This window comes from Pseudomonas sp. P1.8 (assembly GCF_001269805.1).
Lineage (GTDB): Bacteria > Pseudomonadota > Gammaproteobacteria > Pseudomonadales > Pseudomonadaceae > Aquipseudomonas.
The window spans coordinates 1-56,533 of sequence record NZ_LHVM01000019.1 but is presented as its reverse complement, the minus strand read 5'-3'; the positions used below and the strand labels follow the sequence as shown (position 1 = coordinate 56,533).

The following is a 56,533-nucleotide window of genomic DNA, read 5'->3' as shown; positions in this document are numbered from 1 at the left end:
AAACTGAACGGTAGGGTGTGGTTCTACCCTTGACATTGCGAATGATTCGTTCTCAGGAAATGACGGAAAATCTTGAGGCGGTAGCGTGCTTTTTTATTCAGCGATGATTTTTTGCATTCATAGCTAAAATTCTTCGTATGAGCTGCTAGAGGATAGCAAAAAATGACTTTAATAAAATGGATAGAGTTTCAAATACTCGGAGACGAGCGGGGTAGCTTGGTTTCTATCGAACAAGGCGCGCTAATTCCGTTTGAGATAAAGCGAATTTACTATCTTTATCATACTGCTTCAGGTGTAAGCCGAGGGTTTCACGCGCATCGGAACCTCAAACAAGTTGCTATCTGCGTATCCGGGAAATGTCGTATGGTCTTGGATAATGGCATTCAAAGAGAAGATGTGTGGTTAGATTGCGCGACCAAAGGAATTCTTATCGAAAGCATGGTGTGGCGTGAGATGCACGATTTTACACCTGATTGTGTCTTGTTGGTCATCGCAAGTGAGCCGTATGATGAAAGTGATTACATCAGAAATTATCAAAATTTTTTGAATGTTCAGAGTTTGAAAGCTGATTAATGAACAAGACAGGCTGCCAATTATGGTGCTTAACGTTCATTGGCGTGATAAATACATGCAGAACTGGTTGAGTGAGACGATAGTCGTGGAGCCAGTTTTAGAAACTGAGTCCTCTTCTTAGCATAGAGCAGTTCTCGTGGTTCAATTTTCTCCTAAGAAAATTCATTATGAAAGCCTCACCTGCAACAACGAACTCGTTACTAAGTCATGCAATTGACAAAGAATCGTATGGCATTTTTGAGTGGCGAGGTCGAAGCCAGGAGGAGAAGGTTCAATCCAGTAAAGTCTAGACCTCTAATTTTTTCGCCTGTTTGACTATTTGCGTGTGGTTTAACTTTTAGACGTGAACATTTATTGGAAAAGCAAACATGCCAGGCAGACGGTGAAGAGGCAATAACAGACCGAAAAGCTGTATATTCGCCGGAAGTTGAGGTTCTTTTGGTTGAGAATATTTGACGCCGTGATGTGATTTTTCGAGTTGTCGGAGTAGTCCTTGCTTCGGATTATTTCTTAATGATGGCAATGTTAAAGCTGACAATTAAAATCTAAATCTTTCATATTGAACCTGAGGCTCCCCATGGTTTCCTTTCTTAGCTTGGCAAATGTAAACGCTCAATACCGGGATGAGTTGATTTCTGCGATTACCGAAGTCGTTGATTCGGGCTGGTACATTCAAGGTAATAACGTAAAGCAATTTGAACAGGCATTCGCTCAGTATTGTGGGGCTCGGCATTGCATAGGTGTTGGTAATGGTCTTGATGCGTTGATTCTGACTCTTCGGGCGTGGAAAATTCTTGGGAAACTCAAAAGTGGCGACGAAGTCATTGTTCCAGCAAATACTTACATCGCAACAATTCTAGCGATAACAGAAAACAGTCTGGTTCCTGTGTTGGTCGAGCCCGATGGAAAAACCTTTAATATCAGTCCTGATGCAATTAAGTCTGCAATAACCACTAAAACCCGAGCAATCATCCCTGTCCATCTTTACGGGCAACTGGCAGACATGCCTGTGATTATGGGGATCGCTAAGCAGCATAATTTGCTGGTGCTTGAGGACTCCGCACAGGCCCACGGTGCTAGTCATAAAGACATCAAAGCGGGTAACTGGGGCGATGCATCTGGATTCAGTTTTTATCCAGGAAAAAATCTTGGCGCTCTAGGTGATGGAGGCGCAATTACTACTAATGATGATGAACTGGCGAAGACTCTAAGGGCGTTAGCGAATTACGGTTCACACGAAAAGTATAGAAATGTTTATCAGGGAGTAAATAGCAGGCTTGATGAGATCCAAGCTGCGATATTAAATGTGAAGCTCAAGTATCTGGATGCGGACACTCAAAAAAGACGCGAGATTGCTCATGTTTATTACAACGAAATAAAAAATGATGCGATCGTATTACCTTCGATTCCATGCGGTCAGCCGGATGATTATCTGGGACATGTCTGGCATCTTTTTGTTTTACGTTGTAAAGAGCGAGTTGCTCTGCAGGCGCATCTTGCTGCCGCGGGCGTGCAGACGGTAATTCACTATCCGATTCCGCCGCACAAGCAACAGGCTTATCCTGATCTTAACAGACTGAGTTTCCCTGGAACTGAAGTAATTCACGACGAGGTCCTCAGCCTTCCAATTAGTCCTGTAATGACGATTGAGGAGGCTAGAGTTGTAGTCGATGCTTGTAACAGCTTTGCTCCGACAGGCCGATAAAGCATGACGCTTATAAAAACAAGCTTGCTCAACGGAATTGCCGTTGTCGTCAAGATGTTGACTCTGTTGGGTATCAATAAGATTTTAGCCATCTATGTAGGCCCTTCCGGGTACGCAGCGATCGGACAATTTCAGAACGCAGTGCAGATGATCACTACATTCGCCAGTGGTGCGGTGAATACAGGGGTTGTGAAGTACACTGCAGAATACGCGGACGATGAGTCCGCACAACACAAAGTCTGGCAGACCGCTGGCGCGATCGCACTAGCGGGCACCTTTATAGCGTCAGTCTGTATAGCGTTATTTAGTGTCGACTTGGCGAACTTGTTTCTCAATAATGAGAGTTTTAGCGGGGTTTTCCTCTGGTTTAGTGCAACGCTGGTGTTGTTTACTTTAAATACCTTGTTGTTGTCTATCTTAAATGGGAAAAAAGAAATCGCTAAATATGTTTTAGCCAATATAAGCGGGAGTTTATTTTCTCTTGTCGTCACCACGGTGTTGGTTTTTAAGTTTGGTCTCTATGGCGCCCTGGTATCTTTGGCGGTCTATCAATCATTGACATTTGCTACGACATTCTTCCTTTGCATTAAATCGAAGTGGTTCAAGTTAGAGTATCTGGTAGGTAGAATTGATAAAGCTGTTGCGCTGAATTTGGCCAAATATACTGCGATGGCATTGACAACCGCGCTCTCGGTTCCAATGAGTCACATACTGATCAGGAATTATCTTTCCGTTCAGTTTGGCCTTGAAGCCGCAGGATATTGGGAAGCGTTATGGAGGCTAAGTAGTGCATATTTGATGGTGGTTACCACGACTTTGGGAGTTTACTATCTGCCACGGTTGTCTGAGTTAAAGACGTATCACGAGATACGGCAAGAAATACTTCAAGGTTATAAAATAATCCTGCCAGTGGCTGCGCTATGCGGGTTATTGATTTATATGCTCAGGGACCTGATCATAATATTATTATTCACGCGTGATTTTGCCCCCATGCGTGAGTTGTTTGCGTGGCAGATGATTGGGGATACCCTGAAAATTGGTAGCTGGATCCTTGCATATATGATGCTAGGTAAGGCGATGTTTAAAGCTTTTATTGCTAGCGAAATTGTTTTCAGTCTAACTTTTTATCTGTTGACTGTATATTTAACCGGGTGGTTCGGATTTGTCGGTGTTTCTTGGGCGCACGCGATAAACTACGGATTTTACTTTATTGTGATGTATTTCATGGTGTTTCGACGATTGCACAAGATTATCTAAATCGCGTGTATGGAATTTATATAAAGTGGATGAAGTAATGTTATCGTTATCTGATTATTTCAAGTCAAAAATATTCTCTGAGGAAGATTTGAACAAAGCCTTGGAGTTGAGCCAGATCTATGGCTCAGTTTTTTGGGCTGCTGATATGGGGATAAACGATGCATCTGATATAGAAACGGAACTGGTCGAAAGAATTGGTAAATCGCTAGAATGTGTCGTTAAGTCGAATCCAGAGAAGGACACGGTTCATGTCATATCAGAGCCTTATTTGATAGGCGGACATACTCGATTGATGGAAAGACTTGCCTCGATGCACGATAGCAAGCCAGATCTTATTATAACCAGAAGCGCATCAGCTGAGGTAAAGGCAAGATTAAACCAGTTTTTTAACATTCAGTACGAGGTGGTTGCCGCTGAACCCGTGGCACAAACTCTAGAAATTGCTAAGTTGTTGTCGGACTATCGCAATGTAGTGCTGCATGTCCACCCCGACGATATTGTGAGTATCGTGGCTTGTGGTTTATTGCAGGCTTCGTGTAGTGCAAGCACCATATACTTTGTAAATCATGCGGATCATGTTTTTTCGTTCGGTAGCTCAGTCGCTGATTATTATTTTGAAATCAGTAGTTATGGCGCCCGGCGGGATGTGAAGAAAAAAATAATAGGCAAGAAGAGCTTTTTAGGTATCCCTGTTGATAGGCCAGTGAATAGTTTAGTAACTCACTCACTGACTGATAAAGATAATTTAAAGTTTTTTAGCGCTGCTTCTGCATTGAAATATAAGCCTCGTGTAGGTTTAAGTATGTCTCCAGTCATTAGTATGATACTGGACGGATATTCAAATTCGACTTTTCATATCGTTGGTGCCAACTTATTTACGAATTACTGGTGGTGGGGGTTAAAACTAAAATACAGAAATCGATTTTCTGTTGTGCCTCATTTGCCTTTTGAGGAGTATAAGGCGCTACTGACTCAGGCAGATTTTTATGTTGATAGCTATCCAATTCCAGGTGGGACTGCTTTTGCCGAGCAACTCATCCAAGGTCGGCGGTGCATTGGGCTCGTAAGCCCTATTCAGGGGTATTCGCCAGCGGACATGCTAAAAAGTGAGTCGAAGGCTGACATTTTGAACGATATCAATGCCCCTCGGGATTATGCGGATGCCGCGTTGATGTGTGTGCAGATGAATGGTTACAGTGTTGTGAAGCAACGCTATTTGAATTGCATCTACAATGATACTATTTCAGTTTCTGATATGGAAAAGTATGTGCCTTGGACAGGGGATACTGATTTCATGAGGGAGGGGCGCAAGATAAAATCGCCGATCCCAATTGAAACAGTAATCGCATTGGTGAGAATTGATAAGAAGTTGTTCTTTAAGCTCTTATCGACGTTGGCGATGCAGCAAAAAATTAGAGTTGTTGTAAAGCTAATTATAAGACAATTTACTCGTGCGTTATCAAAGTAATGAGTCTTTTTCGGCGTTGGTACTTACGAGTTTGTTTTACGTTATAAGAGGGAGTGATGGGACGTTTTATATGTGCAATGATTATTGTGGGGCTTTTTTTTAGTGACTTTCTTATTTTGAGTCTTGGGTTAAGTGTTACTGGGGCTTGGAAGGAAGCGCTTTCTTTTTTGTTGCTCGGGTGGTTGATATTAGTGCTTGTGGTCAAAGCGGCTAAAGGAAGAGCCGTGCACTTTAAGTACGTTTATCTCGTTGTAATTGTCTGTGTGTTTTCAGCGGTTTTTTTACTTTGTGGCGATTTTTCTGAATCCTCTGTTCGATCGTTTCGTGCGCTCAGTGTACCGGTCTTTTTGGGTTTTATAGTGGTGTTTCTACTTGAGCGAGAGCCCCTTGATATTAAATTGAGGTGGTTGTTAAGAGTGCTTTTATTGTGTTCTTTGTGCACGGGAATATATGGCGCTTATCAGTTTCTTACGATCAAGGATCCTGTCGAGTTCTGGTATTGGGTCCCGTTGGTTGAGAAGGGTTTTGTCCTTCAGCCTACGAACTCAATGCGAGATGGATTGCCTCGTATGGCAGGTTTCTTTACCGGGACCTTGGAGTTTTCAGCGGTTGTTTTAAACTGTGCAATCCTGGTATTGAGTGTCATCTTTGCAAGCATTAGTCGGCGGAAAATAAATGTAGAATTGATTTTGTTAATTGTAACGTTTCTCGTTTTTACGCTTCTCATTATTTTTGGTAGTGTTAGAACTTCATTGATCGGATTAATTAGCCTGTTTTTCTTTCTTGTTTTAACTAACAATATAAGGAATCAATACCTATTGCTTGTTTTGGGCTACGGTTACTTTGTTTCACTTTCGTTAGTTATTTTTCTCTACTTGACATTGGGCTTCACCGATGATCCTTCGGCGTTGGATCGACCTAGGCAATGGCTGGAGGTTTTATCGTTCCAAGGAAGCCATCCCTTGGGTTATGGACTTGGTGAAATCGGTCCAGGACAAGCCCATTGGTTCGATTCTTTTTGGCTAAACCTCATCGCTGGTTGTGGAGTCTTCGGGGTGGCCATGATGCTGTTTTTGGTTTTGTTTTACGGTAAAATCGTTAAGACATGCACCGAGATGAAGCGGGAAGGTACGGTGATCGAAGCAGCCTTTGGTATGTATATAATGGCGATATATCCATTTTACTTGAGCTCTTTCTTTTTTCAAGCATATACAAACAGCGTTGTACTATATTTGTTTGCAATCACTTTGTTGGTGGTCATGTATGAGCGCAGATTTCGGGTTAATCAGGCTGTCGATTGTAGTGGTGCTTTATAAAAAGCACTATGCAAGATCTGTCGCCATTCAATCATTGTTGAATAAAATAAATGCGTGTGGCAATAATCTCTTGATCACCTTGCACGTCTGGAACAACACTCCCGAGTATTCGGATGCATTAGAGCATGAGGATGTTCGTTGGTATTCGGGTAGTAACAATGGATTGTCTTTTATATATAATCAGATTGCAAAGCTTTCGTTTGATGCTGGTAGTGATTACTTGCTTGTTTCTGATGATGATACGGATTATGAGTCTTGTGATCTAATCAGTTGTTTAAATGTTGCCTCAAATATACAGGCGCAGCGCAACGATATTGGTGTGTTTCTCCCTAAGATTTATACAGGCAATGTTTTGATAAGCCCAGGGAAACGACTGTTGTTTCTAGGGAAGCTTTTGCCGACAATAGCTGCGGGTGTCCACCCTTCAAAAAATCTACTAGCAATTAATAGTGGTATGATAGTTACTAGAGCATGTTATTTGAACATGCCTTCATTCTATGACGAGCGATTGAAGTTTTACGTTACCGACACTGATTTTTTTGTCCGATATCAAGCCTCCTATAAATATGTATATGTTTTGGATGTGGTAATTGAACATGATCTATCCGAACTCACGTCGGATAGTACGGAGCGCGCCTGTTTCAGGTATGAAGAGATGATTAAAGGGCTAAAAATTGTATTCGAAAAGCAAAATTTGGTTGTGCGCTTATCTCTTCGGTTTTATCTTTTGTTCGCCGCAATTAAAAAGACGCTAATCTATAAAGATTCAGCTTTCTTGCGCATTTTTTTTAGGTGAGGAGTTCCAATTGATCCACTTCGTGCTAGAAAAACTTGCGTATCTTTTAAAAGGACGCAAAATCCATGTGGATAGAGATATTTCGCAAACCTATTTGCTGGGGTTTATGTTTTCGAAAGTGATCATGTTGGTGAGTGGGGTCTTTAAGTTCAAGCGACTAACCCCTTATTTTGTTGCTCCAAGTGCGGTCATAAAAGAATCGTCCAAGATCACCAGTCCCAAGGGGTTGTCGATTGATCGAGGATGCTATATTGACGCACTTTCTAGAGCCGGCATTACTTTCGGCAGCGGTGTCTCAATCAATAAGTACGTAACTATTGAATGTACCGGAAGCGTGAGTAATATAGGTCACGGTCTTTTAGTGGGTAATAATGTAGGTATTGGTTCCCATTGTTTTTTTGGGTGCGCCGGTGGAATCTCCATTGGGGATGATGTCATTATCGGAAATTACGTTTCGTTTCATTCCGAAAATCACAATTTTTCAGATCCGGAAATACCAATTAGATTGCAAGGTGTGAACAGGAAGGGGATAAAAATTGGCGCCAATTGCTGGATAGGAGCCAAGGTTACTATTTTGGATGGTGCCATTATCGAAGATGGTTGCGTTATCGCGGCGGGTACCTTAGTTCGGGATGGTATTTACACAGCGAACTCTGTATATGGCGGAGTGCCGGCAAAATTCATCAAGAAGCGCTGCGTTGAGATAGATGCCAAATGAAAAAAATTGTATTTTTTCACTTGTTGAACGATCGCAGCGGTAGCCCAAAAGTACTATCCCAGGTTGTGTCTGTCGCACAGAACGGCGGTTATACTACAGAGTTGTACGTTGGTGGGACTGGAGAGGGTTTTTTATCCGATGTCCGAGGGCCTGTCAGTCGTTTCTGGTATAGACGATTCAATAATAAATATTTCACTTTGGTTAGTTATTCATTTTCGCAGGTCGATCTGTTTTTTAAGTTGTTCAAGTACCGGAAACAGGATGTTGTTTTTTATATAAATACCTTATTGCCATTTGGTGCGGCAGTGGCGGGATACCTTTTAGGGAAAAAGGTTGTTTACCACATACACGAAACATCGATTACACCTCGAGCGTTAAAAACGTTTCTTCGGGCTGTAGTGCGTTATACCTCGAAAAAGAATATTTTTGTTTCGAATTTTATGGCAGTCACTGAAAGTGTGGCGAGTGTTCCGCAAGTAACTATATATAACGCGCTAAATTCGGATTTTTCCGCTCAAGCATCGAAACATACGTATTTGCCACGTTATGATGGTTGTTTTCAAGTGTTGATGGTTTGTTCGTTGAAAGCCTATAAGGGGGTTTTTGAGTTTTTGGAAGTGGCCACTCTTCTGGAGGCGAGTGCTGATATCAAATTTACACTGGTATTGAATGCCAGTGCGTTGGAAATTGAAAAGTTTTTTGTCGAAACTAAAGTCCCAGCCAATGTCAAATTGTTCGGAACTACTGCGGACGTCATTTCGTTTTACGCAACGTCGAATATCCTGTTGAATCTTTCTAAGCCAGAAAGCTGGGTTGAGACCTTTGGTCTGACCATTCTCGAAGCAATGGCTTTCGGTATCCCCTGTATTGTACCTCCCGTGGGAGGACCGGTTGAGTTGATTGAGCACGAAAAGCAGGGCTATTTGTTTGCGTCTGATCGTACCGACGAGATTGCAAAGAAAATATTGTTTCTTTCTAAAAGCCCAGAGCACTGTCTAGCATTCTCTCGGGAGGCCAAGATCAAATCCAAGCAGTTCTCTCAACAAAAATTCGAGCTCGATATACTGAAGGTGTTAAATGCAATATAGAGTTGCCATAATAGGAACTGTAGGTCTTCCAGCACAATATGGTGGGTGGGAATCGCTGTCTGAGCAATTGGTTCTGAACCTTGATAAAACCTATGATATGACGGTTTATTGCAGCGCCTTCAGTTATGCAGAGCGCCCTAAAAAGTTCGGAAATGCCAAGCTGGTCTATATCAAGTTAAAGGCGAATGGCTTCCAAAGTATTCCGTACGATATTGTGAGCATGTTGCGAGCATATCGTGAAAGCGACGTGATGTTGATCTTGGGTGTCTCAGGCTGTATTGCGTTACCTGTTATACGCCTGCTCACCAAAAAAGCAATTATTGTTAATATTGATGGTTTTGAGTGGAAGAGAGCTAAGTGGTCTCCACTGATCAAGAAGTTTTTGAAGTTTTCCGAACGTCTTGCAGTCAGGTTTGCTGATCGGATTGTGACGGACAATAAAGTCCTTCGTGACTATGTACTTAGTGAATATGGAGTTGATAGTACGCTTATTGCTTATGGTGGTGACCAAGCTTTGAAAATTGAGGTCGATGAAGAAGCGGCCGCTCAGTTCGGTTTTCTGAATTCTCCATATGCATTTTCTGTGTGTCGTATCGAGCCGGAAAATAATATACACTTGATTTTGCAGGCGTTCAGTGATAATGGGATTCCGTTGGTTCTTGTAGGAAACTGGAAACAGAGCGAATACGGTTCGGAGCTGCAAAGGCGTTATTCTGCAGTTAAAAATTTATTTTTGCTTGATCCGATATATGACCCTGCGAAGCTGGCACCGTTGCGCAGTAACTGCACGCTGTATGTACATGGTCATAGTGCTGGCGGTACGAATCCATCGTTGGTGGAAGCGATGTGGTTGGGATTGCCCATTATCGCCTTTGACGTTTCATTTAACCGAGCGTCTACCGAAGATAAGGCCGAGTATTTCAGTTCTGCTAGTCATCTTGAAAGCTCAGTTCAAGCTCTATTTCAAGACGAGGAAAAGCGCCGTTCGTTGGGGAATGAAATGCACGCCGTAGCCAAATCACGGTACAGATGGCAGGGGATTGCCTCTCAATATGATGAGTTGTTCCAATCGCTTATTAAGTAAATTTTACAGGCTGGCTATCTAGGAAAGTATGAGTTCTATGTCTAGAATTTTGATGACAGGTAGTACCGGATTTGTCGGTGGTGCGATCACGAGTTTGTTGACATCGAAAGGTCATTTTGAACTCATCAACATCACCAGGAAACCGGCTCCAGTAAATGGCGCCAGTAATCATGTAGTGAGGGATATTGCTACTTATGATGGCTGGCCTGAACTGCTTTCCGGGGTGGATGTAGTCATTCATTCCGCTGCTCGGGTTCATGTCATGTCGGAGACGGATCCCGATCCGTTGGCAGCGTTTCGCGCGGTAAACGTCGAGGCTACGCTGCGTCTGGCAAAAGAGGCTGAACTGGCCGGAGCCAAAAGGTTCATTTACATAAGCTCTATAAAAGTGAATGGTGAATCGACGCGTCCTGGTGTGCCTTTCCGTGCTGATGATGTACCTTCGCCTCAAGACCCCTACGGTGTGTCCAAGATGGAGGCGGAGCAAGCGCTTCTAAAAATGTCAGAAAGCTCTGCTATGGATGTTGTTATCATCAGACCTGTGCTGGTGTATGGACCTGGTGTCAAAGCCAACTTCGCGTCAATGATGAATTGGTTAATGACGGGAGTACCATTGCCACTGGGTCTGATAAAAAATAAAAGAAGCCTTGTGTCATCCTTTAATCTTGCACATCTAGTGCTCCACTGCGTGGATCACCCTAAAGCCTCGAACAAAATATTTCTTGTGAGTGATGGTGAGGATTTATCCACGACGCAGTTACTTAAAAAGCTGAAATTTTTCCTGGACAGCCATAGCCTTCTGTTACCAATTCCAGAATGGCTTATAAAATTATGTGCATCGCTGATTTTTAGGCGGGATATAGCAACAAGATTGTGTGGTTCACTCCAAGTGGACATTTCTGAAACGATACATTTGCTTGGTTGGACTCCACCGCAGACGGTAGATGAAGGGCTTGGAATCACTGCAAAGCACTTTAGGTCTATCAAGAATAAAAATAAATAAAGCCACGTAGGGTTTTCATTTTGATTGTTACAGAGTCAAAAAATAATAATAGTTTTAACCTTGTCAGAATGATGGCCGCATTATTTGTACTTGTGTCTCATTCTTACCCTCTGTCTCTGGGGCCTTCCGAGAAGGAGCCGTTATTTTCAATATTCGGTTTCACGCTCGGCGGGGTAGGTGTTATCACATTTTTTGTGATATCTGGATATTTCATATCGTTGAGTTGGGCTCGGTCGTCTGGCCTGGTCGATTTTTTTTGCGCAAGGTTCCTTCGGATTTATCCAGGCTTGGTGGTCGTATTGTGCGTCACAGCGTTTGTGATTGGTCCGCTATACACTGAGGTTTCTGTAAAAGAGTATTTTTCAAGCGAAACTACCTATGGGTACATCACTAATAATTTATGGTTGAAAAATATTCAGTTCGGATTGTTGGATGTTTTTGAGGATAATGTTTATCCCGGTGTAAATGGTTCGTTGTGGACGCTTTATTACGAAGTGGTACTTTACGGACTCGTAGCGGTACTTGGATATTTTTCGATTGTGGGTAATGCACGTCTTTTCCTGTGGTTTCTATTTGTGTATACAGTCGTTTATATTTTGTTCAAATTTTTTGTACTCAATAGCGAAGCGGCAGCAGGCTTGTTTAGAACGAAAAGCTTACACACATGGAGTTTGCCATTTGTTGTAGGAATGAGTTTCTTCCAGTTTTGGAGTTCAATGCGACACAAGCTTGCAATAGTAATTGTCCTCGTGCTGCTGTGTTGTTTGTTTTATGGATCTAACTGGTTTCTGGAGGCTTTTATAATAGCCTGGTGCTTTGTTGTGTTTCTCGTTGGGTTCGCAACGTCGAAGGTGTCAAGGTTCTATAACCGTCTTGGTGATTATTCTTTTGGAGTTTATATCTACGCCTTCCCTATTCAACAAATCATAGCGCATCATTTTCCACTTGTTCAACCTGTTCAAATGATCACTTTGGCATTTCCACTTTCACTCCTGGCGGCATTGGTTTCTTGGCATCTTATTGAGAAGCCCTGTATGCGTTACCGGGGCGGATTGGCAAATCTGCTTAAAGCACCCAGGGCAGTGTTGAAAAAGCGGCGTCTATAACTCGAAGTATGTTTAAAAGGTAGGGAAGTGTATGAAGCGGTTTCTCGATTTGTTATTGGCACTTTGTGTGTTGCTCGTTCTGATTGTTCCGATCATAATCGTTGCTATTGCTGTAAAGTTGACATCTGTTGGGCCTGTTTTTTACTGGTCGGATAGGGTTGGTATCAATAACTCAATTTTTAAGATGCCTAAATTTCGCTCTATGCGTACGGGCACCCCGGCGGTGGCGACACATCTTCTAAGTGATCCAGATCAGTACCTGACGCCTATCGGCGGTTTTCTCAGGCGCTCCAGCTTGGACGAACTTCCACAGCTATGGAGTATTTTGGTCGGCAATATGAGTTTTGTCGGTCCCCGCCCCGCATTGTTTAACCAAGTGGACCTGATTCAGCAGCGTACTGAAAAAGGTATTCATATGCTTCGTCCTGGCCTGACTGGTTGGGCTCAGATTAATGGTAGAGACGAACTGCCTATTCCCGTCAAAGTTCAATTTGATGCAGAGTATTTGGCCCGGCAATCCTTATGGCTTGACCTGAAAATATTGTGCCTGACGTTTCTCAAAGTCGTGCGTCGCGATGGTGTATCCCATTGAGACTCTGCGCTTGCAGACTCGGAAAATAGACGGATTTTTTTTGGTGTAGTCAAGCTATTTCTACGTTGCGATGGGTTCAGCACGCTTGGTTTTTTGATAAGCGCAGGCAAGATATTTTTGCTATCTTGCAAAAGCGTTCAGCGTTCGGCCCTGAGGCTTAAGCTGTGGTGATTATGGGTTTGCATATGAAGGTTGGTAAGGATGATTAACAAGGTGCGTTGGTGGTTGTTGGCTCTTCCAAGAAGCTATAAACGACTGTTGCAAGTTATAACTGACGTAATTCTCTTATGGTTTGCCCTATGGCTTGCGTTTATCGTACGCTTGGGAATCGACGAGATGATTAATCCGTTTCGGATTCATACTTGGCTGTTTATCTCTGCTCCTATTGTTGCCATTCCCCTGTTTGTGCGTTTCGGCATGTACCGAGCCGTAATGCGTTATTTCGGAAATGACGCATTAGTTACAGTTATCAAAGCCGTTAGCCTGTCAGCCCTTACGTTATCATTTATTGTATACTGGTATAGTAATCACCAAGCTGTTGTTCCTCGCTCGATCATTTTCAATTATTGGTGGCTGAGTATGATCATGGTCGGGGGGTTGAGGCTCGCCATGCGTCAGTATTTTTTGGGTGACTGGTTCTCGGCAACCCAACATGTCCCGTTCACCAACCGCGACGATGGACTTCCGAAGGTTTCGATATATGGCGCCGGGGCCGCTGGGAACCAACTGGTCGCGGCGCTACGCATGGGGCGCGTTATGCGCCCAGTGGCCTTCATTGACGATGATGAAGGTATTTCGAATCACGTAATTTCTGGTCTTCAGGTGTATAAACCTCGGGACATTCAGCGAATGATCGAAATCACGGGGGCTCAGGAAATACTGTTGGCCATTCCATCATCTACACGCGCTCGCCGTCGTGAGGTACTGGAGTTCCTGGAAACCTTTCCTCTGCATGTGCGTAGTGTTCCCGGTTTCATGGATCTGGCCAGCGGTCGAGTAAAAGTGGACGATATTCAGGAGGTCGATATTGCAGACCTCTTGGGCAGAGATGCAGTACCAGCACAAGCTAGTTTGCTCGAGCATTGCATTAAGGATCAGGTAGTCCTTGTGACCGGAGCAGGTGGTTCGATTGGCTCGGAGCTCTGTCGCCAGATCGTAGCGCTGCGCCCCACAGTACTTCTAATGTTTGATCATAGTGAGTTCAATCTCTATAGCATTCTTTCAGAACTTGAAAGACGACTGGCGCGGGAGTCATTGTCTTTGCGTCTTGTACCTATCCTTGGTTCCGTTCGCAATCAGGTTAAGTTGCTCGACATCATGAACACCTGGCGTGTAAGCACGGTTTATCACGCCGCTGCTTACAAACATGTTCCTATGGTTGAACACAATATTGCCGAAGGCGTGCTGAATAACGTGATCGGCACGCTCAATACAGCGCAGGCTGCGTTAGAAGCAGGTGTTTCTAATTTCGTATTGATTTCCACGGACAAGGCAGTACGCCCGACCAATGTGATGGGTAGTACAAAGCGCCTTGCTGAATTGACTCTTCAGGCGCTCAGTCGGGAGGTTGCGCCGATCTTGTTCGGTGATAAAGGGAACGTCTCTCGAGTCAATAAAACCCGTTTCACTATGGTGCGTTTCGGTAATGTGCTGGGTTCTTCTGGCTCTGTGATTCCACTGTTTCACAGTCAGATCAAATCGGGCGGACCGTTGACCGTCACTCATCCGAAAATCACTCGCTACTTCATGACCATCCCCGAGGCGGCACAACTAGTGATTCAAGCTGGGTCGATGGGGCGCGGTGGTGATGTGTTCGTGCTGGACATGGGGGAGCCGGTCAAGATAGTCGAGTTGGCGGAGAAGATGATTCACCTTTCCGGTTTGAGCATTCGTTCGGACAAGAACCTCCATGGCGACATCTCGATTGAATTTACAGGTCTTCGTCCCGGCGAAAAGCTTTATGAAGAGTTGCTGATTGGTGACAATGTGGCAGCAACCCAGCATCCGATGATCATGAGTGCAAATGAAGATTATCTCGCTTGGGACGTGCTGAAGGCCAAGCTAACTGAATTGCTTGCAGCGGTTGAGCTGGATGACTATGCCAGAGTTCGTCAGTTACTGCGCGATACCGTTAGTGGCTATGCCCCCGATGGAGAAATCGTCGACTGGATCTATCAGCAACGTCGACTCGAACCCTAATCCTCCGTGCAGAGTCGATGAAACCCAGACAGTCGAAGCGAATGCTGCCCGGCGACGTGCTCAAACGCTTTGATCGCTGGGGGATTGGCTTGCGGTTGGTAGTGATCAAAGTCGGGGCTGCTTGCGTACAAGCCTTTTGATGTCCTAGGGACAAAGCCTTTAAGCAGCCTACATATATGAGTGTAGACATTCTAATTGCTTAGGAGAAACAGCAATGGATGATTTTTTTGTTCACCCAGGCGCGCTTTGTGAATCAAATAAAATAGGTGCACGCACTAAAGTGTGGGCCTTCACTCACGTGCTCCCCGGTGCAGTAATAGGCGCAGACTGCAATATCTGTGATCACGTTTTTATTGAGAACGACGTTGTCGTAGGTGATCGGGTGACAATCAAGTGCGGCGTTCAGCTATGGGACGGCGTGGAACTCGAACATGATGTTTTTATCGGTCCTAATGTGACCTTTACAAACGATATGGCTCCGCGCAGCAAGGTCTACCCAGAAAAATTTTTGCGCACGACGGTGAAACGAGGAGCATCACTTGGCGCGAACTGCACCATTCTGCCCGGCATCACCATCGGTGCAAATGCCATGGTGGCGGCAGGGGCTGTAGTTACCAGAGATGTTCCGGATAACTGCTTGGTAGTTGGTTGTCCAGCGAAAGTTGTAGGGTTGGTGAAAGACGCCGATCGGGTTTGATTGATTAAGTTGATCAATGCTAAACGGCTTTTAAAGGTAACGATTTTTTGCTAAGTATACGGTAATGTTGTATTTCCGTAATTATGTTAATTAGGCTTCGAATTCCCAATCCGTTACCTGGTCGTTGGTAGAGGATTGATACGTATTTGATGAGGTCTGAATAGACCATGGTCAAAACAACCCATCCTGGTTCGATATCATCAAATAACTTCTGGTTGCCCGAAGCATAACAGTTGTAGCAACGCAGCGGGATAAAAGACAAGCGCTAAAATGGAACATTAAGAATGGACGTCTTTTCCAAGATACGAGGTGGCTTTTGGGATTGTTGCTCACAGCGAATATGGAGTTGGGCGCGTAAATTACCTTATAAGTAAGCTTCTAGACTGGTCCAGATTACCTCCGGAATCACAATTTCGTTATATTTATCCTGTTATTGTCAGGGGATGTAATATTGAAAAACTTAAGCGTTGGTCTTGATTTTGCCAGGGTTGTTGCTTGCTTGATGGTTGTTTTTTTACATGTGTCAGCAAGCGGTGTTGTTGTATTTGATTATAACTGGATTTACTCGAATGTTTACGACTCCTTTGTAAGGTCATGCGTGCCCATTTTCTTGATGATTTCTGGCGCATTGCTACTTTGCAGGACAGAAAACGCTTTGGTCTTTTACAAGAAACGTTTTTTGAGGATATTTCCCCCGTTGCTATTTTGGTCAGCATTTTACGCGATCTGGAAAAGTACCATGGGTATCGGGTACGGAGGTTTTTTTGATTCCTTGATCGCAATACTTAAGGGCCCAGTTTATTATCACTTATGGTATCTGTATGCGCTTGTAGGGATTTATCTTTTTATCCCTTTTATGTCAAAAATATTTATCAATTCCAGCAATCTGGAAAGAAGATTATATCTGGTTATTTGGATGGTTGTCGCCTGTGTAATTCCTTTGTTATCTTATTTTTATCCGGCGATGGGTGATTTGTCTAGTGTATACGGCTTGTCATCGTTTGTTGGGTTAGCAGGTTACGTCTTTCTTGGTGCTTTCGCTTTTGATCAAGTTGGAAGTCAGGGGCGATCGATCTCTGTGATGAAAGAGAGTGTTATTTTTATTTTTTGCAGTGTTCTAACCGCTGTATTTACGTATGCTTTGTCTGTTCGTGAGGGTGCACCTAATCAGTTATTTTACTCTTATCTTTCTCCGGTCGTCGTTTTTGCTTCACTTTCTGCTTTTAAATTGTTAATCGTGATGGGGTCGCGTATGGGTAAATACTCCCATTCACTAAGCGTGCTGTCGGGATGCACTCTCGGTATTTACTGTATTCATGTGTTTGTCATGAATAGATTTAGCCTGATTTATGGTTCGTTCATCGAACAACAATCCATGCTCTGGGTGATTCCTGTTTTATCTATTTCGATCTTTCTCCTGTCCCTTGTTCCTGTCTACGCCGCAAGAATATTCCAGCCGTTCAGGAAAATTATATAAATAGTGGGATTGAAAATTCCAAAATAGAACGGTATTGCTGTTTGCTGGGACTATTTAAATTTTGGGCGCCAGAGTCGCGTTCTCCGTTGCTATTTCGACTCAGCAACGATAACAGGCGGATGTAGACAGTGGGTGGCAGTAGGGGAGGAGCCAGCTGACTCGCTTATCTTGTTGCTACCAAAAAAACTCAGCCACGAACTGGTGCGATGGCTCGTCGCTTCGACTGATAGATTCATGAGGAAAACACCGGGCACGCGTAGCACTCTTGCTGACATCAAAAATCATGATTATTCCCAGACTGGCCATCAACTTCGCGGAAGCGGTATTGGCTATACCCACGAGCGCAAGGCGGCCCATAGGGCCTATTGACATCGTCGACTCGACCTCTGCGTATTCACATTCCGTAACGGACACAGTTTTGACAGAACCCGGTCAACGCCTAAGTTTGGGAGGCTGCTTTGGAAAAGCGGCTTTCCTCAAACGATGTTATGGAGCGTACTATGCGTATTGGTTACTTTTATTCGCTGTTTTTTGCCTTGCTCACCAGTGTCTCGATCGCGACTCACGCCGCGCCAGCAGTCGGGCCAGAGACGGCAAGTCCCCCAGTAGTGGCAATGACAGCGGGTTCACAATCTTCAACGGTCGACCTTAATACAGCCGATGCAGCGACGTTGCAAAGGGAGTTAACAGGTATTGGGGAGGCCAAGGCTAATGCAATTGTTGCTTATCGTGAAGGCAATGGACCGTTTGCCTCGATCGACGAATTGCTGGAAGTCAAAGGGATTGGCAAAGCCATTCTCGATAAAAATCGCGAGCGACTTCGGCTGAACTAACCTAATCAGCTTTATGGGCCGGTCATTGACCGGCCTTTTTGCATGTGCGAGAGGCTATGGTGCGTCTGTGGCTAGCGAGGTGCGAGGTTGCGCCTGAAAGGAGTTAACCTTCAACGCTCTATGTTCATGGTGGAACACGGAAGAATCTATTGAATCCAGGTAGACCATAGAAATGATGGGATGCACTGGATCTTGTCCAGGTGTTAGGTTTGAAACGAACGTGTTCGCATATTCTGGCCGGTGTATTCGGAACCGTATTTATGGCGAGTCAGAGGGCCGCGGGCGTAAATGTCTCCTCCTCTCGATTCCGCTGGGCGCTGGGCGGATGCACCACCCGTCGGCATTTTAAAAATTACGTATATCATATTTAATTTGGATTATGCCTATAATATATTAGCGTTTCGGCGAGGCGTGTTGAGATTCAAGCGCCTGGTTTCATCAAGCGTTCCACAGGAGCCCAGTCATGAATTCAGTCCAGCCCCAAGGTACAGCCCTCGTTACCGGCGCTTCTTCCGGTATCGGGGCGGTTTATGCGCAGCGATTGGCGGCGCGTGGCTTTGATTTGTTGTTGGTCGCCCGAGATTTTGACCGACTTGAGGCGACGGCAAGTAAGTTGCGCGCCGAGTATGGGATCCAGGTTGAGGTATTCAAGGCGGATCTGATAGAGAAGGAGGAGGTGCTGAAGCTTGAGCAGCGATTGCGCAGCGATTCAAGCATCAGTCTGTTGCTGAACAATGCCGGTATTGCAGCCGATGGCTTGTTGGGTAATGCCGATACCGACCAGCTTGAGCGAATGATTCAATTGAACGTCACGACTGTCACGCGATTGGCGTCGGCGGCAGCCGCCAGTTTTGCAAAGGCCGGTCGGGGGACAATCATCAACATCGCATCTGTGGTTGCGTTGTTTCCCGAGCGTTTCAATGCAACGTATAGCGCCAGCAAGGCTTATGTACTGAGTCTAACCCAGTCTTTGAACGCCGAACTGGACGGCACCGGCGTCAAGATTCAAGCCGTTCTGCCAGGTGTCACGCGTACTGAAATCTGGGAGCGCTCCGGTATCGACGCCTCACAAATTCCGGCAGATATGGTTATGGAGGCGGGCGAGATGGTCGATGCCGCCCTGGCCGGCCTGGATCAAGGTGAACTGGTCACCATTCCATCCCTGCCGGACGCAGCCGATTGGGACGCATTCGTTGCCGCGCGCTTGGTTCTTGCGCCAAATCTTTCCAAAAGCACATCTGCCGCACGTTACAAGTGAGGCATCCTCCATTAGCTTGAGGTGTATGCGGTATGAGTGATCGTCGAGTGGTTGTGACGGGCATGGGCCTGGTGTCTCCGTTGGGCAGCGGTGTCGAAGCTGTTTGGGGACGTTTGTTGGCAGGACGTTCAGGTTTGCGGAATTTGCCAGCCGAGGTGAGTGCCGATTTGCCGGCCAAGGTCGGCGGAATAGTGCCGACCTCGGCGGAGGATGCCGAGGCAGGTTTTGACCCGGACCTAGCAACACCGCCTAAAGAACAGAAGAAAATGGATCGATTCATTCTGTTTGCGATGGAGGCTGCTCGTCAGGCGCTTAACCAGGCCGGTTGGCAGGCGCTGGAAGCTTGTGCCCAGGAGCGCACGGCGACGATCATCGGTTCCGGAGTGGGTGGTTTCGGCGCGATTGCAGACGCGGTACGCACGACTGACAGCCGTGGACCGCGACGTTTGTCACCGTTCACCATTCCTTCTTTTCTGGTGAATCTGGCGGCCGGCCATGTCTCGATAGCACATGGCTTTAAAGGTCCACTGGGTGCGCCAGTTACCGCTTGCGCAGCCGGAGTTCAGGCCATCGGCGATGCCGCGCGTTTGATTCGCGCCGGGGAGGCAGACATTGCGGTCTGTGGGGGCACAGAAGCCGCAATCGACCGGGTCAGTCTTGCTGGATTTGCGGCGGCGCGTGCTTTGTCCAGCGGCTACAACGAAACCCCGGAACGAGCCTCTCGACCGTTCGACAGCGCGCGTGACGGGTTCGTCATGGGTGAGGGCGCTGGATTGCTGGTTATCGAATCTCTGGATCACGCGCTCGCCCGCGGTGCCCAGCCATTGGCAGAGTTGGTCGGCTATGGCACCAGCGCCGACGCCTATCACCTGACGGCAGGGCCTGAAGATGGCAGCGGTGCTCGCCGGGCCATGTCGCTGGCGTTGGCTCAGGCGGGCATTGCTGCGACACAGGTGCAGCATCTCAATGCCCACGCAACGTCGACGCCGGTAGGGGATCTTGGCGAGTTGGCTGCCATCAAGTCGTTGTTTGGTTCGGACAAGAAGATTGCCGTCACTTCGACCAAGTCGGCCACCGGCCATTTACTCGGTGCAGCCGGCGGGATCGAGGCGATATTCACGCTGCTGGCGATCCGAGATCAGATTGTCCCTGCCACTCTCAATCTCGAAAATCCCGACCCTGCGGCTGAGGGCGTCGACATCGTTCACGGTCAGCCTCGACCCATGACGATCGAATATGCCTTGTCCAATGGATTCGGATTCGGCGGCGTGAACGCCAGCGTGCTGTTCAAACGTTGGCGGGATTAATCCTGAGTTCTTTTCAGGTATCGGCGTGTGACGTCGAGAATTTGCTGGGCAAACTCGGCATCAGCGACGCTGCGCGATAACAACAAGGCGCCGACCAGCGTAGACATGATCACGATGCTGCGATCGGCGGCATGCTGTCCTTCCAGCGTACTTTCGATTTGATCCAGTCGAGCCTTGAGCACCATATCGCTCGTTGGGCTCGGTTGGCCGCGAAGGCCCAGTTCCGAAGAAATGGTCAGCAACGGGCAGCCTTCATGAGGTGAGGTTTGATGCCATTCGGACAAGTAGGCGTCAATAAAAGCTTCGAGGGGTTGCTCCTCGGAGAACAGTTGCGCACACAAGCCGTCTACCTGCTCGCCGGCTTCTTGTAACGCCTTTTCAACCAGTTCGTCCTTGGACTTGAAGTGCGAGTAAAAGCCCCCGTGAGTTAAACCCAATGCTTTCATCAACGGTTGCAGGCCGGTCGCGCCGATACCGTCGCGTCGAAATCGCGCCGAAGCTTCCTTGATGATGCGTTTGTGGGTTTGGGCTTTATGGTCCTGCGAGTAACGCATCTGATATCTCCACATCAATGCGCAACATATTAACCAATGAAAATTGGATGGTGACTGTACTTCTACTTCTAAAAAGCATGCAGATGCTTCGATCTTGGTCCAAACCGGTGATTAGCCTGCAACGAATGATGAGATTCTTTCAAAATATGCAGCGCAATAAAAAACCCGCCATTGTTGGCGGGTTTTTCGTTCAGCGGTCCTGCGCTTCCTTGGCGTCCATTTCCGCATTGCGTTCCGCGACGCGTTTACGTTGCTCTTCGGTAAGTTCGACTTTGTTGGCTGTGTCACGCAGCATCATCAAACCGCCAACGATCGAGCCAATGGCAACGACCAGAATCAACCAGGCATACCAGGGCATAGGACTCTCCTTGAAAGCAGGCAGGCGAGGGTTCGCCGACCATTTGTGCATACCACTTTGAGTAATGGGGCTTCATCGCAGTTCCATCGCAATCACCGCCATTCTATGCCTGTTATTCAAGGTTCACCGAATGGCTTTCAACGTGTGGGCAACATTGCATCCATCGGCGCTCCGGCGCGCAAATTGCGCGGCCAGCATGAGGTTCACTGGCCCATCAGTTGAAGCCTGGAAATCCGGGTTTCAGGAAAAAACCTCGGCCTCCTTGAAGTACGTTGCAGCCTGGTCTTTTGCCGACAGTTGCGGTACTTCGCTGAGCTGCCAGTCGATGGCCAGGTCCGGGTCATCCCAACGAATGCTGCGCTCGGCGGAAGGAGTGTAGTAGTCAGTGGTCTTATACAGGAATTCGGCGAAATCACTCAGCACCACGAAACCGTGGGCGAAACCTTCCGGAACCCATAACTGGCGATGGTTCTCGGCCGACAGTCGTACAGCGACCCACTTGCCGAAGTGTGGCGAGCTGCGGCGGATATCGACTGCAACGTCGAGTACTTCACCCACGGTCACTCTAACCAATTTGCCTTGAGTGTTTTCCAGCTGGTAGTGCAGGCCGCGCAATACGCCTTTTTGCGAGCGCGAATGATTGTCCTGAACGAATTGAGTATTCAGGCCAGTCGCATCTTCAAAAGCCTTGGCATTGAAGCTTTCATAAAAGAAGCCTCTTTCATCACCAAATACCTTCGGTTCGATGATCAGAACACCGGGCAGGTCGGTGGTGATTACATTCATGGGTGATTCTCCAGCAAAGGACATCAATGGCCGACATTCTTGCGCAAAGTGCGCACCTAAGCGAGTGGTGACTCTGGATTTCACTCTTTTACGGTTTCTTTATTCTCCGCCTCCCCCATCGATCTCGCACCTTTACACCCTCCCTCCCGACAATGACCCCACACGCGGCAATACGCCGTGACTGGGAGATCTTCCATGAGCGTTCTGGACGGGGTGTCGCTGCTGCTGGCAGCTGGGCTGTTCATTTATCTGTTGGTTGCGCTGTTGCGCGCGGACCGGAACTAGGAGCGGCCATGCACAGTTATGACTATTGGCTGATCCTTGGATTTTTCGCGGTGGTATTGGTTCCGGCACCGTTTCTCGGGCGCTTCTACTACAAGGTCATGGAAGGTCAGCGCACCTGGCTGACGCCGATTCTGGGACCGGTGGAGAGTGGCTGCTATCGGGTGGCCGGGGTTGATCCGCAAACCGAACAGAGTTGGCAGAAATACACGCTGGCCTTGCTCGCGTTCAACCTTGCAGGCTTCTTGCTGTTGTTCGCGATCCTGGTGTTTCAGGGCCACTTGCCGCTCAATCCACAAAACCTGCCGGGCCAGGAATGGACGCTGGCGTTCAACACCGCTGTCAGCTTCATGACCAACACTAACTGGCAGGGCTACAGCGGTGAAGCATCCCTGAGTTACCTCAGCCAGATGGTCGGTCTCACCGTGCAGAACTTTGTCAGCGCGGCCACCGGGCTCGCTGTTCTGGTTGCGTTGTGTCGAGGAATCGGTCGCAGGTCAACCAAAACCCTTGGCAACTTCTGGGTCGACATGACCCGCGCCACCCTCTATGGCCTGCTGCCGCTGTGTCTGTTGCTGGCGCTTTATCTGGTCTGGCAGGGGGTGCCGCAAACCTTCGCACAATATGTGAATGCGCTGACGATGCAGGGCGTCGATCAGGTGATCCCGCTCGGCCCGGCGGCGAGCCAGATTGCGATCAAGCAGCTGGGCACCAACGGTGGCGGGTTCTTCGGCGTGAACTCTGCGCATCCGTTCGAGAACCCGACCGCGTGGAGCAACCTGTTCGAAGTCGCATCAATCATTTTGATTCCGGTGGCGCTGGTGTTCACCTTTGGCCACTACGTAAAAGACCTGCGTCAGAGCCGCGCAATCATCGCCTGCATGCTTGCGCTGTTCCTGATTGGCGGAGCGACGTCGCTGTGGGCTGAAAATCAACCGAATCCGACCTTGGACAACGTAGCCGTTGAACAGACCGCGCCGCTCGAAGGCAAGGAATCGCGCTTCGGCACCACCGCCACGGTGCTGTGGTCGGTGACCACCACGGCGGCCTCCAACGGTTCGGTCAACGGCATGCACGACAGCCTCAACCCCCTGAGCGGCATGGTGGCGATGGTCAACATGATGGTCGGCGAAGTGATCTTCGGTGGCGTGGGCGCCGGGCTCTACGGCATGTTGCTCAACGTGTTGATCGCGGTATTCCTCGCGGGGCTGATGATTGGCCGCACGCCGGAATACCTCGGCAAGAAACTGCAAGCGAGGGAAGTGCAACTGTTGGTGCTGACCTTGATGGTCATGCCGATTGGCGTGCTGGTGCTCGGCGCAATCGCCGCCAGTCTGCCGGGGCCGGTGGCCTCGGTGAGCAACCCCGGTGCCCATGGTTTCAGTCAGTTGCTCTACGCCTACACCTCGGCCAGCGCTAACAACGGCTCCGCGTTCGCTGGTTTTGGTGCCAACACCCCGTTCCACAACGTGATGTTGGGGCTGGGTATGTTGATCGGCCGCTTCGGCTACATCCTTCCGGTACTGGCTCTGGCTGGCAGCCTGGCGATGAAGAAAACCGCCCCGATTGGTCAGAACAGCTTCCCGACCCATGGTCCGCTGTTCGTGACTTTATTGACCGTGACTATTTTGCTGGTGGGCGGCCTGACGTTCCTGCCGACCCTGGCGCTAGGCCCTATCGCTGAACATCTGAGCATGGGCTTCTGAGGACTGGACGATGAATATGCCTGCAATCAAACCGGTAGCCGTGAAGGCGTCGGAGCAACCCAAAACCGCGATTTCGGCCCTCTGGCGTCCGGCGCTGGTGCAAGCCTTCGTCAAACTCGATCCACGGCAACTCAAGCGCGCGCCGGTGATGCTGGTGGTTGAACTGACCGCGATCCTGACCACGGTGTTGTGCTTCATTCCCGACGCGGCGGTGCCAACTTTCGTCGCTGCACAAATCGCGGTGTGGCTATGGTTCACGGTGTTGTTCGCCAATTTCGCCGAAGCCTTGGCCGAAGGTCGCGGCAAGGCTCGCGCCGACAGTCTCAAGGCCGGCAGCGAAGGCCTCAGCGCTCGGCGTAAAACCAGTAACGGCAGCTTTCAAGTGGTGCCTGCCGCCAACTTGAGAAAAGGCGATGTGGTACGTGTCGAAGCGGGGGAGATGATTCCCGGTGACGGCGAGGTGATCGAGGGTATCGCAGCGGTCAACGAAGCGGCGATCACGGGTGAATCTGCGCCCGTGATCCGCGAGTCCGGCGGCGACCGCTCCGCCGTCACCGGCAATACGCGGCTGGTCTCGGACTGGCTGCTGGTGAAGATCACCGCCAACCCCGGTGAGTCGACGCTGGACCGCATGATCGCCCTGGTCGAAGGCGCCAAGCGCCAGAAAACCCCGAACGAAGTGGCGCTCGATATCCTGCTGATCGGCCTGACCCTGATCTTCCTGCTGGTGGTCGTCACCCTGCAACCGTTCGCCCATTTCGCGAATGGCAGTCTGCCGCTGGTGTTTCTGGTGGCGCTGTTGGTGACGCTGATTCCGACCACCATCGGTGGTTTGCTGTCGGCCATCGGTATCGCCGGGATGGACCGTCTGGTGCGCCTGAACGTGATTGCAAAATCAGGTCGGGCAGTGGAAGCGGCGGGCGACGTGCACGTCCTGCTGTTGGACAAGACCGGCACCATCACCTTTGGTAACCGTCGTTGTTCAGCGGTGTATGCCGCGCCGGGCGTGACTGCCAGGGAACTGGCTGAAGGTGCGCTGTTCGCCTCACTGGCCGATGACACCGCTGAGGGTAAATCCATCGTCGAGTACCTGCGCGGGCTTCATCCGCAACCGGAACCCTGCGCTGATCTGCTGACAGCCGTGCCGTTCAGTGCCGAGACTCGCTTGTCCGGGGTCGACTATCAGGGCCGGGTTTATCGTAAAGGTGCAGTGGATTCGTTGCTGGCCTTCGTCGGCCTGAAACGCGCCGACCTGGCACCGGCACTGTCCCGGGAAATCGACAAGATCGCTCAGAGCGGCGGTACTCCGTTGCTGGTGTGTGCCGACGGCAAATTGCTCGGCGCAATACACCTCAAGGATGTGGTCAAGCCCGGTATCCGCGAGCGTTTCGCCGAGCTGCGCAAGCTGGGGATCCGCACGGTCATGGTCACCGGCGATAACCCGTTGACGGCCGCCGCCATTGCCGCCGAAGCAGGCGTTGACGACGTGCTGGCCGAAGCCACGCCGGAGAAAAAACTGGCGCGCATTCGTCACGAGCAGAACGACGGCCGGCTGGTAGCGATGTGCGGCGATGGCGCCAACGATGCCCCCGCACTGGCCCAGGCAGACGTCGGCATGGCGATGAACGATGGCACGCAAGCCGCACGCGAAGCCGCCAACATGGTCGACCTCGACAGCGATCCGACCAAGCTGCTGGACGTGGTACAGATCGGCAAGGAATTGCTGGTCACCCGCGGTGCGCTGACGACCTTTTCCATCGCCAACGACGTGGCGAAATACTTCGCCATCCTGCCGGCGTTGTTTGCCTCGATCTACCCGCAACTCGGTGTGCTCAACGTGATGCACTTGAGCAGTCCGCAGAGCGCGATTCTCTCGGCGATCGTGTTCAACGCCCTGATCATTGTGGTGTTGATTCCGCTGGCACTGCGCGGTGTGCGCGTGCAGGCGGCGAATGCGGCGGCGTTGCTGCGACGCAATCTGTTGATCTACGGACTGGGCGGGATTGCGGTGCCGTTCGTGGGTATCAAGGCCATCGACATGCTGTTGACGGCGTTGCATCTGGTTTGACCTGACACCCCATTGCAGGAACGAGCTTGCACGCAAAGGTAGTGAACGATAACGCGTCCTATGTGATAGGACGCGGCGCTTTCAGATCCATCGCGAACAAGCTCGCTCCTACAGGTAATTGCTGCCAATTCGAGGATTTTGACATGTCCACATTGATACGCCCGGCCCTGAGCCTGTTGGTCCTGATGACCCTGATCACCGGCGTTGCCTATCCCTTGGTCGTCACGGGTGTGGCTCAGGTTGCATTCCCGGATCAGGCCAATGGCAGTCTGGTCTACGATGCCGAGGGCAAGGTGCGAGGTTCGTCGTTGATTGCCCAGGATTTCGTCGGCGATGCGTGGTTCCATCCGCGCCCATCGGCGGGCGCCTTTGCCACCGTGTCGAGCAGCGCCAGCAATCTTTCACCGAGCAATCCGGCGCTGGCTGTTCGTGTGATCAATGATGCGAACAAACTGCTTGTGCCAGGCCAGGGGGCGGTGCCGTTGGCGCTGGTCACCACATCCGGCAGCGGCCTCGATCCACACTTGCCACCGGCGGCGATTGCCTATCAACTGGCGCGTGTTGCGGCGGCGCGAAATCTGCCGGTTGCCACCTTGCAGAATCTGCTGGACGAGCACATTGAGCAGCCCCTTGTAGGACCGCCGGTGGTGAATGTGCTTGAGCTGAATCGGGCGCTGGAAAGCCTGTAAATCGACGGCGCCATATTCGCGAGCTGGCTCGCTCTCACAGGAGTACGCATTCCAAATGTGGGAGCGAACCTGCTCGCGATGACGGCCTCACAATCGCTACATCAACATCAAAAAAATCGAGAACCCCAGACATGAGCGACTCCGGCCGCGCCGATGCGCTGTTAGCAGATCTGCCCCGCGATGGTCGCGGCCGGCTCAAGGTTTTTCTCGGTGCCGCGCCGGGTGTCGGCAAGACCTACGCCATGTTGCAATCGGCGCACACCCAACTGCGCCAAGGGGTGAAAATCATTGCCGGGGTCGTCGAAACCCACGGCCGGGCCGAAACCGAAGCATTGCTCAGCGGCTTGCCTCAGCAGCCCCTGCTGCGCTCGGAATACCGAGGCGTGACGCTCGAAGAAATGGACCTCGATGGTCTGCTGGCGGCCAAACCAAAACTGGTGCTGGTGGACGAACTGGCCCACACCAACGCCCCCGGCAGTCGTCACGAAAAACGCTGGCAAGACATCCAAGAGCTACTCGCCGCTGGCATCGACGTGTACACCACGGTCAACGTCCAGCACCTGGAAAGCCTCAATGACCAGGTGCGCGGCATCACCGGCGTACAGGTGCGCGAAACATTGCCCGACTGGGTGCTGCAAGAAGCCTATGAATTGCTGCTGATCGATTTGCCACCGCGCGAGTTGCTTGAGCGGCTGCGCGACGGCAAGGTCTACGTGCCGGAGCAGGCGCGTGCTGCGATCGATGCTTTTTTCTCCCAGACCAACCTGACGGCCCTGCGCGAACTGGCGATGCAAACCGCGGCCGCTCAGATCGATAACGATCTGGCCCAGGGTTATCGCCAACTCGGTCAAGCCGCGCCGGCCGTGCGCGGGCGTTTGCTGGTGGGTGTCGACGGCGATGCCCAGGCCGAGCGGCTGGTGCGTCACGCCAGTCGCATCGCCCAGCGTCGCCATCTGCCCTGGAGTCTGGTGCATGTCGACAACGGCAGCGTGCGTGACGAGCAATCGCGCCTGCGCCTGCAAAGTGCCCAGCAACTGGCTGAGCGTCTGGGCGGAGAGGTGGTGCTGTTGCGGGCAGGTGAAGTGGCGAAAACCCTGATCCAGCATGCCGCCGAACGACGCGCCAGCCTGGTGTTGGTCGGCCAGTCCCGGCCACGTCTGCGTCGTCGATTGTTCGGTGGCGGGCTGGCGGCACGTTTGCTGCGCAATGCACGCGGGCTGGAAATAAACGTTCTCGACGGTGATCACGAGCAACATCAGCCTCATCAACGGTCGATGCAGGCGTTGGTATGGTTTGATTACGCCCTGGCAGTGGTGGCAACGGTATTGGCCAGTGCCCTGGCGTCGGCGGTGGCGAGTGTGTTGGCGTTGCCGAATATCTCGTTGGTGTTCCTCGCCGCTGTCCTGCTGGTTGCGGTGCGCAGCAGTATCGGGCCGGCGCTGACCTGTGCGGCGCTGTCGTTTCTGGCCTATGACTTCCTGTTCATTCCGCCGAATTTTTCCTTGAGCATTCAACGCGAAGAAGACGTGCTGACCTTGCTGTTTTTCCTGTTGATGGCGGCACTGACTGGTAATCTGGCCGCGCGTCAGCGACGGCAATTGCAGGCACTGCGCGACACCCAGGAAGAGACCACCGAACTGCTCGACCTGTCGCGCAAGCTGACTGCCGCTACCGACCGTCAGGCTGTGGTCAGCGCCGCGGCACAGCACCTCAACGGCTGGAGCGATCTGCAACTGTGCCTGCTCAACCGCGACGGTCAAAGCGCCTGGATAGTCGAGACCGGTGGCCCGCTGGAACTGACCGAAGCCGAGCGCGCCGCTGCCGATTGGGCCTGGCAACACGATCAGCCGGCTGGCGCAGGCACTGGCACTTTGCCGTTCGGACGTTGGTGGTGGTGGCCATTGTCGGTCGAGGATGGCCCGTTGGCGCTGCTCGGCGTATGCGCCAAAGAGGGCCAGACCTTGAGTGGGCAGCGTCGGCGTTTGTTGACGGCGCTCAGTCAGCCACTGGCGCAGGCGCTGGCTCGTGCGCAACTGGTCGACGACCTCGAAGCCGCTCGACTGCACGGCGAAACCGAACAATTGCGCAGTGCCTTGCTGGCCTCGGTGTCCCACGATTTGCGCACACCACTGACCTCAATGCGCGGCAGCATCGACAGCCTGTTGGCCCTTGGCGAGGCGATTGGGCTGGAGGACCGCCGCGAATTGCTCGAAGGGACTCGGGATGAAGCCGAGCGCCTGGATCGCTACATTCAAAATCTGCTGGACATGACCCGCCTCGGTCACGGTGCACTGAAACTGTCACGAGACTGGGTGTCGCCGGCCGATATTGTCGGCAGTTCACTCAATCGCCTGCGGGCGGTCTTGTCGTCCTTGCACGTCAGCACGCAGGTGCCCGCCGAGTTACCCCTGTTGTATGTGCATGCGGCGCTGATCGAACAGGCCCTGGTCAACGTGCTGGAAAATGCCGCACGTTTCTCGCCCTCTCGCGGACGTCTGCAGTTGCATGCCGGGGCTGATGACAAGGAGCTGTTTTTTTCGGTCAGTGACGAGGGGCCAGGCATTCCGGAGGCGGAGCGGGCAAAGATTTTCGATATGTTCTATACCGCTGCTCGCGGCGATCGTGGCGGGCATGGCACCGGGCTTGGGTTGGCCATTTGTCAGGGCATGGTCGGTGCCCATGGCGGTCGTATCAGTGTTGCGGACGGCATCGAGGGGCGTGGCACCTGCATCACCTTGCACCTGCCGCTGCAGGCGCAGCCGGGATACGAAAGTGAAGCCTGATCGTGCTTGCGCTACTCTCTTGTCACTTCTATGTGTTGATGTGAATTCATGAGCCAGACCGCGACCATTTTGGTCATCGATGACGAACCGCAAATCCGCAAATTCCTGCGCATCAGCCTCGCTTCCCAAGGTTACAAAGTGCTGGAAGCCGGCACCGGCAGCGAAGGCCTGGCGCAGGCCGCCTTGAACAAACCGGACCTGCTGGTGCTGGACCTTGGTTTGCCGGACATGGACGGCCAACAAGTGCTTAGCGAGTTTCGCGAGTGGTCGAAGGTACCGGTACTGGTGCTGTCAGTGCGCGCAAGCGAAGGGCAGAAAGTCGAGGCTCTGGATGGCGGCGCCAATGATTACGTGACCAAACCGTTCGGCATCCAGGAGTTTTTGGCGCGGATTCGTGCGTTATTGCGTCAGGCAACGGTGGGCGAGGCTCAGCAAGCTGCGCTGACCTTCGGCCCGCTGACCGTCGACCTCGCTTATCGGCGCGTATTGCTCGACGGTGTCGAGGTGGCGTTGACCCGAAAGGAATACGCCGTACTGGCGCAACTGGCGCGGCATCCCGGGCGGGTGATCACCCAGCAGCAACTGCTCAAGGACATCTGGGGACCGACCCACACCGAGGACACCCATTACCTGCGGATTGTGGTGGGCCATTTGCGCCAGAAACTGGCGGACGACCCGACCCGGCCTCGGTTTATCGTGACCGAGGCGGGTGTGGGGTATCGATTGTTGAGTGAGGTCAGTCTTTAGTTTTTTTACTGTTTGAGCTGGCCCTATCGGGCATTTCAACCATCGCGCTTCTGCTCATTCTCATACCGATCCAGTGTATCGCGCGCAATCTCGCGCCCCAACGCGATCAATTCCGGTGCCTTGTAGAACTCAAAAAACCGGCACACCCGCTTCGGCACGTTGATCAGGATATCCGGTGGATACCCGGCAATCTTGTACTGCGCCAGCGACGTCTGCATCACCTCGAAACTCTGGTTGATCAGATCCAGCAACGACGCCGGGCCAACGTTGTCGATGATGAATGAACCGGTCGCGGATCGTGGCGCACCAGAGGATTCTGGAGCTGCAGCGGGTTGTTGGGCCTCCGGTTCGGCGGACTCGATCCACGGGTTGAGCTTCGCGCCTTCGGCTCTCAAGGCTTCCTGTTCCAGAATCAACAGTTGTTCGGCCTGTTTGCGCCGGAACGGCAACTTCGAACCCAGTGAGTTGATCAAACTGTCGAAACGCGTTTTGAACGCGGCGGGACGCTGGATCACCGGCAGTTGGTAGTGACGCTGGTTGGTGGAGTTGAGGTTGACCGCGATGATCAAATCACAGTGACTCGATACCACCGGAACGATCGGCAGCGGATTGAGAATGCCGCCGTCGACCAGCATGCGATTGCCTTGCATGACCGGCGTGAACAGGCTCGGAATTGCCGCTGAGGCGCGCATGGCCTGGTGCAGGCAGCCTTCCTGGAACCAGATTTCCTGCTGGTTGGTAAGGTCGGCGGCGACCGCCGTGTAGGGAATGCGCAGGTCTTCGATGTTGATATCACCGACGATCTTGCGAATCTGGCCGAAGACTTTTTCGCCGCGAATCGCCCCCAATCGAAAGCTGACGTCCACCAGGCGCAACACGTCGAGATAGTCCAGGCTCTCGATCCAGTCGCGATAATCATTGAGTTTGCCTGCGGCGTAGATCCCGCCCACCACGGCGCCCATGGAGCAACCGGCGATGCAGGCGATGTCGTAACCGCGCCGTTCAATTTCTTCGATGACACCAATATGCGCATACCCTCGGGCTCCACCCGAGCCCAGCACCAGTGCGACACGCTTTTTCATGAATCGCCCTCGTCTGACCAGATTCAACAATGCACCCATCGAGGGGCGCGCTTCAATCGGCAAAGTCGTTCGAAGCGGTGAAGGCGTCGTTTTTTCGACACTCCATGGCGGCACATGGTTATTCTCGCCGGCGCTATAGTGGGCGAAGCGGACCAACGGCACTTTTTAGGCGCCAGACCGTCTTAACTGCACGATTGTTGACCTATCTTTGAGGTGTGAGTGATGAAAGCCTGGATCTGTATACCGCTGATTGCCCTGGCGCTTGCCGGTTGTGCCGGTAAAACCGCCTACCGCGACAGTTGCGGTAGCCAACTCGATGCCGCTTGGCATGAGTTGGACCTGGCCAAGGCCGAGGGTTTTGCCGGGACTGTCAGCTATTCCAAGGCCTTGTCGCTGTTGACCGCGGCCAAGACCCAACAGCAATTCGAAGGGTTCGAAGGTTGCAGCAAGAAAGCCGAGAAGGCCCGTTTCTATATTCGTGAGTCGCGCGCCGGACGCTAGGACGAGCTGTGCACTGGTTTGTCGGCGATAGAATGTTCAATCACAGTGAGCTCAAGCTCGCCATCGCCGGCAAGCCAGCTCCTGCAGTTGGTTAAGGCACTGTTTACGGAGTAACCCATGATCGATCGCTTGGTGGCTCAAGTTCTAGGCCTGGAAGTTCGTCTGCTGGCCTGTCAGGCACGCTTGGATGCCCGTACCGACCCCGAGGCGTTGCATGACCTGCGAACAACGATGCGTCGATTGCGCAGCCTGCTGCGGCCGTTGCGCGGTTTGCCGGGCGTCGAGCAGCTGGAGGAGGCGGCATCGCGGGTGGGTGACCTGACCACGCCGTTGCGGGATCGCGAAGTCATGGCGGCGTACCTGCTTGAGCACGGCCAACCCGAAGCTGGACGCAGACGCATGGCTCAGATGGCTGAGGCGTACCCGGCCGTGGCGAGCAGTATCGAGTTGTCGCAGCTATTGATCGTGCTCGACGCTTTTCCGCGTTTTTTGCGCGCATCCCAACGTCAGGGTTTACTCAAGGGGCTGCGCCAGCACATCGAAAAGCGGCTGGCCAAACAATGGAAAAAGCTCGACAAGGCATTGCACGATCCGGCCCATGACCGGCATCGACTGCGGTTGCTGATCAAGCGCTCGCGCTATGGCATCGATGCCTACCCGGAGCTGAACCGGTTACCGAAAAAAGCCATGCCTCGGTTGAAAGAGGCTCAAGGCGCTTTGGGTGACTGGCACGACTGCGTTCAGTGGCTGGCCCTGGCCGAGCACGAAGCTGACTTGCAACCTTGTGTCGCCGTGTGGAAAGCCACGATGGCCAAGGCCGAAAGCCGCGCCGATAAAGTGCTGGATAAACTCAGCGCTGACTGCTTCAAATCCTGAACCCGATGCATCCCCCTGTAGAAGCGAGCTTGCTCGCGATGGCGGCGGCACATCCAACATCGATGTGACTGACACACTGTTATCGCGAGCAAGCTCGCTCCTGCAGAGAGTGGTGTCCACCACTGTGCGGCTCATCTGTCAGTCAATTTGGCCGGAATGAGTGCTGTATGGCCTCTGACCGATCGTTAATATTCCTTCATCCAATTCCCGCTCCTGAGGTTTTCATGCGTTTTTCCGAATTGCTCGACGCCGTCCGCCGCCAGCCACAGGAACTGTCTATTCCGGCCTCCTGGGCACAGGGGCGGGCCAGTTTCGGTGGCTTGGTGGCGGCGCTTCAATTCGAAGCCATGCGCGCAAAGGTTCCGACGGATCGTGCGGTTCGCTCGCTGGCGATCACCTTCGTGGGCCCGGTCGAGCCTGAAGTCCCCGTCAGCTTTGAAGTCGATGTGTTACGCGAAGGCAAAGCCGTCAGCCAGGTACTGGGCCGAGTGATGCAAAGGGGCCAGGTGGTGACGTTGATCCAGGGCAGCTTCGGCGCCTCGCGCCCATCGGAAGTGGCGGTTAACGCTGAGCGTGCGCCAGAGATGAAGCATTGGGACGAATGCCAGGAGTTGCCGTTTGTCGAAGGCGTTATCCCGGAATTCATGCGGCATTTGGCGATGCGCTGGAGTATCGGCGGACTGCCGTTCAGCGGTAGCACCTCTCGGCAAATGGGCGGATGGGTTCGCTTGCGCGGCGATGAGGCGGAAGAGGCGGTCAGTGAAGCGCACATTCTGGCGCTGGTGGACGCTTGGCCACCTGCTGTATTGCCCTTTTTGAAAAAGCCGGCGATGGGTAGCACGTTGACGTGGACTATCGAGTTCGTGCAGCCCTTGCTGGAACTGAGCGCGCTGGCGTGGTGCAAATATCTGGTAGAAACCGAGTATGCAGCCGACGGTTACGGCCATGCCGCCGCGAAGTTGTGGAGCGCGGACGGTCGGTTGATTGCCATGAGTCGGCAGACCGTGACGGTTTTTGCCTGATCAAGGACGACGGTGGCGCTCACGCCAGGCGCGCCACCAGCCACCGCTCAGGAAAAATCGTGGGAAGGTCAGAAATTGCTCGACCATCAGGCGCGACATCGCGTCTTTGCGATCACTGAACGGCTCGGAGGCTTGCGTCTCAAGGCTGTGGCCGTGACGTTGCAAGCCCAGTGCGGCGATCACACCGATCACGCCGATGGCAACGTTCGCCAGGTTCAGGCCGAACACCCCGGACACAATCAGCACAAACGCCACGATGAACAGCGGCACCGCAATCAGGTGCAACACCAGATTTGTCGGGTGCTGATGATTGTTCGGATACGCGCGCCATTGCCACGCGGGAAGGTTGGGGTGTCGTTTGCCCATGATGCTGATCCTCTATCCATGCTGAACACATGATTGAAGAATAGGCCCGGACATTGCTGGCGGCGAATCAAGCCTGGCTATCGATGTGATAGGGGCCATGGTCAATATTGATGTTGGCGGGCTGATTGCCATCGCGAGCCTGCTCGCGAAGCGCCGTCAAAGCTTGAGCTGACCAATGGCCTTGCTCAGTTCCCCAGCCAAGGCGGCCAGTTCATTACTGGTAGTTGCCGAGCACACAGTCTGTTGCACGGTGTGCTCGGTCACATCCCGAATACTGACCACCGAACGGTTCATTTCTTCGGCGACCTGGCTCTGCTGCTCGGCCGCTACCGCGATTTGCGTATTGCTTTCGCGCATCTGCGCCACCGCGCCGGTGATGTCTGCCAGCGCAGCACCGGCCTCCTGGGCCTGTTGCACGCATTCGTCCGCCTTGAACGAGCTCTCCTGCATGAAGTCAACCGCGTCGCGGGTTCCCGCCTGTAGTGCCGACACCATGAGGGTGATCTCGTCAGTAGACGCCTGAACCCGTTTGGCGAGGTTGCGCACTTCATCGGCCACCACGGCAAAGCCGCGCCCCATCTCACCGGCCCGGGCCGCTTCGATGGCAGCGTTCAGCGCCAGCAAGTTGGTTTGCTCGGCGATGCTATGGATCACGTTCACCACGCTGTTGATCTTCTGGCTGTCCTCGGCCAGGCGCTGGATCATCTCGGCAGTTTGCTGCACCCCGGTGGACAACCCGGCAATCGACTTTTGAACCCGAGTCACCACTTTCTGCCCGCTACCGGCCAGGCTGTCGGCCGATTGCGACAGGTCACGGGTGGCGCCGGCGTGTTGGGCGATGTGATAGACCGTGGCGGTCATTTCGTTGATCGCGGTGGCGGCCTGATCGGTTTCGCTTTGCTGGCCGAGCATGCCTTGGCGCACGTCGTTCATGCTCGATGCCAATCGGGCGGCACCTTCGTCAAGCTGTCGGGCGGTAGTGGCGACCGTGTTGACCACCCGCTGATACCCGGCCTGCATGGCATTGAAGGCATTGGCCATTTGCCCGACTTCATCGTTGCAGGCCAATGGAACGCGGGCCGACAAATCCCCGGTTTTCTCAACGTGCAGCATCACATCTTTCAACGTGTTGAGTTGGCTGAGCAGAAAGCGGATCAACAGCTGCGATGCGCCGAGCATCGCCAGCATCAGGATTAACACCGCCGTGGCGTAATGGCTGAAGCGTTCGGCGAAAACCTGTTGAAGACTTGGCCCGTAGGCGACAACCGCTATTTGCTGGCCGTCCAAGCGGGTGAATACTTCGGCACCCATCAACGGGTTGTCACCGACCAGCGGCATGGAATTGAGGTCGACCCAACCCTTCGCATCACTCAGTCCCGGTACCGGTTGTTTATTCAACGCTGGCATCTGGCCGCGACTGAATGTCAGCAGATTATCTTGCCGGGGCAGCGGCTGCCCGGCAGGCCAGGCGCTGAGCAATCGGGCCTGCTCCTGTGCCGAAGCCTTTGCTGCCTGACTGCGGGCCTGCTGTTCGAGATGCACGGCAAACAGCACCAGCAGCAGTGTGGTGACGAAGGCGACGGCGTTGACTGCCCAGAATTTGTACTTCAACGAGATGTTGCTAAGCCAGGCACCCATGGAGGTTTTCTCTGATAGCGGAAACAGTATTGGCAAGGTGCCATTATTGTGCCGCTACTCAGCGATACGAAATTTGATGCAGGTCAGTGCGCTTGCTCACGATGGCAGTCTGTCAGTCACATCCGTATTGAGTGTGAGGACGCTATCGCGGGCAAGTTCGCTCCTACTGGGGGGAGGTGATTACTGGGAGATTGATGGCAAACCGAAGAATTCGCGTGCACAGAGGGTGGTATGCGCCGCGAGATCCTCATTGGTTTCCCCGCGATGCAGTGCGACCTCTCGCAACACCTCGGTCAGATATGCCGGCTCATTGCGCCCGTTTTTCGGTTTGGGGCGCAGGCTGCGCGGAAGCAGATAGGGGGCGTCGCTCTCCAGCATCAGACGTCCGCGCTTGATTTCCTTGACCAAGGGATGCAGGTGCGTGCCCCGGCGCTCGTCGCAGATCCAACCGGTGATGCCGATGTGCAAGTCCAGATCGAGGTAGCTGAACAATGCTTTCTGTTCACCGGTGAAACAGTGCACCACGGCGGCGGGCAATTGATCGCGGTAGTCGCGCAGGATTTCCAGCAGGCGCTGACTGGCATCACGCTCGTGCAGGAATACGGGCAACTGCAATTCGACGGCCATCGCCAGATGTTCTTCGAGGACTTTTTCCTGCTGGGGGCGTGGTGAGAAGTCTCGATTGAAATCCAGACCGCATTCGCCCACGGCGACCACAGTGGGCTCCTTTAACAGACTGCGCAGGCGCCGGGCGCTGTCGGCAGTCCAGTCGCTGGCCGAGTGGGGGTGGATACCCGCCGTGGCGAACAGGCGCAGGGCGCTTTCATCCAGTTGTTGGCAAAGCTCCAAAGCCTGCTCACTGCCCTCGACACTCGTGCCGGTGAGCACCAGTTGGCATACCCCTGCGGCGTAGGCGCGGTCGAGAACAGCCTGGTGTTTGTCGGCAAAGCTGGGGTTGGTCAGGTTGACGCCGATATCGATGAGTTGCATGGTGCTACCTCGGACCAAAGGCCGAAAAGCATATCAGAGCCTTGGATTTATAAGAAAAGCCAAGAACTACAATGGGTTAACGCTGTCTCTTGATTCGCGATCTTGATTCGCGATCTTGATCCGCGATCTTGATCCGATCTTGAGCGGCAGGACACACGCGTTGGTGCGACTACTGTCAATGTGCCATTATTCTGCGCTTTTCCGGTGCTTCTGTGTTCTGTTTTTGTCGCCGTGCTTGATGCCATTTGACATGAACATGGCCTGGTTTTCTTTGCGGAGAGTGGATGATTCGTCCCTCGGTTTTGCTTCTGCTGTGCTGTTCGCTGCTGCTGCCGATGGCGGCGGTTGCGCGGCTGCCTGGACCACAGCAAGCCGTACCGGCGGCAAAAGTTCGAGATCTTCCGGAAATTCGCAACAGCCGCATACTGCGGGTGCTGGTCAACCAGAGCCGCAACAGTTCCGGCGAAGTTCAGGGCCAGGCGATTGGCGTCGAATATCATCGCCTGCGCGCGTTCGAACAATACCTCAACGGGCATGCTCGCGACGGTCAGGACATCACCCTCAAGATTATCCCCAAGGGCAAGGACCAACTGCTCGGCGCATTACAGCGCGGAGAAGGTGACCTGGTGGCGCCGGGCGAACTGCTGGATTTGCAGCCGGGCTATGCCGTCAGCACCAGTGAGCCGCTTGCCAGCAATATTCCGTTGGTCTTGGTGGGGATCAAAGGCGAGCGGCGCTATACCCGTCTCGAACAACTCTCGGGCAAGACCCTGGCCTTGCCCACCGGAAGCGCCGCGGGAGACGCCGTCAGTCAAATCAATCAAAAACTCGCACTGCACAAGCTGCCTCCGGTGACGATCGAGTGGGTCGATCCAAGTCTCGCGGTCGAGGATGTGCTGGAGATGGTTCAGGGCGGCATTTTTCACCTGACCATCGTCGAGCAGCCGATTGCCGAGCGCTGGGGCAAGATCCTGCCGAAACTGCGATTAGACAAACAGGTGCTTATCAGGGATCCGGGCGAGGAATTCTGGTTCGTGCGCCGTGATGCATCAATGCTGCGCGCCAGCATCGATCGCTTCCTGAGCGGATACAAAAAACCATCGGATCAGGACGCGGCGTTCCTGCGGATCTATCGGCGCCTGTACCAGGTTCACTATCCATTGGCGAAGGCTGACCGGCAGCGCCTGGAGAAACTGCGGCCCGTACTGCAAAAACACGCTGACGCTCAAGGCATGGACTGGCTGAACCTGGCTGCGCTGGCATTCAAGGAGTCCGGCTTGCAGCCCACCGTTCGCAGTGGTGGTGCGCCGACCGGTCTGATGCAGATCACGCCATCTGCGGCTCAGCGAGTAGGTGTCAACAATATTCAGGATATCGACGGCAATGTGCAGGCTGGCGCCAAGTACCTTGCGATGATCCGGCGCAAGTTCTTTGCCAGTTCCAGGCTCAATGAACGTGAACGCATGGCCTTCGTGCTGGCGGCGTACAACATCGGACCAGAGCGGGTGCAAGGTATGCGTGCCGAGGCGCGGCGGCGCGGCTTGAATCCGAATCAGTGGTTCTTCCAGGTTGAGCGAATCGCCATGGAGCAGGTCGGAATGGGACCTGTCAGCTATGTTAATAGCGTGAACAAGTATTACTTGGCGTTCGATCGAGAGCGGGAGTCGTTGGAGCCTCAGGGGCAAAAGGTAGCCCTACGCAAGTAATCGAATAAACTGATTGTTATGGCGGGGTTTTTGCGCTTTTAACATGATGTTTACTGATTAATATGGCGGCCAACCAACACACATTCATTATGGAAGAAACAGCATGAGCACACTGATCAACAAGGTACTGTTCACCCGCGCTGGCTACGGTCTGACCGTTTTGCGAATTTTCGTCGGCATCATCTTCGCAGCCCACGGGGCGCAGAAGCTTTTCGGGGCATTCGGTGGTTATGGCCTGGCCGGGACCGCACAGTACATGGAGAGCATTGGTCTGGCACCGGGTTACCTGATGGCGACGCTGGCTGGTGGTACCGAGTTCTTTGCCGGCCTGGCCTTGATCATCGGCCTGCTGGCGCGCCCGGCGGCATTGGGGCTGACGTTCCTCTCATTGGTCGCTATTTTTTCGGTACACATCAGTAATGGTCTGTTCATGGCCAACAACGGTTACGAATTCGCCCTGGCTCTGCTGGGTGGCAGTATCGCGGTATTGATTGAAGGGGCCGGGAAGCTTTCAGCTGATCGCGTCATCGCGGGCTGAACGCTCTGGCGCAACGAAAAGGCCCGCATTACGCGGGCTTTTTTTGTTGTTCGTGATTCTTGACACCGTCCGGTCAGCTTCTCTAGGATGCTGCTCATGCGCCGATTTAAACAGCTACTTGCGGGGCGCCAGGTAACTCGATCAGTTACCGATAGAAGCTGGAAACAGGCTTCGAAATACCGCTAAAGCGCTGGTTCGGTGTTGCCTCTCACCTGCCATGCAGACTTTTGAGGCAGAGACACGACACAATGAATGCACTAAGCCCCGTTATACGTCCCGCGCCGATCACGGCACATCTGACCCAACGCAATCCAAAAATCCTGCTTGGCGGTAAACATCAGCCGACGCTGTTGCGTTATCTCGATGGCTGGCCTCGTCGCACCGGCGGTCCTGCTGCGTTCCTGATCCAGTTTGTCGAAGATGGCGAATCCCTGGCGCGGTTCGCTAACGACAGTTTCGACCTGGCAGTGATTCAATCTCCCAGCCTCGAAGATGCGCCTGAAATGATCAGGCAGCTGACTCGCGTTGCCCGGCAAGGGTTGATTACCCGACGCTGAGGTTATGGGTACTCAATAGCCACGATGTATACGCATTGCTCGCCGGTCGGCGTCTGGACCCGTACTTCGGCGTCCAGGGCTTTGCCGATCAAGGCGCGAGCCAGTGGTGAGTCGATGCTGATCAGGCCCAGTTTGAGGTCCAGTTCATCCGGCCCGACAATGCGGTAGCGCGACTCTTTGCCGTCCTCGTCTTCAATCGTGACCCAGGCACCGAAATAGACCTTGTTCGGATCGCTGGGTTTTTCACTGACGACCTTGAGCGCTTCCAGGCGTTTGGTGAGAAAGCGTACGCGGCTGTCGATCTCGCGCAGCATTTTTTTGCCGTAGGTGTATTCGGCGTTCTCCGAGCGATCGCCCTGTGCCGCAGCCTCGCTGACCGACTGCGTTACTTGCGGTCGTCGAACGTGCCAGAGCTCATGAAACTCGGCGCGCATCCGCGCTTCACCTTCAGGGGTGATCAGCGCGGTACCGGCGGTGCGGGGAGGGCGATAACGGCTCATGGTGACTTCTTGTGATTAGGAGTGCTTGAGTTTATCAACCCTCGCGCAGCACTGTCAGGGGGCTTGCGTTCAGCGCCCGGCGGGTGCCGAACACGCCGGCGCCACCAATCAGTATCGCGCCAATCAGCGGCAACACCAGCAGCCACGGATGCGGATGCCAGGGCAGGTCGAATGCAAATCGGTAAAGCACCAGGCTCACGAGTTCCGAACCCAGCGCTGCCAGCAACCCGCTGACCGCCCCCAGCAAACCGAATTCGATTCGTCGCGCCTTGACCAGCAATTGCCGTTCCGCGCCCAGAGCCCGCAGTAATGCGCCTTGGCGAATGCGTTCATCGAGTGTCGCTTGCAGACCGGAAAACAACACCGCCATACCCGCCGCCAGCACAAACAGCAATACGTATTCCACCGCCAACGTGACTTGCGCGAGGATGCTGCGCAGCTGCGCCAGCAATGCCTCGACTTGCAAAATGGTCACTGCAGGGAACGACCGAGACAGGTCGACGATCTGCTGGTCATGTCCTGCCGACAGATAAAAACTGGTCAGGTAAGTCGCTGGCAGATCCTTCAAGGTCCCCGGCTGGAAGATCATGAAAAAGTTCGGCTGGAAATTGTCCCAGTTGATTTCTCGCAGGCTGGTGACTTTCGCCTCGCGATTGACCCCTCCGACCGTAAAGACCAGATGATCCCCCAGCTTGAGCTTCAGGCTTTCGGCGACTTTGCCCTCTACCGATACGCCGGGGATTTCATCGGGCGGTTGCTCCGGCCACCAGTTGCCGGCGGTGAGTTTGTTGCCTGCCGGCAGGTCCGCGGCCCAGGTCAGGCTCAGGTCACGCTGGATGGCCCGGTCACCCGCTGATTCTTTGGTGACGATTTGCTGCACGGGCTCGCCGTTGATGCTGATCAGGCGCCCCGGCACCACCGGGTACAGCGGCGCCGATTGTGCTGACACGGCAATCAGGCGATCGGTGAAGGCTTGTTTGTCTGCCGGCAGGATGTTCAGGGCGAAGTAGTTTGGAGCGTTTTTTGGCAATTGGTTTTGCCAGGTATCGAGCAGCTCGCCACGCAGCAGGGCGATCAACGCCATCGACAGCAGGATCAGGCCGAACGCCAGGGACTGACCGGCAGCGGCCAGCGGATGACGCAACAGTTGACCGAGGCCCAGACGCCACGGCAGGGAGGCGCGGGCCAGCATCCGTCGCAGACTTTGCAACAGCAGCAACAGCAATCCTCCCAGCACCAGTGCAGCAACCACGCCCCCGCCAAGCAATGCGAAGGTCAGCAGCAGATCCAGGCTCAGGCGCCACATGATCAGGCCAAGGGCACCCAGCGCCGCGCCGTAGACCATCCACGTACTGGAGGGAATCGGCCGCATGTCCCGACGCAACACCCGCAATGGCGGCACCCGACCCAAGGCAGCCAGCGGCGGCAGGGCGAAACCGGCCAGCGCCACGAGTCCGGTGCCGATCCCGGCGATGGCCGGAAACAGGCCGCCCGGTGGCACGTCGGTCGGTAGCAAATCATGCAACAAGGCAAACAGCCCCAGCTGTGCCAGCCAACCAATTGCGGCGCCGGTGAGGCTGGCGAGTAGTCCGAGCACGGTCAGTTGAAGGCTGAACAACACCAGGGTTTCCCGGCGTGACAGACCCAGACAACGCAGCAGTGCGCTGGCATCGAAACGGCGGGTCGCAAAACGCGTCGCCGACAGCGCCACTGCCACACCGGCCAGCAACACCGCCACCAGACTGGCCATGTTCAGGTAACGCTCTGCTTTGCCCAAGGCGCCGCCGATCTGCCGGTTGCCATCGCGGGCATCCTGGATGCGCTGATTGGCCGCCAGTCCGGGTTTGATCAATTGCCGATAGGTTTCCAGCGCTTCGGCATTGCCGCGCCAGAGTTCGCGGTAACTGACCCGACTGCCGGGCTGCACCACACCGGTGGCGGCAAGGTCGTCGAGGTTGATCAGCACCCGTGGTGTCAGGCTGTAGAAATTGCCGGCGCGGTCGGGTTCGTAAGTCAGCACGCGCGCCAGCTTCAGGGTTTTCATCCCGACATCGACGCTGTCGCCGATCTTCAAGTCGAGCGCGGTCAGCAGCCGCGCTTCGACCCAGGCTTCCCCTTGTTTCGGCCCGCCGCCGGGCTCTTCCTGGGCGAACGGTGCGGGCGCGCTTTTCAGCTCACCACGTAGCGGATAGACGCTGTCCGCCGCTTTGATACTGGACAACTGGATGCCGGTATCGGTGGCGATGACGCTGGAGAACTCCACTACTTGTGCGTGTTTCAGCCCCAGATCGATGCCGCTTTTTATCTGTTCGGGGCGGGCCGGTGAGCTGCCCTCGAGCAGCAGGTCGGCGCCGAGGAACTCCGTGGCCCGCAACATCATGGCGCCGTTCAGGCGGGCGCCGAAGTAACCGATGGCGGTACTCGCGGCCACGGCCACCAGCAGGGCAAAAAACAATACGCGCAATTCACCGGCGCGGGCGTCGCGCAGCAATTGTCGGATGGCGAGACTGAACAGGCGCAACAGCGGCAGGCGTGCCATCAAGGCTCCAGAGGGGCGACCAGCAGGCCGGCTTCAAGTCGGATCAGGCGCCGGCAGCGATGGGCCAGGCGTTCGTCGTGGGTCACCAGCACCAGAGTCGTGCCGCGTTCCTGGTTAAGTTCGAACAGCAGGTCGCTGATGCGCTCGCCGGTGTGGCTGTCGAGGTTGCCGGTGGGTTCGTCGGCAAAAAGCACATCGGGCTCGGCGGCAAACGCCCGGGCGATTGCCACGCGCTGCTGTTCACCCCCGGAGAGCTGGCGTGGCGAGTGGGTCAGGCGTTGACCGAGTCCAACCCGTTGCAGCAACTCCGTGGCGCGGCTGCGGGCGTCTTTGCGGCCATCGAGCTCCAGCGGCAGCATGACGTTTTCCAGGGCGTTGAGGCTGTCGAGCAGTTGAAACGACTGAAAGACAAATCCCACATGCTCGGCGCGAATGCGTGCGCGCTGGTCCTCGTCGAGCTTGCTCAGGCCTTGACCGGCAAGTGTCACTTCACCACTGCTGGGCAGGTCGAGACCAGCGAGCAGGCCGAGGAGGGTGGATTTGCCGGAACCGGATGCGCCGACGATGGCCAGGCTGTCGCCCTTGTTCAGTTCCAGGCTGAGTTCGTGCAGGATGGTCAGTTCACCTTCCGCGCTGGGAACCACTTTGCTAAGGTTCTTCGCGGTGAGAATGCTTGCGCCCATGGAGAATCCGATGCGTGTGTGGTTTTTGAGTGCTGGCCTGGCCTTGATGTGCATGGCCCAGAACGCAGCGGCGGGTACTGTCCTGATCGTTGGCGATAGTATCAGCGCCGGTTTCGGACTGGATACCCGGCTGGGGTGGGTGTCGTTGCTCGAGCAACGGCTCAAGCGTGAAGGTTTCGACGATAAAGTCGTCAACGCGTCCATCAGTGGCGACACCAGTGCCGGAGGCCAGGCGCGGCTGCCGGCGCTGCTTGCAGAGCATAAGCCGGAGCTGGTTGTCCTGGAGTTGGGCGGCAATGACGGCCTGCGTGGATTGCTGCCAACACAATTGCAACAAAATCTTGCGTCGATGATCGACAGCTCCCGGGCCAGCGGTGCCAAGGTGTTGCTGCTGGGCATGCAATTGCCACCCAATTATGGTGCGCGTTACACCCAGGCCTTCGCCGAGGTTTACAGCAATCTGGCCGATGAAAAGAAAATCCCCCTGGTGCCCTTTTTTCTCGACGGTGTGGGTGGTCACCCGGATCTGATGCAGGCCGACGGCATCCACCCGGCAGCCGGGGCCCAGGACAAGTTGCTGGAAAATGTCTGGCCTACTCTAAAACCGCTGTTATGACGCTTTTCTAGTAGCAGGCTTTCGGCTAAGGTGGCGCCCCCGATTTGGAGCCCCCGATGCCGCGTCCCGCCTGGTCACTATTTTCCTATCAACTGATCGAGCCTGACGAACAGCTGGATCTGTTCGCCTGTCAGGAAGTGCGGGTGCATCTGGTGACCCGTCAGCTGGAACTGGGCGGGTCGGCGGACCGGACGCTGTGCGGCAGTCTGTTGCCTGCGCAACCGCGTTGGTCGAGTGTTGATCGGCGGGTGTTTCAGGATCAGCGGTTGTGTTCGTTGTGTCGGGCGATTCTTGAGTCGCAGAAGCGGGGCACGTCACCGATCTGGCCTGAATTGCGGTTTGAGCTTTAATCCGTCAGGAGTCCAGTAGTCCAGGTAGCCTGACACGGAGGGAAGCGCCTAAAAAAAGTAACCAAAAAAACGCTCGCCCCGAGCGTCCGGCCCCTCGCTTAGGCTCGGCGTTCCTTCGCTCCGGTATTCATCCGGGGTCATCGCCTCCGGTCGGCTTCGCTTCGACCTCCTCTCGATGTGTTCGACTGCGTCGAACGGCGCTGCGCGCCTACCCCCGGATGAACACCTCCACTCAGCCTCCCGAAGGGGCGGGTGGATCAAGATCAAGAGCTGCAGGCGAGCTAACGCTCGGCCTGTTGAGTGGTGGAAAGCAGGGGGTGATGCCCCAATCCGTGTAGGAGCTGGCTTGCCAGCGAAGGCGGCCTGCCGGCCGACCTGAATCTTGCCGATGCCCCCAATCCCTGTAGGAGCGAGCCTGCTCGCGATGGCGGCCTGCCAGCCGACCTGAACCTTGCCGATGCCCCCAATCCCTGTAGGAGCTGGCTTGCCAGCGATGGCGGCCTTCCGGCCGACCTGAATCTTGCCGATGCCCCCAATCCCTGTAGGAGCTGGCCTGCCAGCGAAGACGGCCAGCCGACCGACCTGAATCTTACGGATATACCCAATCCCTGTAGGAGCTGGCTTGCCAGCGAAGACGGCCAGCCCGCCGACCTGAACCTTACGGAATTACCCAATCCCTGTAGGAGCTGGCTTGCCAGCGAAGACGGCCTGCCAGCCGACCTGAACCTTACGGATTTACCCAATCCCTGTAGGAGCTGGCCTGCCAGCGAAGACGGCCTGCCAGCCGACCTGAACCTTACGGATATACCCAATCCCTGTAGGAGCTGGCTTGCCAGCGATGTCAGCCTGCCAGCCGAGCCGATTTTGCAGAGGTACCAGATCAACGGCTCGCAGCCTCGCTTCGCCGACAGCTGCTACGGGAAGTGTGTAGGAACCCACAGCACAAAACCGCCTTGCATCGCCTGCAATCGGGCGATCTCCCCGAAATAACAGACAGCGGTGTACAATCGCGTTCTTATACCCTCTGTTGATCATGCGAAGGATTTTCCGGATGTTGCCGCGCTTTCCCGCCGTCACCCGCTGCCTGACCCTTGCCGCCCTGTGTGTGGCCGGTCCTGCTGCAGCCTTGGAGCTGCCTCTACCACCGCCCGGTGAAGACATCGTCGGTCAAGTGCAAGTGATCAAGGCCAAGTACGAAGATACCTTCGCTGACCTTGGCACCACTTACGATCTGGGTTACACGGAAATGGTCGCGGCCAACCCGGGTGTCGACCCATGGTTGCCGGGTGCCGGTACCGAAATCATTCTGCCAACGCGCTTCATCCTGCCGCCGGGCCCGCGTGAAGGCATCGTGATCAACCTCGCCGAATACCGCCTCTACTACTTCCCTAAAGGCCGGAACGTCGTCTACACCTTCCCGCTGGGTATCGGTCGTGAAGGCTGGGGTTCGCCGATTGCCCATACCAGCATCACCGCCAAGACACCGAACCCGACCTGGACGCCTCCAGCGTCGATCAAGGCCGAGCACGCCGCCGATGGTGATCCGCTGCCCAATGTCGTGCCGGCGGGTCCAGACAACCCGCTGGGGCCGTTCAAATTCACGTTGGGCACGCCGGGCTACCTGATTCACGGTTCGAACAAAAAGTTCGGCATCGGCATGCGCACCAGCCACGGCTGCTTCCGCATGTTCAACAACAACGTGCTGGAAATGGCGGGCATGGTGCCGGTCGGCACGTCGGTAAGGATCATCAACGACTCCTACAAGTTCGGCGTCAGTGGCGGCAAGGTTTACCTGGAAGCGCACACACCGCTGGACGACAAGGGCAACCCGTCGGTGGTCGACAAGCATACTGCCGTGATCAACGCGATGCTCAAGCGTGAAGACATTACCAACAACCTGCGCATGAACTGGGATGTGGTGCGCGATGTTGTCGCTGCCGAAGACGGCCTGCCGGTGGAAATCGGCGTGCCGAGTGGTACCGCTCCGATGGTGTCGAGCGCACCTCTCGATCCACTGCAGTAAGGCTTGAAGGGAACCCGTCGACGCAGGCCGCGTCGGCGGGTTTTTTATTGCCCGCAGAAACACCAGGCAATAAAAAAGCCGACCCAAAAAATGGGTCGGCTTAATAACAATCCCGAGGGATTATTACTTGCGGCTAGCTTTTTCCAGCATGCGCAGAGCACGCTCGTTAGCTTCGTCAGCAGTCTGTTGTGCTTTTTGAGCAGCAGCCAGAGCTTCATCAGCTTTACGGTAAGCTTCGTCTGCACGAGCCTGGGAGCGAGCTGCTGCGTCTTCAGTAGCGGTCAGACGTGCTTCGGTTTCTTTCGATGCGCTGCTGCAACCGGTAGCCAGAACTGCGGCCAGAGCCAGAGCAGAGAATTTCAGAACGTTGTTCATCGTGTTCCCCTTCAAGGACTTTCTATTAAGTAGCTATCTCCTCAGCATGAGGAAATAGCCGGCGTACATACTACCCATTACTTGTAGTAAGTAAAACTGACATGAAGCAAGAAGCAAAAAAAATTGTAGGCGTTGATGCTTTTTCGAGCAACTTTTAACTGCAATGTTTAAAAAATATCCAGCCGCAAGGCCCGATCCTGAGCGAGCCGCTGCGGAAAAGTTCCTCATTCCCAGTGCTCTTTTTTTCAGTCTTGGCTAAAGTCTGCCTATATGGATTCGTCTACACTTTTGTTCGGGTTTTGCGCAGCAGCTCTCATATCTTTCTCCATATTCAGGTGACTTTAACAACGGGCGCTCGTCTTAAGTCTCAACATCCGGCAATGTTCAGGCTTTCGACCTTGGCAATCTTGGGTCGAGCCTTTCCTGCGTGACCCTGAGCAGCACCCGTCAACCTGCGTAATGACGAGCGTACCTTGAGCATTTCGGGCAATGGTGCCTACTATTTGTACGTGCTCGGCAGCGCGAGATCGGTGCGGTTCTTCTCGGTGTCCATTCAGGCACGGGGTGGCGTAGATGTTCCTTCGCCGGAAAAACATCGGTAAGGTAGGGGTCAAAATTTCAGACCCGCGAGGAGTAGTGATGAGCGAGGCGTTGTCCATCCACCATGACCAGGCTGGTCATCAGTTCGAGACCAATGTGGACGGTCATCGTGCCTATCTGACCTATATGGATCTGGGGAAACAGACCCTGGATATCTATCGCACCTTCGTGCCCAACGCATTGCGTGGTCGTGGCATAGCAGCAGCCTTGACCGAGAAGGCGCTGGAGTACGCCGAGGAAATGGGCTACACCGTCATTCCTTCGTGCTCCTACGTCGAGCGCTATATGGAGCGTCACCAGCGGCACGCGGCCAAGCTGAGCCAGTGACCCGGAGTAAAACGAACGCATAAAAAAACGCCGGGTTCAGCCCGGCGTTTTTTTGTCTGCGGCAAACGGCGATCAGCTGCGATCGCGTTTTGGCAACACATCCTTGAGCTTGGCGTGCATGCTGCGCAACGTGGTTTCAGTCGCGGTCCAGTCAATGCAGGCGTCAGTGATCGACACGCCGTATTGCAGGTCGGCGAGGTCTTTCGGGATCGCCTGGGCGCCCCAGTTCAGGTGACTCTCGACCATCAGGCCGATGATCGACTTGTTGCCTTCCAGGATCTGGTTGGCGACGTTCTCCATCACCAGCGGTTGCAGGGCCGGGTCCTTGTTGGAGTTGGCGTGGCTGCAGTCGACCATGATGTTCGGCTTGATCTTCGCCTTGTTCAGCGCCTGCTCGCAGAGCGCAACGCTGACCGAATCGTAGTTCGGCTTGCCGTTGCCGCCGCGCAGGACCACGTGACCGTAGGCGTTGCCCTTGGTGGTGACGATGGACACGCCACCTTCCTGGTTGATGCCCAGGAAGCGATGCGGGCTGGAAACCGATTGCAGGGCGTTGATCGCCACGGTCAGACCGCCGTCGGTACCGTTCTTGAAGCCGACTGCCGAGGACAGGCCTGATGCCATTTCACGGTGAGTCTGGGATTCGGTGGTGCGCGCGCCGATGGCCGACCAGCTGATCAGGTCCTGCAAGTATTGCGGGGAGATCGGATCGAGTGCTTCCGTGGCGGTCGGCAGGCCTTTTTCAGCCAGATCCAGCAGCAACTGGCGACCGATGTGCAGACCGTCCTGGATCTTGAACGAGTCGTCCAGATACGGGTCATTGATCAAGCCTTTCCAGCCGACGGTGGTGCGCGGCTTCTCGAAATACACACGCATGACCAGATACAGGGTATCGGACACTTCGGCAGCGAGTGCCTTCAGACGCTCGGCGTATTCGTGGGCAGCCTTGATGTCGTGGATCGAGCAAGGCCCGATGACGACGAACAGGCGATGGTCGGTGCCATCCAGAATGTTGCGAATGACTTCGCGACCCTTGGTGACGGTGCGCAATGCAGCATCGCTCAGGGGAATATCGCGCTTGAGCTGATCGGGGGTGATCAGCGTATCGTTGGAGGCGACGTTTAGGTCGTTGATCGGTAAATCAGCCATCGTTTACTCGTCAGGTCACGGGTGCCGGCCGCCAGCGAACCCGCGCGGCGGAGCACAGCAAATTAAGCGCGTCGGGGAGCCGAACCTTAGCGCGTTACACCGTGACTCGACAATGGGCAGACACCGTTTTAGTCCAGCACTGGCTGCGTAAACGCCTTGCGCACCGATTCATGAGAGAACTCGTCGGCATGTGCCTGGACCCATTCCAGCGCCAGCGCCTGAATATCCTGCAAATCGTCGTGGGCGTCATGCAGGCGGCAGAAACTATCGATCCGGCAGACCTGCTCGCCCATCCGGGCGCTGAACAGCATCTGCTCGTCGACAAAGGCAATGCCCACCAGATACCCGTGTTTACGTCGCAGGCACCAGGCGACGTAGCCCAGAAAACGCATATCGGGATTCAGCGTCGGCATGCGTACTTCAAGCGCTGTGCCATGGCGCCAGGCACGGTGGTAATTGCAAGCCATGCCCCCCAGGCTGATAGTGTGTAGCTGTTGCCGCGAAATACACTCGGGTTTAAGCAATGTTAATTCGACGGGCACATCGTCAGGGTGAGGAATAAAACGTCCCATGAACACAGACTCCATGTGTCGGCCATCTGACATTGTTTCCCCCAGTATAGTGGTCGAATTGGATCTCACCGATTTCGACGCCGACCAACGGCTGCTGGCGATGAGCGGCGTGTCGTTGGTGATTTTTACCAGCGTCGGTTGCGCCAGTTGCCGGTTTGCCCGTGAACAGCTGCCTGGCCTTGATCTGGCGGTGGATCGGCTGTGCTGGATCGATGCTGGGGACAATGGCGGGGCGGTCGAACGTTATTCTGTTTTTCATTTGCCCGCGCTGTTTGTCGTGCGCGATGGTGAATTCTTTGGCGCATTGAAAACGCGCCTGACCCGCTCTGAACTCAATGCTGGCGTGGCGCAGGCGTTAAGTCGCCCAGCAGAGGAATTGCCTTGATGGGGACAGTTGCCAGGCCGAGAATCGGCATTATCGGGACCGGTGCAATCGGCGGTTTCTACGGGGTGATGCTGGCGCGTGCCGGCTTCGATGTGCATTTTCTGCTGCGCAGCGAATTTTGTGCGGTCGCCGAGCACGGGTTGTGCGTCAATAGTGCACCGCATGGCGCACTGACGCTGAACCCGGTGCAGGCGTATTCAAGTGCCGAAGTCATGCCGCCCTGCGACTGGTTGTTGGTCGGGGCGAAAACCACCAGCAATGCCGATCTGGCACCGGCCATCCTTCACATCGCAGCGCCAGGCGCCAAAGTGCTGCTGCTGCAAAATGGCCTGGACGTGGAAGACGGCTTGCGCGAACTGCTCCCTGAATCTCTGCATGTGCTCGGGGGGCTTTGCTATATCTGTGTCCATCGCGAGAGCCCGGGCGTCATCACCCATCAGGCGCTGGGTGCGGTGCATATCGGTTACCACAGCGGGCCTGCCGATGCGTCGGCACGCACTGCGATAGTCGGGGAGGGGAGCGGTTTGTTCCTCGCCGCCGGGATCGATTCCCAGGTCATGTCGAACCTGCATCAGGCGCGCTGGCAAAAACTTGTCTGGAATATTCCGTACAACGGTCTGTCGGTGCTGCTCGGGGCAAGCACTACACCGCTGATGGCTGACAGCGACAGCCGCGAATTGATCAAGGCGCTGATGGCCGAAGTGGTCCAGGGCGCGACCGCCTGTGGTCACGCCTTACCAGCCGGGTACGCCGACCATTTGTTCATGGTGACCGAAAAAATGCCCGACTACTGGCCGAGCATGTACCACGATTTCCTGCACAAGCGGCCGCTGGAACTGGCCGCCATTTACGCTCGGCCTCTGGCCGCGGCGAAGGCCGCCGGGTGTGAGATGCCGCGCATCGAAGCCCTGTATCGCAGCTTGAGTTTTATTGATCGACGCAATAGTTGAATCGGTCGACCCGAGGGGGTAAAGGCATGGCAAAGACTAACGACGACCAACTGGTGCTGGCGATTTCCTCGCGGGCGTTGTTCGACCTCAGCGAAAGCCACAAGGTATACCTGTCCAGTGGGGTCGAGGCCTACCGGCAATATCAGATTGAACACGAAGACGAAATCCTCGAACCTGGCGATGCTTTCCCGTTGGTGCAGAAACTCCTGAATCTCAACACTCAACTGGGGCGCGCCCGGGTCGAAGTGATACTGGTATCGCGCAACAGCGCCGACACCGGGCTGCGGGTGTTCAATTCGATCCACCACTATGGCCTGGCGATCTCCCGGGCGGCATTTGTCGGCGGCCGCAGTCCGTATCCGTACCTCAAGGCATTTGGCTGCGATCTGTTTCTCTCGACCCATGCCGAAGACGTGCGCAGTGCGCTGGACGCCGGTTTCGCTGCGGCGACCATTCTCTCGGGCGGCGCCAGTCGCGCGGCCAGCGACGAATTGCGCATTGCTTTCGACGGTGACGCGGTGCTGTTTTCCGATGATTCGGAGCGGATCTATCAGTCCGCTGGCCTGGAAGCGTTCCAGGCCAGCGAGCGTGAATCTGCCCGTCAGCCGTTGCGTGGTGGGCCGTTCAAAGGCTTCCTCGGGGCGCTCAATCTGTTGCAGCGCGAGTTCCCGGACGACGCCTGCCCGATTCGCACCGCTCTGGTGACGGCGCGCTCGGCCCCGGCCCATGAGCGGGTGATTCGCACCTTGCGCGAATGGGACATCCGCCTGGACGAATCGCTTTTTCTCGGTGGCCTGACCAAATCGGCGTTTCTCGAAGCCTTCGCTGCCGATGTGTTTTTCGACGATCAGGCCGGGCATTGCGAGTTGGCACGTGAAGTCGTCGCCACCGGTCATGTGCCCCACGGCATAAGCAACGAGCAAAAGGTTTAAGCCCACCGTTCAATGCGTTACGCCGGGCGTCGCACTCTCCAAGGCACTGCTAAGCTGAATCAAATCTCCGCCATGTTGGCATTCGAGGAGGTCATATGATTCGTTCGATGCTGTATGCCACTGACCTCGGTCTGTACGCCCCCGTGGTGATGCAGCATGCCCTGGAGTTGGCTCGAACCTTCAATGCCAACTTGTACGTGGTGCACGCGGTTGAGCCCATGGGATTATTTGCCGAGTCGGTGCTGCAAAGTTACCTCGACGAGCAGTCGTTGAACGAATTTCACAGCCAGGGATTGAGTACGGTCATCGCGAGCATTGAACAGCGGGTGCTGGACAGTTTCCGCGAAGAACTCGGGGAAGAGAACCAACATGACCTTGAACGGATCCAGGCGGTGCGGGTGCTGCAGGGCGATCCGTCGCAGGTGATTCTGGACCAGGCGCAGAAACTCTCTGTGGATTTGTTGATCGTAGGTAGTCACAGCCATGGCGCTGGAGCGGAAACCCCCTTGGGCCGAACCGCTGCGCGAGTTCTGCAACTGGCCACCGTCCCTGTTTATCTGGTGCCGCTGGTGCAGCGTCGCCGCCAAGGGGATAGCTAGAACACGAATAATGGCAATTTGATAAAAAAGTTCTAGATTTATTCTTCGAGCCATTAATATAGTTATATATCGTCGCTGATGCCCGTGGCGTCTACCTGCTTTGAGGGATTCATATGAAGCTTCAACAACTGCGCTACATCTGGGAAGTGGCGCACCACGACCTCAACGTCTCCGCTACGGCCCAAAGCCTTTACACCTCTCAACCGGGCATCAGTAAACAGATCCGCTTGCTGGAAGACGAACTGGGCGTTGAAGTATTCGCTCGCAGCGGCAAGCACCTGACCCGCGTCACCCCGGCCGGTGAGCGCATCATCACCACTGCCGGCGAAATTCTGCGCAAGGTTGAAAGCATCAAGCAGATCGCCCAGGAGTTCTCCAACGAGAAGAAAGGCACCCTGTCGATTGCCACCACTCACACCCAGGCGCGATATGCGTTGCCGCCAGTGATCAGCAATTTCATCAAGCAATACCCCGACGTTGCCCTGCACATGCACCAGGGTTCGCCGATGCAAATCGCCGAAATGGCTGCTGACGGAACCGTGGATTTCGCCATCGCCACCGAAGCGCTGGAGCTGTTCGGTGATCTGGTGATGATGCCGTGCTATCGCTGGAACCGTTGCGTGGTGGTGCCACAAGGGCATCCGCTGACCAAGCTGTCGAAGCTGACCCTCGAAGCGCTGGCTGAATACCCGATCGTGACTTACGTGTTCGGTTTTACCGGTCGCTCAAAGCTCGACGAAGCCTTCAGTCATCGCGGTCTGACGCCGAAAGTGGTGTTCACCGCCGCCGATGCCGACGTGATCAAGACGTACGTTCGCCTGGGGCTAGGCGTCGGCATCGTGGCGAAAATGGCCGTCGATACCAAGCTCGATAGCGACCTGGTGGTGCTCGATGCCAGCGAATTGTTCGAGTCCAGTGTGACCAAGATCGGTTTCCGTCGCGGAACCTTCCTGCGTGGTTTCATGTGCGACTTCATCGAGAAGTTTGCGCCGCACCTGACCCGCGAAGTCATGGCCAAAGCCATCGCCTGCCACAACAAGCAGGAGCTGGAAGAACTGTTCGACGGTGTTGAATTGCCCGTGCACTGATGCCGGTCAAACGACCTCGGTAACAGCAAACTGTTGCCGAGTACCCTCCACCAGAATTTCCACCTCATCGCCCTCGAACTTGCCCAGCAGGCTTTTGCCCAGTGGCGAGCGTGGGGTGATGACGGTAATCAACTGTCCCACCAGATCAACTTTCAGACCCGCGGCATCCGGCGCCAGAAACAGCCATTGTTCGCGACCTTTCTCGTCTTCCAGTCCGAGCAGGGCGCCGACCTCGATACCGCGTTGGTCGTCATACGCACGCAGTGTCAGGTTTTGGCAAAGCGTCAGTGAGTGGCGAATTTCCTCCACACGCCTGGCCTGCCCGGCCGCCAGATAGGACGCCTCCAGCCCCAGTGTGTCGTACTTGTTCTCGGCGATGTTTTCTTCGTGCGTCGCGGTTTCGTAAGCGGTTTGCGCGGCACGCTCAGCAATGTCGAGATCGATGCGCAGCTTGTCGAGGATCAGTTGGTGAACCGTGTGTTTATTCATGATCAATCGCAGAATTGCAGGACATTGGCGCGGCTTTTCTCGCTTGGAATGGTTCGATCCTGCTGCAACCAGAACTGACAGGTCGGATTGGCCAGATTGCGGCTGCTGCTGCGGGCTTGATCGAGCCGTTGCGCCTGCTCATTCTTGCGCAGATTCTGCTCATATTGCTCGAACAGCGGACTTTGCGGCGCGATGTCCGGCACGGGTTGCGCGACCACTGGCGGTTTGGCCAACAGCTCCACTGCGGCCGCGACCGGTGCCAATTGCTCGCTGAACAACAGGCGCGAAGCGAGCCAGCTCGTCAGCGCAATGGCAATGAAGCCCAGCCACATGCCGAGGGCAATGCTGGCGGTCAGTTGCAGGGCATTGAGTCGAATCGGGAAGGATCGGCGCGGAGTGGAACGGTAGGGCATGGCGGCCTCCTGGCGAATAGTCGCGGGCGAGAGACGATTGTCGCATGAAGATTAATCGCCGTCGGCTCTTCTGCGCGGGGTAATTTATGCGGACAATCGGCGCATTTGCCAACGGGAACCTGCAATGCCTGAAATGAATCCCCGCTGGGATATTTTTTGTACCGTGGTCGACAACTTCGGCGACATTGGCGTGACGTGGCGACTGGCCCGTCAACTGGTGGCCGAGCATGGCCTGGCTGTACGGTTATGGGTCGATGATTTGCGCGCCTTCGAGCGCCTGTGTCCCGCAATCGATATCCATGCGGCGCAGCAACGGCAGGAGAATGTCGAAGTCCGTCAGTGGTCGGGCGAGTGGCAGCCGACAGCTGCGGCAGACGTGGTGATCGCCGCATTCGCCTGTCAATTGCCCGCTGCCTACATGGAGGCCATGGCCGAACGGGAACAGCCGCCGTTGTGGATGAACCTTGACTACCTGAGCGCCGAGGATTGGGTAATCGGCTGCCATGGCTTGCCTTCGGTGAAGTTCAGGCACGTGCAGAAGTTCTTTTTCTTCCCGGGCTTCCAGAAAGGAACAGGTGGCCTGTTGCGTGAACGCAATCTGCTTGAGCAACGTCGGCAGTTTCAGCAACGCCCTGAAGCCCAGCGAGAATTCCTGCAGGGTTTAGGGATTGATCGCGCACCTGACGCACAATTGATCTCATTGTTTGCCTACGAAAACACCGGGCTGGCCAGTTGGCTCGATTCAATGGCCGCTGATTCGACTGCCACTCATCTGTTGGTGCCCGAGGGACGAATTCTCGGTGATGTCGAACGCTGGCTCGGGGTCGACGGGCTGTCGGCCGGTGATCTGCATAGGCGCGAGGCCTTGACGGTGCAGGTGCTGCCATTCGTTCGGCAGGACCAATATGACCTGTTGCTCTGGAGTTGCGATTTCAATGCCGTGCGCGGCGAAGACTCTTTCGTCCGTGCGCAATGGGCGGGTCGACCGCTGCTGTGGCACATCTATCAGCAAGAGGAAGATGTCCACCTGGATAAGCTTGAAGCCTTTCTCGAGCTGTATACGAAGGGCTTGTCGACCCCGGCACGGGAGGCGATCAGCGGTCTGTGGCGGGCGTGGAACGCGGGTGAAAAAATGACCGACCACTGGCAATCCACACGTAAACACTGGCCAGAGCTGGAAAAACACGCCGAGACGTGGTGTCTGGAACAGGCCTTGCAGGCCGATCTTGCCACGGCGCTGGTACAGTTTTATGGAAATTGGATATGATACGCGGCCTAGATTTTTGTAAATCCCATCCAAATTCGGATATTCGTAATGAAAACTGGTAAAGAACTGAAACCCGGGATGGTGATCCGTCTCGAAAACGATCCTTGGCTGGTTCAGAAAGCTGAATTCACCAAGTCGGGTCGTAACAGCGCGATCATGAAGACCAAGCTGAAAAACCTGCTGACCGGCTACAAGACCGAGATCGTTTACAGCGCCGACGACAAACTGGACGACGTGATCCTCGACCGCAAAGAAGCGACCCTGTCCTTCATCAGCGGCGACGCCTACACGTTCATGGACACCACTGACTACACCATGTACGAGCTGAACGCTGAAGACATCGAAAGCGTTCTGCCGTTCATCGAAGAAGGCATGACCGACGTTTGCGAAGCCGTGTTCTTCGAAGACCGTCTGGTATCCGTAGAGCTGCCGACCACCATCGTGCGTCAGGTTGACTACACCGAAGGTTCCGCTCGCGGTGACACTTCCGGCAAGGTGATGAAGCCTGCCAAACTGAAGAACGGTACCGAGCTGTCGGTTGCTGACTTCATCGAAATCGGCGACATGATCGAGATCGATACCCGCGAAGGCGGTTCCTACAAAGGCCGTGCCAAATAAGCACCGCTTGAGGAATGAAAAAGCCCGACCATTGAGTCGGGCTTTTTTGTACCTGGTGTCCCGTCCTGAATAAGGTTTACACCTTCTGACCTATTTTCAGGAGGGAGCAATGGATTCGGGGAAAAGGCGCAGTCAGCGCGATTACACGCTGGCTTTTAAATTGTCGGTGGTCGATCAGGTCGAAAAGGGCGAGTTGAGTTATAAAGAGGCTCAACGGCGCTATGGCATCCAGGGTCGGTCAACGGTGTTGGTGTGGTTACGCAAGCATGGTCGGCAGGATTGGAGCCAAGGCGCGTCTATTCGAGTGCTGAGGAAGAGTTCCATGGCCGAGT

The 56,533-nt window shown here is 54.3% G+C and carries 58 protein-coding genes (1 of these 58 cut by a window edge); 43 read left to right on the top strand and 15 right to left on the bottom strand.

What is annotated here, in order from left to right:
• From AD668_RS20880 to fabF, 19 genes are all read left to right on the top strand, one after another.
• Window positions 1-7 carry the end of a transcription termination/antitermination NusG family protein gene (locus tag AD668_RS20880; RefSeq protein ID WP_172681852.1) on the top strand. The gene continues 482 nt to the left of window position 1, outside the view, so the window shows 7 of its 489 coding nt (coding positions 483-489); the start codon falls outside the window, past its left edge; it ends in the stop codon at window positions 5-7.
• 155 nt (window positions 8-162) lie between these two features.
• Window positions 163-573, top strand: a complete 411-nt coding sequence (locus AD668_RS20875; protein ID WP_053161763.1) for an FdtA/QdtA family cupin domain-containing protein — start codon at window positions 163-165, stop codon at window positions 571-573.
• 577 nt (window positions 574-1,150) lie between these two features.
• On the top strand, window positions 1,151-2,278 hold the full coding sequence (locus tag AD668_RS20870) for a DegT/DnrJ/EryC1/StrS aminotransferase family protein (protein ID WP_053161761.1): 1,128 nt from the start codon (window positions 1,151-1,153) through the stop codon (window positions 2,276-2,278).
• Window positions 2,279-2,281: 3 nt separating this feature from the next.
• Window positions 2,282-3,535: an O-antigen translocase gene (locus AD668_RS20865; RefSeq protein WP_053161759.1), complete on the top strand. Its 1,254-nt coding sequence runs from the start codon at window positions 2,282-2,284 to the stop codon at window positions 3,533-3,535.
• A 25-nt stretch (window positions 3,536-3,560) separates the two neighbouring features.
• Window positions 3,561-5,003 (top strand): hypothetical protein, encoded by a 1,443-nt coding sequence (locus AD668_RS20860; protein ID WP_156322383.1) that lies wholly within the window; start codon window positions 3,561-3,563, stop codon window positions 5,001-5,003.
• Window positions 5,004-5,059: 56 nt separating this feature from the next.
• The gene (locus tag AD668_RS20855; protein WP_053161755.1) at window positions 5,060-6,319 is read left to right on the top strand and encodes a hypothetical protein; all 1,260 of its coding nucleotides are present in this window, start codon (window positions 5,060-5,062) and stop codon (window positions 6,317-6,319) included.
• Window positions 6,267-7,115 (top strand): glycosyltransferase family 2 protein, encoded by an 849-nt coding sequence (locus AD668_RS29570; RefSeq protein WP_156322382.1) that lies wholly within the window; start codon window positions 6,267-6,269, stop codon window positions 7,113-7,115. Before AD668_RS20855 ends, AD668_RS29570 begins: the two co-directional genes overlap by 53 nt.
• 10 nt (window positions 7,116-7,125) lie before the next feature.
• A complete protein-coding gene (locus AD668_RS20845) occupies window positions 7,126-7,833 on the top strand; it encodes a DapH/DapD/GlmU-related protein (protein WP_053161750.1) in 708 nt (235 codons plus the stop codon).
• Window positions 7,830-8,921, top strand: a complete 1,092-nt coding sequence (locus AD668_RS20840; RefSeq protein WP_053161748.1) for a glycosyltransferase family 4 protein — start codon at window positions 7,830-7,832, stop codon at window positions 8,919-8,921. The genes AD668_RS20845 and AD668_RS20840 overlap by 4 nt, the downstream gene beginning before the upstream one ends.
• Window positions 8,911-10,005: a DUF1972 domain-containing protein gene (locus AD668_RS20835; protein ID WP_053161746.1), complete on the top strand. Its 1,095-nt coding sequence runs from the start codon at window positions 8,911-8,913 to the stop codon at window positions 10,003-10,005. Before AD668_RS20840 ends, AD668_RS20835 begins: the two co-directional genes overlap by 11 nt.
• A 52-nt stretch (window positions 10,006-10,057) precedes the next feature.
• Window positions 10,058-11,008 carry an SDR family oxidoreductase gene (locus AD668_RS20830; protein ID WP_256220734.1) on the top strand — a complete coding sequence of 317 codons (951 nt, stop codon included), beginning with the start codon at window positions 10,058-10,060 and terminating at the stop codon, window positions 11,006-11,008.
• A 20-nt stretch (window positions 11,009-11,028) separates the two neighbouring features.
• Window positions 11,029-12,114, top strand: coding sequence for an acyltransferase (locus tag AD668_RS20825; protein WP_156322381.1), 1,086 nt, complete (start codon window positions 11,029-11,031; stop codon window positions 12,112-12,114).
• Window positions 12,115-12,145: 31 nt separating this feature from the next.
• Window positions 12,146-12,706, top strand: coding sequence for a sugar transferase (locus tag AD668_RS20820; RefSeq protein ID WP_053161740.1), 561 nt, complete (start codon window positions 12,146-12,148; stop codon window positions 12,704-12,706).
• 201 nt (window positions 12,707-12,907) lie between these two features.
• Window positions 12,908-14,905: a nucleoside-diphosphate sugar epimerase/dehydratase gene (locus tag AD668_RS20815; RefSeq protein ID WP_172681850.1), complete on the top strand. Its 1,998-nt coding sequence runs from the start codon at window positions 12,908-12,910 to the stop codon at window positions 14,903-14,905.
• Window positions 14,906-15,119: 214 nt separating this feature from the next.
• Window positions 15,120-15,602: an acyltransferase gene (locus AD668_RS20810; protein ID WP_053161738.1), complete on the top strand. Its 483-nt coding sequence runs from the start codon at window positions 15,120-15,122 to the stop codon at window positions 15,600-15,602.
• A gap of 451 nt (window positions 15,603-16,053) precedes the next feature.
• Entirely contained in the window at window positions 16,054-17,079 is a 1,026-nt protein-coding gene (locus AD668_RS20805) for an acyltransferase (RefSeq protein ID WP_156322380.1), read from the top strand.
• A gap of 500 nt (window positions 17,080-17,579) precedes the next feature.
• On the top strand, window positions 17,580-17,912 hold the full coding sequence (locus AD668_RS20800) for a ComEA family DNA-binding protein (RefSeq protein WP_053161735.1): 333 nt from the start codon (window positions 17,580-17,582) through the stop codon (window positions 17,910-17,912).
• 463 nt (window positions 17,913-18,375) lie between these two features.
• Window positions 18,376-19,170: an SDR family oxidoreductase gene (locus AD668_RS20795; protein WP_053161733.1), complete on the top strand. Its 795-nt coding sequence runs from the start codon at window positions 18,376-18,378 to the stop codon at window positions 19,168-19,170.
• 32 nt (window positions 19,171-19,202) lie between these two features.
• A complete protein-coding gene (gene fabF, locus AD668_RS20790) occupies window positions 19,203-20,477 on the top strand; it encodes a beta-ketoacyl-ACP synthase II (protein ID WP_053161731.1) in 1,275 nt (424 codons plus the stop codon).
• Here fabF and AD668_RS20785 read toward each other — a convergent pair.
• The 3 genes from AD668_RS20785 to rfbC form a co-directional block, all read right to left on the bottom strand.
• Entirely contained in the window at window positions 20,474-21,031 is a 558-nt protein-coding gene (locus AD668_RS20785; RefSeq protein WP_053161730.1) for a TetR/AcrR family transcriptional regulator, read from the bottom strand. The genes fabF and AD668_RS20785 overlap by 4 nt on opposite strands.
• Before the next feature lie 190 nt (window positions 21,032-21,221).
• Window positions 21,222-21,389 carry a DUF2897 family protein gene (locus tag AD668_RS29095; protein WP_079246726.1) on the bottom strand — a complete coding sequence of 56 codons (168 nt, stop codon included), beginning with the start codon at window positions 21,387-21,389 and terminating at the stop codon, window positions 21,222-21,224.
• 240 nt (window positions 21,390-21,629) lie between these two features.
• A complete protein-coding gene (gene rfbC / locus AD668_RS20780; protein ID WP_053161728.1) occupies window positions 21,630-22,175 on the bottom strand; it encodes a dTDP-4-dehydrorhamnose 3,5-epimerase in 546 nt (181 codons plus the stop codon).
• A 195-nt stretch (window positions 22,176-22,370) separates the two neighbouring features.
• On the opposite strand from rfbC, the gene kdpF reads away from it, so the two are divergent.
• From kdpF to AD668_RS20750, 6 genes are all read left to right on the top strand, one after another.
• The gene (gene kdpF / locus AD668_RS20775; protein ID WP_007963673.1) at window positions 22,371-22,460 is read left to right on the top strand and encodes a K(+)-transporting ATPase subunit F; all 90 of its coding nucleotides are present in this window, start codon (window positions 22,371-22,373) and stop codon (window positions 22,458-22,460) included.
• An 8-nt stretch (window positions 22,461-22,468) separates the two neighbouring features.
• The gene (gene kdpA, locus AD668_RS20770) at window positions 22,469-24,163 is read left to right on the top strand and encodes a potassium-transporting ATPase subunit KdpA (protein ID WP_053161725.1); all 1,695 of its coding nucleotides are present in this window, start codon (window positions 22,469-22,471) and stop codon (window positions 24,161-24,163) included.
• A gap of 10 nt (window positions 24,164-24,173) precedes the next feature.
• Window positions 24,174-26,231 carry a potassium-transporting ATPase subunit KdpB gene (gene kdpB, locus AD668_RS20765; RefSeq protein WP_053161723.1) on the top strand — a complete coding sequence of 686 codons (2,058 nt, stop codon included), beginning with the start codon at window positions 24,174-24,176 and terminating at the stop codon, window positions 26,229-26,231.
• A gap of 143 nt (window positions 26,232-26,374) precedes the next feature.
• Window positions 26,375-26,920, top strand: a complete 546-nt coding sequence (gene kdpC, locus AD668_RS20760) for a potassium-transporting ATPase subunit KdpC (protein ID WP_053161722.1) — start codon at window positions 26,375-26,377, stop codon at window positions 26,918-26,920.
• 131 nt (window positions 26,921-27,051) lie between these two features.
• Window positions 27,052-29,703 carry a sensor histidine kinase KdpD gene (locus tag AD668_RS20755; RefSeq protein ID WP_053161720.1) on the top strand — a complete coding sequence of 884 codons (2,652 nt, stop codon included), beginning with the start codon at window positions 27,052-27,054 and terminating at the stop codon, window positions 29,701-29,703.
• Window positions 29,704-29,751: 48 nt separating this feature from the next.
• A complete protein-coding gene (locus AD668_RS20750; RefSeq protein WP_053161718.1) occupies window positions 29,752-30,450 on the top strand; it encodes a response regulator in 699 nt (232 codons plus the stop codon).
• Window positions 30,451-30,485: 35 nt separating this feature from the next.
• On the opposite strand, the gene AD668_RS20745 is transcribed toward AD668_RS20750, so the two are convergent.
• Window positions 30,486-31,532 (bottom strand): patatin-like phospholipase family protein, encoded by a 1,047-nt coding sequence (locus AD668_RS20745; RefSeq protein ID WP_053161716.1) that lies wholly within the window; start codon window positions 31,530-31,532, stop codon window positions 30,486-30,488.
• Window positions 31,533-31,754: 222 nt separating this feature from the next.
• Here AD668_RS20745 and AD668_RS20740 point away from each other — a divergent pair, with 222 nt between their 5' ends.
• The 3 genes from AD668_RS20740 (at window position 31,755) to AD668_RS20730 (ending at window position 33,931) form a co-directional block, all read left to right on the top strand.
• A complete protein-coding gene (locus tag AD668_RS20740) occupies window positions 31,755-32,033 on the top strand; it encodes a hypothetical protein (protein ID WP_053161714.1) in 279 nt (92 codons plus the stop codon).
• A gap of 117 nt (window positions 32,034-32,150) precedes the next feature.
• Window positions 32,151-32,909 carry a CHAD domain-containing protein gene (locus AD668_RS20735; RefSeq protein WP_053161712.1) on the top strand — a complete coding sequence of 253 codons (759 nt, stop codon included), beginning with the start codon at window positions 32,151-32,153 and terminating at the stop codon, window positions 32,907-32,909.
• Window positions 32,910-33,133: 224 nt separating this feature from the next.
• Window positions 33,134-33,931, top strand: coding sequence for an acyl-CoA thioesterase II (locus tag AD668_RS20730; protein ID WP_053161710.1), 798 nt, complete (start codon window positions 33,134-33,136; stop codon window positions 33,929-33,931).
• Here the strand turns inward: AD668_RS20730 and AD668_RS20725 are convergent, their stop codons facing one another.
• From AD668_RS20725 to AD668_RS20715, 3 genes are all read right to left on the bottom strand, one after another.
• Window positions 33,932-34,297: an Mpo1-like protein gene (locus AD668_RS20725; protein WP_053161709.1), complete on the bottom strand. Its 366-nt coding sequence runs from the start codon at window positions 34,295-34,297 to the stop codon at window positions 33,932-33,934.
• Between the two features lie 156 nt (window positions 34,298-34,453).
• Window positions 34,454-35,935, bottom strand: coding sequence for a methyl-accepting chemotaxis protein (locus AD668_RS20720; RefSeq protein WP_053161707.1), 1,482 nt, complete (start codon window positions 35,933-35,935; stop codon window positions 34,454-34,456).
• A gap of 180 nt (window positions 35,936-36,115) precedes the next feature.
• Entirely contained in the window at window positions 36,116-36,925 is an 810-nt protein-coding gene (locus AD668_RS20715; RefSeq protein WP_053161705.1) for a TatD family hydrolase, read from the bottom strand.
• 284 nt (window positions 36,926-37,209) lie between these two features.
• Between AD668_RS20715 and AD668_RS20710 the strand changes: the two genes are divergently transcribed.
• The 3 genes from AD668_RS20710 to AD668_RS20700 all read left to right on the top strand — a co-directional run bounded on the left by AD668_RS20710 (window position 37,210) and on the right by AD668_RS20700 (window position 39,726).
• Window positions 37,210-38,631, top strand: coding sequence for a transglycosylase SLT domain-containing protein (locus tag AD668_RS20710; protein WP_053161704.1), 1,422 nt, complete (start codon window positions 37,210-37,212; stop codon window positions 38,629-38,631).
• Window positions 38,632-38,734: 103 nt separating this feature from the next.
• Entirely contained in the window at window positions 38,735-39,169 is a 435-nt protein-coding gene (locus AD668_RS20705; RefSeq protein WP_053161702.1) for a DoxX family protein, read from the top strand.
• Between the two features lie 248 nt (window positions 39,170-39,417).
• Window positions 39,418-39,726 (top strand): hypothetical protein, encoded by a 309-nt coding sequence (locus tag AD668_RS20700; protein WP_053161699.1) that lies wholly within the window; start codon window positions 39,418-39,420, stop codon window positions 39,724-39,726.
• 2 nt (window positions 39,727-39,728) lie between these two features.
• On the opposite strand, the gene greB is transcribed toward AD668_RS20700, so the two are convergent.
• Genes greB through AD668_RS20685 form a run of 3 tightly spaced genes read right to left on the bottom strand, consistent with a single transcriptional unit; the run spans window position 39,729 to window position 43,448 of the window.
• Window positions 39,729-40,226, bottom strand: coding sequence for a transcription elongation factor GreB (gene greB, locus AD668_RS20695; protein ID WP_017339816.1), 498 nt, complete (start codon window positions 40,224-40,226; stop codon window positions 39,729-39,731).
• A gap of 34 nt (window positions 40,227-40,260) precedes the next feature.
• Window positions 40,261-42,765: an ABC transporter permease gene (locus tag AD668_RS20690; protein WP_053161697.1), complete on the bottom strand. Its 2,505-nt coding sequence runs from the start codon at window positions 42,763-42,765 to the stop codon at window positions 40,261-40,263.
• The gene (locus tag AD668_RS20685; protein ID WP_053161695.1) at window positions 42,765-43,448 is read right to left on the bottom strand and encodes an ABC transporter ATP-binding protein; all 684 of its coding nucleotides are present in this window, start codon (window positions 43,446-43,448) and stop codon (window positions 42,765-42,767) included. The genes AD668_RS20690 and AD668_RS20685 overlap by 1 nt, the downstream gene beginning before the upstream one ends.
• Before the next feature lie 10 nt (window positions 43,449-43,458).
• Here AD668_RS20685 and AD668_RS20680 point away from each other — a divergent pair, with 10 nt between their 5' ends.
• From AD668_RS20680 to AD668_RS20670, 3 genes are all read left to right on the top strand, one after another.
• On the top strand, window positions 43,459-44,064 hold the full coding sequence (locus tag AD668_RS20680; RefSeq protein ID WP_053161693.1) for an arylesterase: 606 nt from the start codon (window positions 43,459-43,461) through the stop codon (window positions 44,062-44,064).
• A 56-nt stretch (window positions 44,065-44,120) separates the two neighbouring features.
• A complete protein-coding gene (locus tag AD668_RS20675; RefSeq protein WP_053161691.1) occupies window positions 44,121-44,414 on the top strand; it encodes a hypothetical protein in 294 nt (97 codons plus the stop codon).
• Window positions 44,415-45,465: 1,051 nt separating this feature from the next.
• A complete protein-coding gene (locus AD668_RS20670; protein ID WP_053161688.1) occupies window positions 45,466-46,437 on the top strand; it encodes a L,D-transpeptidase family protein in 972 nt (323 codons plus the stop codon).
• 123 nt (window positions 46,438-46,560) lie between these two features.
• On the opposite strand, the gene oprI is transcribed toward AD668_RS20670, so the two are convergent.
• Complete coding sequence (gene oprI, locus AD668_RS20665) at window positions 46,561-46,812, bottom strand: outer membrane lipoprotei OprI (protein WP_003183784.1); 252 nt, start codon at window positions 46,810-46,812, stop codon at window positions 46,561-46,563.
• Window positions 46,813-47,451: 639 nt separating this feature from the next.
• Between oprI and AD668_RS20660 the strand changes: the two genes are divergently transcribed.
• Window positions 47,452-47,739 carry a GNAT family N-acetyltransferase gene (locus tag AD668_RS20660; protein ID WP_008057026.1) on the top strand — a complete coding sequence of 96 codons (288 nt, stop codon included), beginning with the start codon at window positions 47,452-47,454 and terminating at the stop codon, window positions 47,737-47,739.
• A gap of 72 nt (window positions 47,740-47,811) precedes the next feature.
• Here AD668_RS20660 and AD668_RS20655 read toward each other — a convergent pair whose 3' ends face one another.
• The gene (locus AD668_RS20655) at window positions 47,812-48,888 is read right to left on the bottom strand and encodes a 3-deoxy-7-phosphoheptulonate synthase (protein WP_053161686.1); all 1,077 of its coding nucleotides are present in this window, start codon (window positions 48,886-48,888) and stop codon (window positions 47,812-47,814) included.
• Window positions 48,889-49,016: 128 nt separating this feature from the next.
• On the bottom strand, window positions 49,017-49,460 hold the full coding sequence (locus AD668_RS20650; RefSeq protein WP_053161684.1) for a PilZ domain-containing protein: 444 nt from the start codon (window positions 49,458-49,460) through the stop codon (window positions 49,017-49,019).
• Between AD668_RS20650 and AD668_RS20645 the strand changes: the two genes are divergently transcribed.
• The 5 genes from AD668_RS20645 to cysB all read left to right on the top strand — a co-directional run bounded on the left by AD668_RS20645 (window position 49,459) and on the right by cysB (window position 53,414).
• A complete protein-coding gene (locus tag AD668_RS20645) occupies window positions 49,459-49,845 on the top strand; it encodes a thioredoxin (RefSeq protein WP_053161682.1) in 387 nt (128 codons plus the stop codon). The two genes, AD668_RS20650 and AD668_RS20645, sit on opposite strands and share 2 nt — an antisense overlap.
• Entirely contained in the window at window positions 49,842-50,795 is a 954-nt protein-coding gene (locus tag AD668_RS20640; protein ID WP_172681849.1) for a putative 2-dehydropantoate 2-reductase, read from the top strand. The genes AD668_RS20645 and AD668_RS20640 overlap by 4 nt, the downstream gene beginning before the upstream one ends.
• A 26-nt stretch (window positions 50,796-50,821) precedes the next feature.
• On the top strand, window positions 50,822-51,727 hold the full coding sequence (locus AD668_RS20635; RefSeq protein WP_053161677.1) for a 5'-nucleotidase: 906 nt from the start codon (window positions 50,822-50,824) through the stop codon (window positions 51,725-51,727).
• A 95-nt stretch (window positions 51,728-51,822) separates the two neighbouring features.
• On the top strand, window positions 51,823-52,326 hold the full coding sequence (locus AD668_RS20630) for a universal stress protein (protein ID WP_053161676.1): 504 nt from the start codon (window positions 51,823-51,825) through the stop codon (window positions 52,324-52,326).
• 113 nt (window positions 52,327-52,439) lie between these two features.
• Complete coding sequence (cysB, locus tag AD668_RS20625; RefSeq protein WP_053161674.1) at window positions 52,440-53,414, top strand: HTH-type transcriptional regulator CysB; 975 nt, start codon at window positions 52,440-52,442, stop codon at window positions 53,412-53,414.
• A gap of 6 nt (window positions 53,415-53,420) precedes the next feature.
• On the opposite strand, the gene AD668_RS20620 is transcribed toward cysB, so the two are convergent.
• Window positions 53,421-53,903 carry a GreA/GreB family elongation factor gene (locus AD668_RS20620; RefSeq protein ID WP_053161672.1) on the bottom strand — a complete coding sequence of 161 codons (483 nt, stop codon included), beginning with the start codon at window positions 53,901-53,903 and terminating at the stop codon, window positions 53,421-53,423.
• Between the two features lie 2 nt (window positions 53,904-53,905).
• On the bottom strand, window positions 53,906-54,316 hold the full coding sequence (locus AD668_RS20615) for a hypothetical protein (RefSeq protein ID WP_053161670.1): 411 nt from the start codon (window positions 54,314-54,316) through the stop codon (window positions 53,906-53,908).
• A gap of 124 nt (window positions 54,317-54,440) precedes the next feature.
• Here AD668_RS20615 and earP point away from each other — a divergent pair, with 124 nt between their 5' ends.
• The 3 genes from earP to AD668_RS20600 form a co-directional block, all read left to right on the top strand.
• Window positions 54,441-55,583, top strand: a complete 1,143-nt coding sequence (gene earP, locus AD668_RS20610; protein WP_053161668.1) for an elongation factor P maturation arginine rhamnosyltransferase EarP — start codon at window positions 54,441-54,443, stop codon at window positions 55,581-55,583.
• A 48-nt stretch (window positions 55,584-55,631) separates the two neighbouring features.
• Entirely contained in the window at window positions 55,632-56,201 is a 570-nt protein-coding gene (locus AD668_RS20605) for an elongation factor P (protein ID WP_053161666.1), read from the top strand.
• A gap of 109 nt (window positions 56,202-56,310) precedes the next feature.
• A partial coding sequence (locus AD668_RS20600) for a helix-turn-helix domain-containing protein (RefSeq protein WP_156322379.1) occupies window positions 56,311-56,533 on the top strand: 223 nt, incomplete at its 3' end.

Excerpts from the sequence above, each read along its gene's own strand:
- AD668_RS20870 (WP_053161761.1), top strand. The coding sequence starts at position 1,151 with ATGGTTTCCTTTCTTAGCTTGGCAAATGTAAACGCTCAATACCGGGAT.
- AD668_RS20615 (WP_053161670.1), bottom strand. The coding sequence starts at position 54,316 with ATGCCCTACCGTTCCACTCCGCGCCGATCCTTCCCGATTCGACTCAAT.
- AD668_RS20680 (WP_053161693.1), top strand. The coding sequence starts at position 43,459 with ATGCGTGTGTGGTTTTTGAGTGCTGGCCTGGCCTTGATGTGCATGGCC.
- AD668_RS20795 (WP_053161733.1), top strand. The coding sequence starts at position 18,376 with ATGAATTCAGTCCAGCCCCAAGGTACAGCCCTCGTTACCGGCGCTTCT.
- AD668_RS20815 (WP_172681850.1), top strand. The coding sequence starts at position 12,908 with ATGATTAACAAGGTGCGTTGGTGGTTGTTGGCTCTTCCAAGAAGCTAT.
- AD668_RS20835 (WP_053161746.1), top strand. The coding sequence starts at position 8,911 with ATGCAATATAGAGTTGCCATAATAGGAACTGTAGGTCTTCCAGCACAA.
- AD668_RS20785 (WP_053161730.1), bottom strand. The coding sequence starts at position 21,031 with ATGCGTTACTCGCAGGACCATAAAGCCCAAACCCACAAACGCATCATC.
- AD668_RS20690 (WP_053161697.1), bottom strand. The coding sequence starts at position 42,765 with ATGGCACGCCTGCCGCTGTTGCGCCTGTTCAGTCTCGCCATCCGACAA.
- rfbC (WP_053161728.1), bottom strand. The coding sequence starts at position 22,175 with ATGAATGTAATCACCACCGACCTGCCCGGTGTTCTGATCATCGAACCG.
- AD668_RS20660 (WP_008057026.1), top strand. The coding sequence starts at position 47,452 with ATGAGCGAGGCGTTGTCCATCCACCATGACCAGGCTGGTCATCAGTTC.
- AD668_RS20865 (WP_053161759.1), top strand. The coding sequence starts at position 2,282 with ATGACGCTTATAAAAACAAGCTTGCTCAACGGAATTGCCGTTGTCGTC.
- AD668_RS20705 (WP_053161702.1), top strand. The coding sequence starts at position 38,735 with ATGAGCACACTGATCAACAAGGTACTGTTCACCCGCGCTGGCTACGGT.
- AD668_RS20650 (WP_053161684.1), bottom strand. The coding sequence starts at position 49,460 with ATGGGACGTTTTATTCCTCACCCTGACGATGTGCCCGTCGAATTAACA.
- AD668_RS29095 (WP_079246726.1), bottom strand. The coding sequence starts at position 21,389 with ATGCCCTGGTATGCCTGGTTGATTCTGGTCGTTGCCATTGGCTCGATC.
- AD668_RS20635 (WP_053161677.1), top strand. The coding sequence starts at position 50,822 with ATGGCAAAGACTAACGACGACCAACTGGTGCTGGCGATTTCCTCGCGG.
- kdpF (WP_007963673.1), top strand. The coding sequence starts at position 22,371 with ATGAGCGTTCTGGACGGGGTGTCGCTGCTGCTGGCAGCTGGGCTGTTC.
- AD668_RS20735 (WP_053161712.1), top strand. The coding sequence starts at position 32,151 with ATGATCGATCGCTTGGTGGCTCAAGTTCTAGGCCTGGAAGTTCGTCTG.
- AD668_RS20820 (WP_053161740.1), top strand. The coding sequence starts at position 12,146 with ATGAAGCGGTTTCTCGATTTGTTATTGGCACTTTGTGTGTTGCTCGTT.
- greB (WP_017339816.1), bottom strand. The coding sequence starts at position 40,226 with ATGAGCCGTTATCGCCCTCCCCGCACCGCCGGTACCGCGCTGATCACC.
- earP (WP_053161668.1), top strand. The coding sequence starts at position 54,441 with ATGCCTGAAATGAATCCCCGCTGGGATATTTTTTGTACCGTGGTCGAC.
- AD668_RS20750 (WP_053161718.1), top strand. The coding sequence starts at position 29,752 with ATGAGCCAGACCGCGACCATTTTGGTCATCGATGACGAACCGCAAATC.
- AD668_RS20670 (WP_053161688.1), top strand. The coding sequence starts at position 45,466 with ATGTTGCCGCGCTTTCCCGCCGTCACCCGCTGCCTGACCCTTGCCGCC.
- AD668_RS20810 (WP_053161738.1), top strand. The coding sequence starts at position 15,120 with ATGGATGATTTTTTTGTTCACCCAGGCGCGCTTTGTGAATCAAATAAA.
- AD668_RS20725 (WP_053161709.1), bottom strand. The coding sequence starts at position 34,297 with ATGGGCAAACGACACCCCAACCTTCCCGCGTGGCAATGGCGCGCGTAT.
- AD668_RS20630 (WP_053161676.1), top strand. The coding sequence starts at position 51,823 with ATGATTCGTTCGATGCTGTATGCCACTGACCTCGGTCTGTACGCCCCC.
- AD668_RS29570 (WP_156322382.1), top strand. The coding sequence starts at position 6,267 with ATGAGCGCAGATTTCGGGTTAATCAGGCTGTCGATTGTAGTGGTGCTT.
- AD668_RS20685 (WP_053161695.1), bottom strand. The coding sequence starts at position 43,448 with ATGGGCGCAAGCATTCTCACCGCGAAGAACCTTAGCAAAGTGGTTCCC.
- AD668_RS20715 (WP_053161705.1), bottom strand. The coding sequence starts at position 36,925 with ATGCAACTCATCGATATCGGCGTCAACCTGACCAACCCCAGCTTTGCC.
- AD668_RS20830 (WP_256220734.1), top strand. The coding sequence starts at position 10,058 with ATGACAGGTAGTACCGGATTTGTCGGTGGTGCGATCACGAGTTTGTTG.
- AD668_RS20755 (WP_053161720.1), top strand. The coding sequence starts at position 27,052 with ATGAGCGACTCCGGCCGCGCCGATGCGCTGTTAGCAGATCTGCCCCGC.
- AD668_RS20620 (WP_053161672.1), bottom strand. The coding sequence starts at position 53,903 with ATGAATAAACACACGGTTCACCAACTGATCCTCGACAAGCTGCGCATC.
- AD668_RS20605 (WP_053161666.1), top strand. The coding sequence starts at position 55,632 with ATGAAAACTGGTAAAGAACTGAAACCCGGGATGGTGATCCGTCTCGAA.
- AD668_RS20875 (WP_053161763.1), top strand. The coding sequence starts at position 163 with ATGACTTTAATAAAATGGATAGAGTTTCAAATACTCGGAGACGAGCGG.
- AD668_RS20740 (WP_053161714.1), top strand. The coding sequence starts at position 31,755 with ATGAAAGCCTGGATCTGTATACCGCTGATTGCCCTGGCGCTTGCCGGT.
- AD668_RS20730 (WP_053161710.1), top strand. The coding sequence starts at position 33,134 with ATGCGTTTTTCCGAATTGCTCGACGCCGTCCGCCGCCAGCCACAGGAA.
- kdpC (WP_053161722.1), top strand. The coding sequence starts at position 26,375 with ATGTCCACATTGATACGCCCGGCCCTGAGCCTGTTGGTCCTGATGACC.
- AD668_RS20745 (WP_053161716.1), bottom strand. The coding sequence starts at position 31,532 with ATGAAAAAGCGTGTCGCACTGGTGCTGGGCTCGGGTGGAGCCCGAGGG.
- AD668_RS20710 (WP_053161704.1), top strand. The coding sequence starts at position 37,210 with ATGATTCGTCCCTCGGTTTTGCTTCTGCTGTGCTGTTCGCTGCTGCTG.
- AD668_RS20645 (WP_053161682.1), top strand. The coding sequence starts at position 49,459 with ATGAACACAGACTCCATGTGTCGGCCATCTGACATTGTTTCCCCCAGT.
- AD668_RS20700 (WP_053161699.1), top strand. The coding sequence starts at position 39,418 with ATGAATGCACTAAGCCCCGTTATACGTCCCGCGCCGATCACGGCACAT.
- kdpA (WP_053161725.1), top strand. The coding sequence starts at position 22,469 with ATGCACAGTTATGACTATTGGCTGATCCTTGGATTTTTCGCGGTGGTA.
- oprI (WP_003183784.1), bottom strand. The coding sequence starts at position 46,812 with ATGAACAACGTTCTGAAATTCTCTGCTCTGGCTCTGGCCGCAGTTCTG.
- AD668_RS20675 (WP_053161691.1), top strand. The coding sequence starts at position 44,121 with ATGCCGCGTCCCGCCTGGTCACTATTTTCCTATCAACTGATCGAGCCT.
- AD668_RS20720 (WP_053161707.1), bottom strand. The coding sequence starts at position 35,935 with ATGGGTGCCTGGCTTAGCAACATCTCGTTGAAGTACAAATTCTGGGCA.
- fabF (WP_053161731.1), top strand. The coding sequence starts at position 19,203 with ATGAGTGATCGTCGAGTGGTTGTGACGGGCATGGGCCTGGTGTCTCCG.
- kdpB (WP_053161723.1), top strand. The coding sequence starts at position 24,174 with ATGAATATGCCTGCAATCAAACCGGTAGCCGTGAAGGCGTCGGAGCAA.
- AD668_RS20655 (WP_053161686.1), bottom strand. The coding sequence starts at position 48,888 with ATGGCTGATTTACCGATCAACGACCTAAACGTCGCCTCCAACGATACG.
- AD668_RS20800 (WP_053161735.1), top strand. The coding sequence starts at position 17,580 with ATGCGTATTGGTTACTTTTATTCGCTGTTTTTTGCCTTGCTCACCAGT.
- AD668_RS20840 (WP_053161748.1), top strand. The coding sequence starts at position 7,830 with ATGAAAAAAATTGTATTTTTTCACTTGTTGAACGATCGCAGCGGTAGC.
- AD668_RS20855 (WP_053161755.1), top strand. The coding sequence starts at position 5,060 with ATGGGACGTTTTATATGTGCAATGATTATTGTGGGGCTTTTTTTTAGT.
- cysB (WP_053161674.1), top strand. The coding sequence starts at position 52,440 with ATGAAGCTTCAACAACTGCGCTACATCTGGGAAGTGGCGCACCACGAC.